The sequence below is a fragment of the Bacillus sp. AR13-1 genome, from assembly GCF_008042285.1.
Taxonomy (GTDB): domain Bacteria; phylum Bacillota; class Bacilli; order Bacillales; family Bacillaceae_G; genus Bacillus_A; species Bacillus_A mycoides.
Map to the genome: position 1 here is coordinate 56,406 of NZ_QNUA01000013.1, position 57,671 is coordinate 114,076.

The window sequence follows — 57,671 nt, forward strand, 5'->3', positions numbered from 1 at the left end:
CCAACAACAATTCCTAAAATTGGATTATCACTCATGCTAACCATTAACTCTTGGAATGACTCTAAAGAACGAAGAGGTTTCATACCTGCGCTCATTAATTCTAAACCGAAGAATAACATACCAAAACCGAATACAACTTGACCTACAGAATGTACTTTTTTATTTTTAAAGAAGAATAGTAAGATTGCTCCAACTGCCATAATTGGGAGAGCGTATTCTCCGATTTTAATTCCGATAATAAATGCAGTAACTGTCGTTCCGATGTTCGCACCCATAATAACACCAATTGCTTGTCTTAATGTCATAAATCCGGCACTTACAAGTCCGACTGTTAAAGCGGTTGTTCCTGAACTTGATTGAATTAATACAGTAACTAACATACCTGCTAGTACACCCATAAGAGGATTTGTTGTAAAACGATCTAGAATATCGCGAAGACGATCTCCAGCTGCTTGTTGCAGTCCATCGCCCATGTATTTAATCCCGAATAAGAAAATACCTAATCCACCAATGAACTGGAAGATCATATCTTGAATATTGTATTCCACGCATTCCACTCCTTAAATTTCATGTACGATGTAATTATTAACTAAACCTTGAGGCACTGTAAACGGTTTGTCTGTAAAATTTACACTAAATTTACAAAGTGATAAAAAGTTTACAATTCTTTAAAGAAACACCTGGATTTAATTGGTTTTCATGCATGGTATATGACTATTTTGTGAAGAAGTCACATTTATCACACTATTTATTGATAGTAAAAATAGGTGAAGGGAAACTACCCAACTGGGTATGCGGATTGGAATTTTATTTTGTTATGATGATGGTTCTTTGCATATTTTTTGATTAAAGTTAGAAAAATATGTAGGGAAACGGGGGAGGTTTGAAATGGATTTATTTAATGAAAGTAAAAAACGATTAAATTATTTTAAACTGTTTTCTTTTGAGATGCTCGCAACAATAAAAAAGAGCAATTCGCATATGAATTTGCTCTGCTTTTTTATGTTAAAAACTTTCGGTGCTTTGCATTTTAACAATTATGCAAAGTGTTTTTTCTTTATTTAGAATCGTCATTATGCTCCATAGTTATGACGACATTCCCCTTCTTATGTCCTTTTTCAACATATATGTGAGCTTCAATAATTTCTTCAAAAGTGTATTGCCTATCAATGACCACTTTTATTTTATCGTTCTCAACAAGTTCTTTAAGGAAATTTAATGCTTCGGAAGTTTCAGGTGCGTTTTGACTTAATATGAGTTTCATGCGACTTGTCAATTTAGTCCAGAGCATTTGAGCACTTGGTAACGGTTCAACGATATTTATATAGGTACCACCTTCCTTTAACATTTTAATACACTCTGAAAAGGAGCTCTTGTTTACCGCTTCAAAGATAACATCATAAGTTTCGTCTGTAGTAGAAAAATTTTTTGTGGTGTAATCAATTACTTCGTCAGCTCCTAGAGATTTGACCAATTCTAAATTGGAGCTACTGCACACACCTGTAACTGTTGCGCCGAAATACTTGGAAATTTGTACTGCATAACTTCCGACACTTCCAGAAGCTCCGTAAATAAGAATGTTTTGACCGCTTTGAACGTTAGCTTTCCTAAGGAAAAACAAAGCTGTACGTGCTCCAATTGGGATGGCTGCGGCTTCTTCATAGGATATATTGGAGGGCTTCATGCACACTGCTCCACCTTCAGGTAGACAAATATACTCAGCATAAGAACCAAAATTTACTTGGGTAGCTGCAAAAACTTGATCTCCTTTTTTAAATCGTGTGACGTCTTTTCCTACCGATTCAACTTCACCAGCCAATTCCATTCCGAGTATTTGTTTTTTCGGTTGCTTAAAGCCAAGTGCGATTCGAGCGGGTAGCCAAACAGAAGAGGGAACCGTAAAACTTCGTGAGCGAATATCTCCTGCTGTTACGGTTGTCGCTTTTATTTTTACTAGTATTTCATTGTCCTTAGGAGCAGGTTTTTCTATCTCTTTCAGTTGAAGAACGTCGGGGAGACCGTATTTTGTGTACACTATTGCTTTCATTAATATTTCCTCCAATTCGTTCTATATTAATATCATACGAACAACATGAATAAATAGAACAGCGGTTCACTCTTCAATACAATGCAAAAAGCAGTGTGATTTTTTTAGGAATCCACTGCTTTTTACAAATGTGTATACATGATTTTTTGGTCCAAGTACTTCGAAAAAGAACCAATTAGCATTACCCAACGGCTTTTTCTTTTGTTTTATCCCCCTGTTTTTGCTTCCGTAAGCTTGTGATGTAAATGAAAAGAAAAGCGATAAGTAATAGAGAGGAATATCGATATACAGTTGCATAGTTGGTAAAGTGTGCAATGAATCCAAAAATAATCGCTCCAGCACCAATTCCAAGATCAAATGCTGAGAAGAATGTTGCTGTTGCTACTCCTCTCCGGTGCGGTGCTACTCGGTCAATCATCCATGCTTGTAGTGCCGGTTGAATTGCTCCGAAACCACTGCCGTAGCACGCTGCGGCAATAATTAAACTCGGAATTGTAGTTGTATACGACAGCAAGATAATACCTGTAAACGTAATAATAACTCCTGGAATGATGACGAATGTATGGCCTTTCGTATCATATAATCTTCCAGAAAACGGGCGAGTTACAGCGATTGCAAGTGCGTTAAATAAAAAGAAGAGACTGATATCAGCAATCCCGACTTCCGTAGCAAATAATGTGATAAAGCTCCCAATTCCCCCGTACATTAATGTAATACATAATATTAATAATGAAGGAAGTAAAGCTTTACGCTCAATAAATCCATCGAGAAAGGTACCAGATGTTTGCTGTGGTGGTTGCGGCGATTTTTTGATTTGAAGTAGTTTCGTTAATATTAATGAAACTATTGTGCATGAAAGTGCACATAAAAAAAGAATCGTGAAGTTATATGCTTGCATAAGCCAAAGTCCGATAAGCGGACCGAGCGCCATGGCGATAGTTCCAGAAAGACCGAAATATCCCATGCCTTCACCGCGGCGAGCTTGCGGAATTAAATCTGAAACGACAGTTCCGTATGTAGTCGTTGTAATACCAAAACCAGCTCCGTGTAAAATTCGAACGGCAAGCAATAGGAAAACGGTTGAAGCGAAAAGATAACTGCCCATAGCGAGTAAACAAATAGCGGTACCGATCATTAAAATGATTTTTTTGTTGAATTTCTGCAAGGCATTTCCAGTTAGCGGCCTAATAAAAAGTGCTGCAACGGTAAACATGCCGACAACGAATCCGATATTTGAACTTGTGCCCCCAATTTCTTTCACATAAACAGGTAAAGTTGGAATTAACATTTGAAATCCTAAAAACATACATAAGTTTGCTAGAATTAGCGCAATAAACTCTTTTGTCCATAACGGTTCTCGTTTTACGAGTACTGCCTCTCCCATATATTCATCCCCTATATAAAAGTTTTCCCGCGTTAACGGGCAGTAAGACTCTCACCTCAAAATTTGGTTGGAGCAAAGAAGTTAGGTGGGAGTCGTGCTGCCCGTAAACGCCCGATTGGTGAAGGCTAATAATCAGTGGGGGATGAACAATACCCCCACTGATTAAAGTTTCACTTTATCTCTGTTCTTTCGAGTATATGTAGTGGTCAACGTAACAGTCAAGGAAGGTGCCTTGAAAACGTATAACAATTTTCAAGGCAAAAAAACTGACAAATTTGTGGAAAGACTACACAACTATGAAAAAAAGATGTAAAGTATAGATGTATAGACTAGTAGTTGTTATGAATGATAGAAATTGTTTTTTCTTTAAAGAAAGCGGATTCAAATTGTAGTGGAAGAGAAGGGGATACATACTTTTTCGCTACATATATTTGAAAGGGTTTACAATATGATGAAGAAAGAGGCGTGTACATATGAGACGATTAGGTATTTCTATTTATCCAGAACATTCGACAGTAGAGGAAGATAAGGAGTATTTAACATTAGCAAGTAAATACGGATTTACACGTGTATTCACATGTTTATTATCTGTAGATGGCGAAAAAGAGAAAATTGTAGAAGAGTTTAAAGAAATAATTTCTCATGCGAATGCATTAGGATTCCAAGTATTGGTTGATATTAGTCCGTCTGTTTTTGAGCAACTAGGTATTTCTTATAATGATTTATCGTTTTTCCATGAACTAGGTGCTTACGGTATTCGTTTAGATGTTGGTTTCTCAGGATTAGAAGAATCGATTATGACGTACAATCCATACGGTTTAAAAATTGAGATTAATATGAGTAACGGTACGAAGTATGTAGATAACATTATGAGTCATAGACCAAATCGTGAAAATTTAATTGGCTGTCATAATTTCTATCCGCATCGTTATTCAGGATTATCATACGATCATTTTATTAAATGCTCGAAACAATTTAAAGATTACGGTATGAGAACAGCTGCTTTTATTTCATCATTCGATGCAACATATGGACCTTGGCCAGTAACAGAAGGGTTATGTACGTTAGAGCAGCATCGCGAATTACCGATGACAACACAGGCGAAGCATTTGTTTGCAACAGAATTAATTGATGATGTTATTATTGCGAATGCTTATGCTTCAGAAGAAGAATTACAAGCACTAGGTGCGTTAAATAAAGAGAAACAAACATTTGATATAGAAATATACGATACAACAACAGATTTAGAAAGAATTATCGTATTAGAAGAACCTCATTTTTATCGCGGGGATGTATCTGAATATATGATTCGTTCTACACAAAGTCGTGTGAAATATAAAAAAGAAGAGTTTAAACCGCATAATACGCGTGAAATTAAGCGTGGCGATCTTTTAATTGATAATGAGCAATATGGCCAATATAAAGGTGAATTGCAAATTGCTTTAAAAGATATGGTGAATACAGGAAAAACAAATGTAGTTGGCCGAATTATAGAGGAAGAAATCTTCTTATTAGATTATTTACAAGCTTGGGATAAGTTTGGATTTACGCTAAAGAAATAATGAACGCGGGATAAAAGGGAAAAAACTACTGATTTCAGTGGCTTTTTCCCTTTTATATAAAGAGCGAGAGGAAGAGCTATGACAAAAGTGCATCAGCGATTAATTTCCATTTTAGAGGAGTTTTTAGAAGAGAAATCGATGTTAAATCGAGCTTTTTTAGCGAGCCGTTTACACGTATCAACGAAGACGATTCAAAAGGATATAAAATTATTAAATGATATATTGGAAGAACACGGAGCGAAAATTGAATCACAAAGAGGGAATGGGTACGAACTAGAAATTATAAAAACTAAGAAGTTTGAAGATTTTTGCGTAAATGTATTTCAAAAACAGACAGAAAAGATTCCAACTTCTTATGAAGAAAGAGTAGCTTATATTTTACACCGTATTTTAACGACAGATGGGTATGTGAAGCTTTCACAGCTAGCGGAAGAGATTTATGTGAGTAAATCTACTGTAAACTTAATTATGAAAGATGTTACGGATATTTGTAGTTGCTATGAGTTACAAATTGAAAAAAGACCATATTATGGTATACGTATTGTAGGAGAAGAATTTAATATTCGTTCTTGTTTATCACAATATGGTTTACCGCGGTATGACCATACTCCGTTTCATGAGAACTATGAGCAGACGGACACATATTTATCGTTACCCCATATTTCTCTCATCCGCTCAGTTATACTAAAGTATATCGAGGGAGGAACGATATATTTATCAGATATAGAAATTGATAATTTATCAATTCATATTGCGATTGCTTTAAAGAGATGCAGGGATGATCATTACATTCAAGCACTGCATGTAGAGGAATCTGAACTTATAATAAAGAAAGAATATAAAATTGCGAAACAGATTTTAGGGAATTTAGGGGCAGAGCTAAAGCTTCAATTTCCAGAAGAAGAAATTTTATATGTGACGATGCATTTATTAAGTACTGCTGTTACAGCGAGAGATCGCTATGAAAATGTAGAAGAGCTATTAGGGAAAGACGTATATGCATTCATGCAGCATATTCTTTTCAAAGTAGCGGAAGAACGGAATCTTACTTTTTATTACGATGAAGAATTATTATTTGGTTTTGGTGTTCATTTAAAAACGTTATTAAATCGTTTGAGATATAAGTTAAATACGAGGAATCCTCTTTTGGCAGAAGTGAAAAAAAATTATCCATATGCTTTTGAAATTGCAGTTCTCGTTGGAGATATAATTGGTGAATATACGGGTGAATCCATTCCAGAGAGTGAGATTGGTTATATTGCCATTCACTTTGGTGGAGCGATGAGCCGCTTGCAGGAAAATAATCAAAAGAAAAGATGTTTATTAGTTTGTGCAACTGGTCAAGGGAGTGCACAACTACTGAAATATAAAATTCTATCACATTTCCGAGATAAACTAGAGATTGTAGGTATTACAGGGTACTATCAATTGAAAGTGGAAGATCTTTATAAAGATAAAATAGATTGTATTATTAGTACGATTCATATACCGAGTGGTTTGCCTGTTCCGGTTATAAAGGTAAACTCAATATTTGATGATAAAGAGATTAAATCAATTGGTAAGCAGTTATTTACACATGTGAATGATAGTATGCAGCAATATATTAAGGAAGATTTGATCTTCTTAAATCGTAGTGCTTCTACGAAAGAAGAGGTTATTCAGTTTTTATGTGAGAAAGCTGCTGAGAAAAACTATGTACCCGCAAACTTTTATGCTTCTGTTATGGAGAGAGAGAACACATCTCCTACAGCGGTTGGAAACTTAGTGGCAATTCCGCATCCGATGCAATTATTAAGCGATACGACATTTTTGATGTTTTGTACACTCGATAAGGCGATTGACTGGGGAGATAAAAAAGTACAAGTTATTATTTTATTTAGTGTGAAGCGCAATAATAATGAAGATTTACAAAAGCTTTATGATTTTTTATATGATATTATGTCTAATCAAACTATAATAGAAAAATTGCATCAGGCTCAAGCTGTTGATGATTTTCAAGAAATCTTACTATCATTATGAAAAAGTATATTAAAACTTCCGTTACATAACGGAAGTTTTTTATGTTTAATTGTATGCGTTTTCATAATAAGATGAAAATATAGAAAAAACATAGCTTGGAGGAATTTAAAATGACTGATATGCAAACTCCATTTGCGTTAATTTTACATGGTGGTAACGCGAGAAGCGCGGCACTTGAAGCAATTGCTTTTGCAAGACAAGGAGATTTCCAGAATGCGAGTGAAAAGATGGAACTTGCTAGTGAGGAAATATCATCCGCTCATCGTATTCAAACCGATTTAATTCAAGAGGAAGCAAGAGGCAATCATGCAGAAATAAGTTTATTATTAGTGCATGCACAAGATCATTTAATGAATGCCATTACAGTGAAAGAACTTGCTGAGGAATTTATTACTCTTCATAAACGAGTGGAAGAGAAAGTGACAGTATAATATGTACATTTTATTATGTTGTGCAGCAGGCATGTCAACGAGTATGGTTGTAAGAAAAATGCAAGAAGAGGCAAAGAAACAAGGGAAGGATTATAAAATTAAAGCAGTTGATTCGGAACTTGTGAAACTGGAAATAAAAAATGCTGATGTTGTTTTAATTGGACCACAGGTGAAGTATTTGTTTCCAGCGGTAGAGTTTCTTGCAAAGTCATACGATATACCAGTTGCAATTATAGAGCAGCGAGATTATGGTATGTGTGATGGTTTGAAAGTACTTAAGCAAGCTGAACAATTAGTTTTAGCGTAATTATATTTTTTTAAATATAAACATTATAATGTTATAACTTTTACTTTTGTCAGATTGAACATAGGGAGGGTTATCGATGAATGGTTTTATGAGTTTTATGGAACAGAAGATTATGCCAACAACGCAAAAGATTGCGGGGCAACGACATTTATTAGCAATTCGAAATGGAGTTATTTCTACATTACCGTTAACGATTGTCGGGTCATTTTTCGTTATCTTTTTAAACTTACCAATTGATGCATATATGGAGTGGATTGCACCGTTTCGTCATATTTTAGATATTCCATTCCGATTTACAGTAGGCTTAATGGCTTTATACGCAGCATTTGGGGTAGGGGCCTCACTCGCGAACTTTTATCAGCTCAATCAATTAAGTGCAGGATTATTATCTGTACTCGCCTTTTTACTAGCATCAGTTGAACCAATTCAAATAACAAAAGCTGTACCAGGTGTTATTGATGCAGGAAGATATATTTCAGTAGGGACATTAAGTGCTACGTCTTTATTTGGAGCTATTGTGACAGCATTAATTGCAGTAGAAATTTATCACTTTATGATTAAGCATAATATTTCGATTAAATTACCAGATAGTGTACCACCAGCAGTTGCAAACTCGTTTGCAGCATTAATTCCAACTTTAGTAGTTATTCTTTTATTCTGGGGTATTCGTTACGGTTTGAAATTTGATGTAAACACAACAATCACATATTTAATCGCACCATTAAAATCAGTATTAGTAGGAAATAATTTATTCGGCGGTTTATTAACAGTATTCTTAATCGTGTTCTTCTGGTCGTTCGGTATACATGGCCCAGCGATTTTAGGACCAATCATCCGTCCGATGTGGGATTCAGCAATTCTTGAAAATATGGAAGTATTCACGGCTACAGGAAATGCACATCAGTTACCAAACTTATTTACAGAGCAATTTATTCAATGGTTCGTATGGATTGGTGGATCAGGCTCAACGTTAGCTTTAGTAATTATGTTTATGTTCTCTAAATCTAAGTTCTTAAAAGAGTTAGGTAGATTATCATTCGTACCAGGTTTATTCAATATTAACGAGCCAATTATTTTCGGGGCACCAATTGTAATGAATCCAATCTTAATTATTCCGTTCGTTATTACACCGTTAGTTACAACGACGGTATCATATTTCGCAGTTGTTTCAGGTATGATTCCGCTCATGATGGCGAAGCTGCCATTTACGATGTTAGCGCCAATTGCAGCGATTATTAGTACGGACTGGACAATTATGGCTGGTGTATTTGTACTTGTTAACTTTGTTATCTCATTCGTTATTTACTATCCATTCTTCAAAATGTATGAGAAGCAACAATTAGCAGGAGAGGAGAAAACAGAATGCTCGGAGCAATTATCATCTTAATTACATTCGTGGCGGGGCAGTGTATTGCACATTATTCAAAGTGGGTACAAAGTAAATCGCTATTAGTTTTACTACTTGTGTCGATATTATTTATTGGATGTTCAATGGGGGCTTATGTGGCATTTAGTTTAGAATCACCGTACTTTATCATCGTACCAACGATTTTATGTGCAACATGTTTATCTGCAAAATATAGATTTACGAGCATGGCATTAATACAACGTGTGAAGGAGATGCAAAAGCATGGAGCGTAAATTAGGAATTTCACTTTATCCAGAGCATTCAACGAAAGAACAAGATATGGCATACATTTCGGCAGCGGCACGCCACGGTTTTTCAAGAATATTTACATGTCTATTATCTGTGAATCGTCCGAAAGAAGAAATTGTAGCTGAATTTAAAGAAATTATTGGGCATGCAAAAGAGTATAATATGGAAGTTATTTTAGATGTAGCTCCGGCTGTATTCGATCAACTTGGTATTAGTTATAGTGATCTATCATTCTTTGCAGAGTTAGGTGCAGATGGAATTCGTTTAGATGTAGGGTTTGACGGGTTAACAGAAGCGAAAATGACGAATAATCCATATGGCTTAAAAATTGAGCTGAATGTAAGTAATGATATTGCCTATTTAGAAAATATCCTTTCGCATCAAGCGAATAAATCAGCTTTAATTGGTTGCCACAATTTTTATCCGCAAAAATTTACTGGTCTTCCGTATGATTATTTCATTCGCTGTAGTGAACGCTTCAAAAAGCATGGTATTCGCAGTGCAGCCTTTATTACATCGCATGCAGCTGACATCGGTCCATGGGATATTAATGACGGATTATGTACGTTAGAACAACATCGTAACTTACCAATTGAAGTACAAGCGAAACATTTATGGGCAACAGGGTTTATTGATGATGTTATTATCGGAAATGCTTATGCGAGTGAAGAAGAGTTAGAGAAACTAGGAAACTTAAATCGTTACATGTTACAGCTAAAGGTACAATTTGTAGACGAAGCGACTGAAGTAGAGAAGAGAGCGACACTGCAAGAATTACACGTAAGACGCGGTGACATAACAGAGTATATGGTACGTTCTACAGAAGTACGTAAAAAGTACAAAGACTATGACTTCCCAGTGCGCGAAAGTGTACGACAGGAAAGAGGGCAAGTTGTAATTGGTAATAACCTATTTGGAAAGTATAAAGGTGAACTACAAATCATTCTGAAAGAAATGCCAATAGATGAACGGAAAAATATTGTCGGTACAATTGCAGAAGAAGAGTTATTCTTACTAGATTATGTAGGAGCTTGGACACAGTTTACTTGTGTGGAATAGGGAAGGTAAGAGAGGATGCTATAGCATCCTCTTTTTTCTGTTGAAATAGTTAGTCTATCGTATATAGAATTCAAAGGGATAGATTTAACTTGGACGGGGGAGAAGGAGATGGAAGAGTATATAGATGGTTTATTAAGGCGGATGGCGGATGAAGAAGCAGGTATTCGGCAATGTGCGTATGAAGAAGCGAGGCAGTTAAATGATGTATCGCTTTTTTCTTGTTTCCAAGAGAAAGTAATGGAAGCACGAAAAGTATATATAAAAACAAATCTTTATTTTTTAATTACACGACTTGCAATAAATACTAAAGAGATGTATATTGCAGATTATTTGATAGATCGGTTAGAAAGTGAAGAAAGCAGGATGGTGTTAGATAGCATGCTCATAGATTTAAGTAAATTATCTGAAGCAAGCAATGCACATAAAATTATTCCTTACATATATCATAAAAATAGTGGAGTTCGTTATTCTGCTGTCATCGCTTTAAAGTTGTGTAAATCGTTGGAAGTAGAAGATGCTTTATTGAAGTTACTTACAGTGGAAGAGAATCGAGATGATATTGTAAATATATGTGCCACTTTATATGAGATTGGAACAAAGCGATCAATCTTACCTTTAACAAAGCTTTTACATTGCGATAGTGCTTATGTTCGTTCAACTGTTATTGAGGTTTTAGCGAAAATAGGGGGAGCGGACTTACAAATAGTTTATATTGAAGCTTTAAAGGATAGAAATGTTATGGTGAAATACGAAGCTGTTCGAGCTATTTATGCATATGGAGATGAAATGGCGATTCAACCAATTAGCGAACGTGTAACTAAAGTTGTTTCTAGAAGACGTAAAAATGAAGTAGAGCCTACTGATGAATCAGAGATCGTCATTGCTCTTCGTTTCTTACATAAGTTTGCTACTCATGAAGAAGTTTTAAAGACGTTTGATAAAGTATATAAAAAACGAGGAAACTTGTTTTTGTCAGAGAGAAAATGGATTCGGGATAATATTAGTTACTTTCAAGAGAAAGAAAGAGTGTAAGAATCATAAAAAAAGAGTTAGCCTCAATAATGAGACTAACTCTTTTTTTAATAATTAGTTTAAAATTTTCACTGTAACTGTTTTACGTCCCCAGTTACTTGATGTACCTTTATCTGGCATTAAAACATCGATTTTATTTCCTTTAATAGCTCCACCAGTATCACCAGCGATTGCTACTCCGTAACCTTCAACCCATACTTTTGAACCTAATGGAATGACACTTGGATCAACTGCAATTAGTTTCATGTTTGGATTAGCTGTTAAGTTATGACCCATAGCTGATTTTACTTGGTCTCCTGCTTTGTAACCATTTTCAAGTGGATCCGCTGTGTAAGCTGTTGCTTGAACTCTTAATTCACGAGAAGAAGATGGTGCACTTGTTTCAGTTTCTTTTGCAACAGGTTGTTGTGTAGCTGGTTTTTGAGCTTTAGCCGCTTCACGAGCTTTAGCTGCCTCTTGAGCCTTAGCTGCTTCACGAGCTTCAGCTGCCTCCTCGGCTTTAGCCGCTTCACGAGCTTCAGCTGCTTCCTCGGCTTTAGCCGCTTCACGAGCTTTAGCTGCTTCACGAGCTTTAGCTGCCTCTTGAGCCTTAGCTTCTGCTTGAGCTTCAGCTTCTGCCTGAGCTTTAGCTGCTTCACGAGCTTTAGCTGCTTCTTGAGCTTTAGCTTCTGCTTGAGCTTTAGCTGCTTCAGTTGCTTCTTGAGCTTTAGCTGCTTCACGAGCTTTAGCCGCTTCTTGAGCCTTAGCTTCTGCTTGAGTTTCAGCTGCTTCACGAGCTTTAGTTGCTTCTTGAGCCTTAGCTTTTGCTTGAGTTTCAGCTACTTCCCCGGCTTTAACTGCTTCACGAACTTTAGCTGTATCTTGAACGTTAGTTACTTTTTCAGCTTTAACTACTGGCTGAACTTTAACTGGTGCTTTTCCTGTTAAGTAAGGAATGTGTACATAAGCTGTTTGGCCGTTATATTCAAATTGGATCCAATCATTTTGTACTTGGTGTGTTGTTTCGATTACATCATCTTTTTTCAATTTACCAAGAATCGCTGAATCTGTATTTGCTCCAGCACGTACGTTTAATACGTTTGCTGTTACGTAGTAAGTATCTTTTGTGTAGTCAGCGCTTATGAAAGCCTCTTTACCACTATTTAATTTAACTTTTGACCATCCGTTTTCTGTATGTAAAACGTTAACTTTATATCCATCTAATAACTTTCCGACAACTTGTGATTCAGTAGTTGGGTTTTCTCGTACATTTAGTACATCAGTCGTTACGATTGTTTCTGCTTTAGCAGATGTTGTGAAAATCCCAAGACCAAAAACCGCTGCTGTTGCTATACCCATAAATTTTTTCATAATAGCCTCCATTGCATTTGTTTTCGTTGACCTCATTATAGCAACCATTATTTTCTTATTTGCGGAAAACACAAAACTACAAAGCATTCGTAACGAGGCATTAATATTCTGTAATAATTCCATTAATATCCTGATAGCGTTTCCTTTGCGTTTTTGAGGGGATTAGAACATACGATTCATAAAATCAACACTTTTTTAATTACTAATAGATTAATAATGTATCAGTAGTGTTACTTGAATGTTTCTGTAACGTTACAAAAAAGGGGTATTTAACTATTTGAATCGTAATGTAGTTATGAAAATATAATCTTCTTGTGTATGAAGGCGTATATATAGGGGTGATTTTAATGAAATAGAGATATAATTGTTACAAAATAAGTTGTAGTATGGAAAAAATTACGCCTTGAATTTGTTCTTTTACATATTATTTTTGCAATAATAGGATTGTAGGATAGTGGTAATGCGAAATGAAAGTTGCAAGGATAAAAAGATAATCGCAACATGAAACATATATAATAGAAGAAACATGATTTAAAGGGATGATATCGTTATGAGTTGGTTCGCGAGTTGCAGTAGAATTATCCCGCTATTGGCGGGCAGTAAAACCCTCACCTCAAAATTCGGCTGAAGCAAAGAAGTTAGGTGGGAGATTAACTGCCCGTAAAAGCCCGATTGGTGAAGGCTAATAATCAGTGGGGGATGAACAAAACCCCCACTGATTATAGTTTCACTTTATATAATAGAAGTTAGAGGTTCTTATTTTTGTCAAAACGTCGATGAAATTACATTTGCCTTCAACAAAATAAAAAACGTAGGAGTGTAAACTCCTACGTTTTTTTTATTTACTCATATCGTAAACATTCAATTGGATCAAGTTTAGCAGCTTTGTTTGCTGGTAGTAAACCGAATGCAATACCGATTAGCATTGAGATACCTACTGAAAGAAGTCCAAGTTCTTTTGAGATAACGAGTGGCCATCCGGCAAAGATTGAGACGATCCAAGCGAAGAAAATACCAAGCATGAATCCGATGAAACCACCGAGTCCTGTTAAAATACAAGATTCAATTAAGAATTGTGTTAATACTTTACCGCGCGTTGCACCAAGTGCTTTACGAATACCGATCTCACGTGTACGTTCTGTTACAGATACAAGCATGATGTTCATTACACCGATACCACCAACAAGTAAGGAGATAGCGGCAATGCCACCGAATACCATTTTCATCATACCGATGGATTCGTCTAATTGCTTCGTAAATTCACCTAAGTCCTGTGCTTCGAATTTGTGCTCGAATTTAGGAGCTTTCATGTCGTTTAAAACAGAAACAGCTTGTTTTTCTACACTTTTACGTTCTGTTGGAGAGGTCATTGTTAATTTTACAGAGTCATACTCATTTACTCCTGAAATGACAGGCGCGTTTTCAAGAGATGTATAACCTTCAGGCATAGCCATTCCAAATTCGTTTTTCGTTTCGTATACACCGACTATTTTATACGGCTTTCCTTTTACATCTGTGTATAAATTTGATTCCCAACCACTAAATAATTTGTTGAAAGCTTCTTCATTTAATATAACAGCAGGAATTGCTTGGTTTAATTCGCTTTCGTTTAATTCACGACCGTGAACTAATTTTATTTTCGAATCTGTCATAAAGGCGCCTGTTCCACCTTTTAAATCAAGAGAGACATCTTTTGAACCAGAAGATGCTTTTACTTTCATACTTACATCTGGATAAACATCTTTAACGCCTGGTACAGTTTGAAGACGTTTTAGCATATCAGGTGTGATTTTGGCACTATCAGTTCCATAATCAGGGTTGTTGTAGTAAATCGTTACTTCAGTATCTTTTCCTTGGCCTAACTCTTTTTTAAACTTTGCATTTGTACCATCACCCATTGAAATGATAGTAATAATGGCGCTAATACCGATAATAATACCTAGCATTGTTAATATAGAACGCATTTTATGAGCAAAGATAGAGGAAAGGGCCATGCGTATATTTTCACTCGTGTTCAAAATTAACCTCTCCAATCTTGGACGATATTTCCGTCACGAATTACAATTTGACGTGCTGCCGCTTCCCCAATTTCACGATCGTGGGTAATCATAATGATTGTTGAGCCTTGTTTGTTTAATTCGTAAAAGAGATCCATAATTTGTGTACTTGTTTTCGTATCAAGTGCACCCGTCGGTTCATCTGCTAAGAGAAATTTCGGGTTATTTACGATTGCACGTGCGACTGCGACACGCTGCTTTTGTCCACCTGACAATTCATTTGGTAAGTGAGTAGCACGATCAGCTAAACTGACTTTTGTTAAAGCTGCTAATGAGCGCTCACGTCTTTCTTTTTTATCGACTCCAGCGTAAATAAGAGGTAGTTCTACATTTTGAAGTGCTGTAAGTCTCGGTAATAACATAAAGTTTTGGAATATGAATCCGATCTCTTTATTACGAACATGTGCAAGTTCTGTTTCAGACATGTTTGAAATGTTTTGACCAGCTAGTTCGTACGCACCTGTCGTTGGTTTATCTAAGCAACCGATAATGTTCATTAATGTTGATTTACCAGAACCAGATGGTCCCATAATAGAAGTGAATTCTCCTTGGTTTAGTGTTACATCAATTCCGTGTAATATTTGAACGGACTCTGCACCATTTTGGAAAGATTTCGTGATGCCTTTTAAGTTAATCATTGAGTGACAACCTCCATACCGTCTTTTAAGTCTTTTTCAGGTTTAGAGATAATTTCCTCTCCTTTTTTCACTCCAGAAACTTTTGCTTCGCTATCTGTCTCAAATTCAACAGTAACTGCTTGTTCTTTCGCTTTACCGTCTTTTACAACGAAGACAACATTTTTGTCACCTTTTTTCACAATGCTGCTTTTCGGAACAATCGTACCAGTTGCTTCGCCAGATTTACTTGTTACGTAAACATGGAAGCCGTTTTGTAATTCTTCACTATTATCTAATGTGACAGTGAATTGATAATTAGAAACAGTTTTATTTTCGTCCATGCTCTTTAATGGTGTAGAACCGATTTCTGTTACTTTTCCTGTCCAAGTCTTACCAGCGACAGTTTTTGATGAAACAGTTACTTCTTGCCCAACTTTCATACTAGCAAGTTCATATTCAGAAAGTTGACCTTTTACTTTAAATGGACCAGCGTGACGAAGTGTAATGCCACTCATACCTGTTTTTTCATCAGCAGTTTTTACGATATCATCAATTACACCGTCGGCTGGACTCGTTACAGAAAGTGTGTTTACTTTCTCTTTTGCTACTTTAATCATTTCATCAGCTTTTTCTACTTCAAACTTCTTCATTTCAAGTTGTGATTCTAATTGCCCAACTTCAATTTCTGATGCTTTTAATGCTTCAGCGGGAAGGCCTGCATTTTTATCTTTTTGTAATTTTTGTTTCGCTGCATCAATTTGTTTTTGGAACAATGTTACTTCTTTTTGTGCGATTTTCTTTTGCATTTCTGCTTCTGTTACACCTTGTTTAGCAGTAGGGTCATTATATTTAAATAGAAGCTGACCTTTTTTCACTTCATCACCTTTTTTAACAGCTAATTCATACGTACCTTTTGTTGGATCGAATGAAATTGTTTCAATACCATTTGGAATAACTTCGCCGCCAAATTTTTGTGCATTTTCAATTTGTTTTTCCGTAATTTTATAACCGCTATATGCCATTGCTACTTCTGAACTACCGCCAGCAAATGCAAAATATGATCCAGCTGCAATTCCGATCGCTACTACACTAGTAATTAACACTTTATTTTTCTTCTTCATCTATTTATCACCTTTTCGTTCGTTTTAGTATCTACATTAAGTATAAAAGAGGTGAAGAATCTGACAAATCGTTTTAGCTTACAATAACCTTACAGTTTTGTAAGGTATGAATATCTAAATGTAAGGTAGAGGTTGTCCTAGTTTAAGCAAATGAATTGACTCGTTGTTTCTTTCTAACAATAATATTGTATGAAGGAGAGGAGGAAGGAAGATGGAAGCTTATTTTAGTGCGCATCCATTAAAACCATTTATTCCGTACTCGAGGCAACATGTCATTATATTATTTATTATGTTGGTGGGGATATTTTTTCTGTATCAATACCAAGATTTATTGCGTCAAAGTGAGTGGAATATAACGGTTCGATATGCAATTGCATTTCTATTTATAGGAAGTGAGATTGGACTTCATATGTGGGAATGGAAAGCTGGGATTTTTGAGCTAGGCACTTCATTACCATTTGAGTTATGTACGATTAGTTTATTGTTAGCATCGATTATGATTGTAACGAAAAGCTATCGAATATATGAGATTGTGTTTTTTACAGGGATTATCGGTGCATCGCAAGCTATTTTAACACCGAACGTGCAATATGCTTTTCCGCATTTTCGCTTTATAGAATTCTTTATCGCACATATATTGCTCATTTGGGCACCACTCTTTATGACATGGGTGGAAGGATATCGTCCGACATTACAATCTATTAAGCGTACGATGGTATTTTTAAATATATTGATTCCAATTGTTTCGTTTGTGAATTACAAAACAGGCGGTAATTATATGTTTTTAGCTCGTAAGCCAGAAACTGCTTCATTACTCGATATGTTAGGGCCGCATCCTTACTATATCATTTCATTAGAAATAGCTGCGCTTATGGGATGTTTTATTTTGTATATGCCGTTTGTGAAAAGAGAAGGGCATGCGCATAAAGAATCACTAGGATCATAACCTAGTGATTTTTTATCTTATAAATATTTACAATTCAGAAAATTAAGAATAAAATTAGAAGGTAAATTACATATAGAGAGAAGGGAAAACGTGGTCAAAAAAGTTTTTTTGAATGGGATGGAAGTGACGATTCAATTTATTATTTCGATTTTGGGTATTATTTGTTTAGGGGCACTGCCGAAGTTGTTTTATGGATTTGAGCTGCATGTATCAGAGTACATAAAGAGTTTAAAAGAAGTATTTGCGAACTTAATGGATCTCTCCAATTTGCAATATGTGAGAGATAAATTTTTATTCCCACAGTTGTTTGTCCATTATAAAGAAACGATTGTTATTTTTTTGGCCGCTTTTTTCATTTCATTATTTGTAGCATTTTGTATCGTTTATATGATTATGAGTAGTTCACCGCGTATACAACATCGAATTAAATCATTTCTCATCTTCCTAGAATCCATTCCAGACATTCTTCTTATTTTAGTATCACAAATTTTAGTTATATGGTTTTTTAAACAAACAGGTTTTTTACCTTTTCAAATTGCGTCAATTGGAGGCGAGTCGATTAGAGGATTGCCAATATTTTGTTTGAGTATACCGACTACGATTATGTTTGTAAAAATGTTAGTGCTTCGTTTTGAAAATGAGCTAGAAAAAGATTATGTACTATTTGCTAAGGCGAAAGGGCTGAATCGCTTTCATATTTTAAATCGTCATATTTTACGAAATGTGTTACTTAGTACACTTTTCTTTGCGAAAACGAATATCTTTTTTATGTTATCCAATTTATATATTATAGAATGGATTTTTAATACGGGTGGTATTTTTATGTTTTTGAAATCTTATGAAGGTATTAGGGTTGAGGTTTTCATCGTTAGTGTGCTGCTTATTTATATTCCGATTTTTATTTTATTCAAATTGTTTCATTATCTCATTCCAGCTGCGATGAAGGAGAGATTATAATATGTGGACGTATATAAAACGCGATAAAAGATTTTGGATAAGCATTGGGTTTCTTCTCATATTAGTTCTTTTGAGCATCGGAAATACGATATGGAATGGTGGGCACATTAGACAAGTTACACTGCAATATGACGCGGCTGGAAATCCAGAAGTACCACCGTTTTCACCTTCATTACAATTTTTACTCGGGACAGACCGGAAAGGATATGACCTGTTACATTTAGTCATTGAAGGCGCGAAGTGGACGATTGGTATATCTATTTTAATTGCGGCACTTAGAATGGTAATAGGTGTATTTTTTGGTGTTGTACTCGGAACGTACATAAAAAGAGGGTTTTCAAAAATCGAGGCTTTTTTTGATAGTTTTACAGTTATTCCAACAGTTATGATTGCGTATTTCTTTCTCCAATCTGTGAATACCTTTGGAAGTGGAGAGGAAACAACAACTTTTTTTGAAAGGGCTTCGTTTCAAGTTGTATTACTTGTAATGCTTGTGATGCCAGTTATTGCACTGTATGTTGCGAAGGAAGTTCGTAAATTGAGAACCGAAGAATTCATTGAGGCTGCGTGTATATTAGGTGGATCAAGAAGACACATTGTTATAAAGCATCTTTTTCCGCATCTCTATATGACGTTTATACTTGTATTTCTTCAGCAATTTACGCAGACTCTTACTATTTTACTCCACTTAGGGTTACTGGAAGTATTCTTTGGCGGAACTGTTCAGTTTTTAGGACCGGTAGAAGAAATAGACTCTTACACGCATGAATGGTCAGGTTTAATTGGAGTATACTTTAGATCTTTAACAGTGCATCCATGGATTCCTCTCGTCCCAATTACATTTTTCGGACTTACTATTTTTTCAGGAAATATGATTGTAAAAAGCATAGAAGAAGCGATGATGAAAGTAAGGTTAGGCGGAGTGATAAAGAAGACAGATGTAGAAAAGGAACAACCTGCTGTGCAGTCAAAAGAAGAATTATTTACTTTTAAACATACGATTTGAAAATAAAGAAGAAGCAAGCATAATCAATGCTTGCTTCTTTTCTTTATTTTGTAGAAACTTCACCTTCAGCTTCTGTTTGCGGAATAAAGTATCCGATTATACCACCAATTATTGCCGGAACAATCCAGCCGATTCCTAAGTTATAAAAAGGAATGGTGTGTACGATATTCGCGATAAAGTTTGGAATCATTCCCACATTATCAAGTGCATGAATACAGCTAATAATGAATGCTGCAATCATCGCTCCGATATAGACAGAAGGTTTACGTTTCGTATATTTATCGATAAATGATACGAAAATTAAAATGATTGTAATTGGGTACAAAATGATTAATACGGGTAATGTAATTTTGATTAATAAACTTAATCCTAAGTTTGAAATAACGAAGCTAAAGATACAAACGTATAGTACAAGCTTCTTATATGAAACATTTGTTAGTACTGTTGTGAAATAGTTGGCGAATGCACTTACAACACCGATTGCAGTCGTTAAACAAGCAAAGATAATTGCGATACTTAATAAAACATTCCCGCTTGTCCCAAAGAATTGATACATAACAGTTGCTAATAGCTGACCGCCATTTTCGAATTGTCCTAAATTTCCGTTTGAAGCGCCAATATAACCGAGTAAGAAGTAAACAATTGTTAAGAAAAGAGCCGCAATGCTTCCGCAAATAATTGTATATTTCGCAATGGATTTCTTATCTTGTATCCCGTTTTGACGAATTGCATTTACAACAATCGTTGATAATACGAGTGCTCCGATTGCATCTAATGTTAAAAAGCCTTCAAGAAATCCTTTGAAAAATGGAATTTCTTTATAGTCACCAACAGGTTCTGCAAATGATCCTGGTGAAAGAATCGCTTTTGTTGCCATAATTGCAATAATTCCAAGCAAAATTGGCGTTAATATTTTTCCGATATGATCTACTAATTTGGATGGATTTAACGATAAGAAGTAGACGACTATAAAGAAAATCGCACTAAAAACTAACATAGAGTACCATTGATCTGGGAAAAGTGGTGCAATCCCAATTTCATAAGATACAGTTCCAGTTCGTGGAATAACAAATAGTGGGCCGATGGAAAGATAAATAATGATAGCGAATACTGCTGCGAATTTTGGGTGAACACGGCTCGCTAAAGTATTAAAACTACCACCAGCAAGGGCAACAGCGACGATAGCTAGTAAAGATAAACCGACATCTGTAATAATAAATCCTGTAATGGAAACCCACATATTTTCTCCGGAAGAAAGACCGAGAAGAGGCGGGAAAATCATATTACCAGCACCGAAGAAAACTGCGAATAGTAATAAACTAATCGAAAGTATTTGCGCTGGTTTTAAAGTTGTACGCATATAAAGAAAAGCCTCCTAATGAGCGTTTTTTTTGTCGAAAATTCAAATAATTTGTCGATTGACTGTTATTATTTTAAAGGTCTGATGACTAGAAAGCAAGAGGGAATTTTAAAAATATTTTAAAATAATGCGTAAAATTGAATAAATATACTATTTATATGTTAATGCAGGAAGAATTTCACTTATAACGTAAAAAAACACATATCGCTAGGATATGTGTATTAAAAATAAATTTGCCTATCACGTTCTTCTTTTAAAATTTCTACAGCCTCTCGGAAACGTTGAGAATGGACAATTTCTCGTTCGCGTAAAAAGCGTAAGCTATCATTTATATCGGGATCGTCTGATAAATCAATTAGCCATTGATAAGTCGCTCGTGCTTTTTCTTCAGCTGCAATATCCTCGTATAAATCTGCGATAGGATCTCCTTTCGCTTGAATGTAAGTGGCAGTAAAAGGAACACCACCTGCATTATGGTAAAACAAGGCGCTATCATGATTCGCATAATGCGCGTCTAATCCGGCAGCTTTCATTTGTTCAGGTGTTGCATCTTTTGTTAATTTATAAATCATTGTAGCAATCATTTCTAAATGTGCGAACTCTTCTGTACCAATATCGGTTAGTAAGCCAACGACTTTATCAGGAATTGTATAACGTTGATTTAAGTAGCGAAGAGCAGCGGCTAATTCACCGTCCGCACCACCGTACTGTTCAACTAATAATTTTGCGAGTGCTGGATTACAAGTGCTCACTTTAACAGGATATTGTAATTTTTTTTCATAAATCCACATAGTTTCTCTCCTTTATATTTGCCATGGCCACGGTCCTTTGCTCCATTCCCATGGGGCGTTAGAATAACTGTTTCCAAACTGCTGAAGTGGTCCGTATCTTTCTTCAATTTTTTGTTTTAATACTCTTCGTTTATAAGAAAAATCGTTGAATTGATTTATAGCTGCAGTATCGTCGGGATGCGTATCTAAATAGAGAGTAAGTTCAACTAATACAAAGTCTAATTCTTGCAGTTCTTCAATCCATTTGTAATATTCATCAGGCAATGTTTGTGTCACGTTTTTATTCACCTTCCTTTTTTGTAAGGATTTTCATAATAATCATAAAAAGCAGGCCATAAAGTCCCTTTTCTTAAAGCTTCTTTTGGTGTGAATTGGGGTAAATTAGTTGGTTGAAAACCCATATATAAGTGCGGGGGAGTTGAGTAATATTTCTTTCCAATTGGAGGACAAGGATCGTTTGGACCATGATAAGGTATGTAGGATTTCATGAATTTATCCATGTTACAACCCTCCTTTATAAATGAAATATCCATTATTATGTATTGTATTCGTACATAATTGTCATTTATGACTCATATAAAAAACTAATAGAGACAGGGGGAGTTGAGGATGGAAGGCATTACAACATGTATCGTATTAGAATCAAAAAATTTAAAGGAAACATTGTATTTTTATGAAGGGATTTTAGGCTTTAAACCAAGCAAGGAGAGACCTCAACTACATGTAACAGGTGTTTGGTATGACGTTGGTTTAACGAGAATTTGTTTTGTAGTAAATCGGAATTTACGAGGGCGAGAGAAGGTTGCTAATTCTTCGTGTGAATTAATAACCTTTTCAATTTCTGATATGGAAAAAGTAAAGAGAAAATTACAGTTTTACAAAATATCTTTTGCGGAAGAACAGCATGCGGATGGGGTGGTAATTACTCTTTATGATCCAGATTGCTATAAGCTTCAAATTTCATCAGAGGCATGAGTAACCATAGGGGGGATAGCGTGGATAGAATGTATGAAGAAAGCGCACTGTTTGAACATAAATTTTGGCTCAAAGTTCTCGGGGATCATGCTCAGTTTTTACTAGATGCTTTAGCTCCACAGGAGAAAGAAGATATACAGAAAGCCACCTATTTTGTAGAAAAATTCACGAACTTTTTAAATGAAATTCATACTGTAAATTTTATTGCATTTTCAAAAGATGCAGAACAAGCTGCAGAGGAGATTCGAGCATTTAAATTAAATATTATACAAAAGCAATTGGAAGGTAAAATTGTGATTCATTTTACTCCGACTTTTATTAATCATATGGTAAATGAAGTGGAGGAATATATAACAGTATTAGAATACTTAGGGAGGGGAGAAGTCCCGCCCGTTTTTCATGAACTACACTATCATCTCGCGTGGTTAACGGATGCAGCAGGGCATGCTGGTTCTATTTCAGGCGGATTAGATGTTGTGGAAAAAGGATTGAAGGAGAAAAGTGATTTGTTTGCTAAACATTTTGAACAATTTTATTTAAAAGCAGTTGAAATGACAGGTTATTTACGGGCAGAACTGAAACATTTTCCAGCTTTGAAGAAGTTTACAAAAGACGTTTCACTAGAGCTAAAGTTATTCTCGCATTTCCTTCGAGAAGTAGAAGAATTAGAGTTGTCTGAGCAAATATTAAGTTCATTATCAGCCAGGATGGCGGATCATATGGCGAGGGAGGAGTGTTACTATTTATTGAAGTTAGCACAATCCTCAGGGTTAGAGATACCGAAATGTAATCCGCTTTAAAAATAGATTGTAGGGAAGATCAAGCAGACAAATTTTAACAGTGATAGAAGTATGTGAACAGGTTTCATTATGAAAAAAATATTGACAAGCCCCTCCAAATATCTTAATGTGATTGTATAAAATTGTGTATCTAAAGGGGAGTAACTTATTACAGTAAAGTCGTCATTACAGGGAGAAACCCTCGGCTTTATTGGCAACGTTTCGTTGTTAGTGAGACCTTTACCAGCAATGGTAAAGGCCCCTTATTGTCTTTTTTAGGACCCTTACCATATTTGGTAGGGTCCTTTTTGTATACAAAGAGAGGAGCTAGAAAATGAAAAAACTTTTTAGTAGATTAAGAGTTGTATTCCATGTCCGCCGTTTTGTTCCATTCCTATTTGACTTTTTTACTTCAAAAGAGGTTTCAATAAAGAAGAAAATTTTATCTATTGCTTTTTTAGTTGGTTATGTAGCGATGCCGCTCGATTTAATTCCAGACTTCCTACCGTTTATTGGTATTTTAGATGATATTGGAATTGTGTTATTTATTTTGAATCGAATTGTAAAGATGGCGCCAGTGCAATTACAAGAAAAGCATAACGTAAACGTAGGATAGGAGTTGAAAATATGGAGCAAATTATTTTAGATATAATCGAGTTTTTAAAGCAGTTTTCTTATTTTGGAGTTGTGTTAGCATTAACGTTTGAATTTATTCCAGCAGAAGTAGTTTTGCCCATGGTTGGGTATTGGGTATATGAGGGAGATATGAATTTTTGGCTAGCTGTATTAGCAGGGACACTTGGCGGAACTACAGGACCGTTAACGTTATATGCACTCGGTTATTACGGTGGTCGCCCTCTATTAATAAAATACGGGAAATACTTCTTTATTAAAGAAGAACAAATTCAAAAAGCAGATGATTTCTTTGCGAAGTATGGTCCAGTTGTGGCATTTGTTGGACGCTTCGTACCAGGAGTTCGAACACTTATTTCTGTACCGTGTGGTATGGCAAAAATGAACATATGGAAATTTAGCATATATACATTTGTAGCAATGTTCCCGTTAACGACTTTGTATATTTATTTTGGAATGAAATTAGGTCCGCATTGGGAAAAAGCGGCGGGCGTTGTTGGACAATATATGTTACCGATATTAGGAGGCGTTCTTCTTATCGTGGCTAGTATCTTTATCTATAAATTTATGAAAAAACGAAATAAAACTGAATCTATTTAGTTTATTTCGCATTAACGGGCAGTAAGATTCCCACCTCAAAACTTAGCTGTAAAGCAAAGTATTGAGGTGGGAGTTTTACTTTAAATTATGATGTGCTTATTTTTGGAAATAGATGAATAGTACAGGCAAAAGACTCTGAAGGACATACACATATAGAGAATATAAAAGAGAGAGGGGAAACAACTATGTCTTGTGAGTGCTCAGGGTCAGCATTAACTTGCTGTCCAGATAAAAATTATGTACAAGATAAAGTGTGTAGTCCGTGGTCTGCTACTGTAGTTGCAACAGCAATTGATAATGTTCTTTATACAAATAATATTAACCAAAATGTAGTTGGTACTGGTTTTGTTAAATATGATGTTGGTCCAGGTCCAATTACTGTAGAAGCGCTTGATTCTGCTGGGGCTACAATTGATACACAAACATTAAATCCAGGAACGAGTATTGCTTTTACGTATCGCCGCTTTGATAGTATACAAGTTGTGTTACCTGCAACACCTGCTGGAACGTATCAGGGAGAATTTTGTATTACGACACGCTATTCACTTTCGTAGAAGAATAGGAGAGGGTTGAAATGGGAATGAGAAGTTCCAGTTTGTCTTGTTGTTCTAATAAAACGCTTGTGCAAGATCAAGTATGTGCAGACTGGTCAATTACAGGTGCGGGTACTCAAATTGTCTATACGAATAATCTTACACAAGAAATATACGGTTCAGGTTATGTAAAATATGATACAGGTGCAAATCCGATTACAGTGGATTTTTTAGTAGGTGCTACAGTAGTCGATACGATTACTGTACAACCGCAAAGTAGTGGTACTTTCACAGTGAGGCACTTTACTACTGTTCGAATTACAACGACGGGAACGACTGTTAATCAAGGAGAGTTTTGTATTACAGTACGTTACTCAATTTCATAAAAAGGCATACCTTAAATGGTATGCTTTTTTGAATAGAGGGAGTAATGAAATATTTATTTTATAAGCAACATGTAAATTGGCAACAGTACTTGCCTTCTAAATATAGAGAAGGATTACTCTGTATATTAATAATACTGACGGATTGAAAATCTTTACCCATATAAGATATTGTATTACCAGGAAATACAGTGAAAATATTGGTTACTGCTCCAATGATTTGAATTGTAATTGCTTCAGTGCTGCTAGTACTATTGTAAACCGAGACAGTACCTGATATAAGCAGTATCCCATCACTTTGCCACAGTATCATTGATTGTAGTGCATCTTTGGTAGAGGGAATGGTGTTGTTAGTTATGAGGAAATTCCCTGCAAATTCATTTGTTACTCGCTCACAACTTGAATTTGGAGGAGGGGGCGGTGGACAAGGGTCTGGACAAATGATAGATAAAGGAGCGAAACAGCCAATATTTTTTTTGTTCTTCAATACAACCCCTCCTTTTTAAGTTGTCTTTTACTACTATTAAATGTAGAAGCATGGCCGATGTGTTAAGAAAAGAAGAAAATTTTTAAAATTAAGATTGTCTAATAGGCTTACAGCTTAACTTATCATTAATGTTATAGAAAAGATTATATGTGAATAGACATGGGAAAAGAATGATCAGACTCTTTTAGACAAAAGGTGGTTGTATACAATAGTACGAGTAATGTTGGACTTAACACTTAATTAACTGTATATTTACAAAAATCTAATAAAATTCATTTGTTATTTAAACGATATTAATATGTTTAAGATAAAATAGCCCTTGTAATGAATCAATTATTATGAGGAGGATTCACGTGGAAAGAACTGCTTTACGAAAAGTAAAAGGTCTTATTGGATTATTAATGGTGTTTGTATTGGCATTTGTATCATTACCGTGGAGTACGTCGGTTAAAGCGGAAGAGAAAAAGCAAGAAAAGGCACCAAGTGAGAAGAAAATCGTTTTCCCAGTTGTAAGTGATGTGCATATTAAAGATAGTGGAACAGATGATACGTTCCGCTGGAAAAGAGCGATTGAGCAATTTAATACGCTTGCACCAAAGCAAGATGCGTTTGTCATTGTAGGTGATTTTACTGATTCGGGTTCAGTAAAGCAATATGATCGTTTTATGCAAGTGTATAACGAAAATGCAAATAAAGATGCGGTACGAATGAATTCTCTAGGTAATCATGATTATTGGAACGGCTTATCTGAAGAAGGAGCACAGAAGCGTTTCTTAGAAAAGACAGGAATGGAATCGGTTTATTATCATAAGGTGGTAAAAGGGTATCATTTCCTTGTTATGTCTCCAGAGGATGGGACAACACATGGCTATTATTCGGACAAGCAAATTAATTGGTTAAAAGAAGAAATGGCAAAGGCACAAAAAGATGATCCAGAAAAACCGATTCTTGTGTTTTTACATCAACATATTAAAGATACAGTGTACGGTAGCCAAGAATGGGGAACGAAAGATAGTGCGAAAATTAATGCGGTATTAAAAGAATACCCACAAGTAATTACGTTTTCAGGTCATTCACATTATCCGTTAGATGATCCAAGATCGATTCATCAAAAAGATTTTACGTCTGTTGGAACATCTTCTGTAAGCTATATGGAAGTTGAAGGCGGTAAAGTACAAGGGAATATCCCGCCAGGAGCTAGTACATTAAGCCAAGGTTTATTGGTAGAGGTAGATGACAAAGAGGTAACAATTAATCGCCGTGATTTCCATACAAACTCTTGGACAGGTGAGCCTTGGAAAATTAAATTACCAACGAAAAAAGAAGGATTCAACTATGGAGAAGATCGTGATAAAGAAAAGCCATACTTTGCGAAGGATGCAAAGCTTGCTGTATCAAATGTAACGGAAAATGCGGCAACAGTAACATTCCCGCAAGCATTGGACAACCTTCTTGTTCATTCTTATCGCTTGCAAGCAAAGGATAAACAAACAGGTGAGATTAAAAATAAGCTATTAGCATTCTCAGAGTTTTATCGAGATCCAGTGCCGAAAGAACTGACATTTACACTTGCAGGACTAGATGGCGGGAAAACATATACACTTGAAGTTGTTGCGATTGATTCATTTGGCAATGAAAGTGTACAACCATTAACGGCAGAAATTACTACGAAAAAAGATAATATTGACCCGAATGTGAAAGTACCAAAGGCAGATGTTTTTGATGTAAACTTTGCAGATGGTACATTTAAAGACAGTTCATCATTTGGTACAAAAGGTGATGTTAAGGGCAATGTGACTATTGAATATGATAAAGCATTGAAAAAGAATGTTATGAAGTTAAACGGAAAAGCAAATACATTTGGATACCTTCCATTTTCAGCAGCACAAAAAGAAAAAGTAGCAAATTCATTTACGTTAGAAACTGTATTTTCAATGAATGAAATTCGTGGACAAGGTATTTTGCAAAATACAGAGAGCGGTGGAATTGGTTTTGAGTCTACAGGAAGTGGCTATGTAGAATTATGGGCTCATATTGGTGGAAGCTATAAACGTGTGGGTGTTCAATTAGAAGCAAACAAAACGTATCATTTAACAGGAACATATAACGGCAGTGAAGTAGCAATTTATGTAGATGGTAAAAAAGTAAATAGTCAGCCGGCTCAAGGGAAAGTATATCACCCGAACGTACCATTCGCACTTGGTGCAGATCCTGATAGCAACGGAAATGGCGGTATTCCGTTAAATGGACAAATTGCATTAGCAAAATTATATAGTAAAGCATTAAGTTCTTCAGAAGTAGTAGCGGCATATAACGAGTTTTCTACTCGTACAAAATTAGAGCAAGTAAATACGTTATATGAAGAAATCGGAAAAGTGAAAGAAGTATTGGCAGGTACTTATGAATTTGGTGAAAAGCCAGGTCAGTATTCACAAGCAGCTTTTAACGAATTACAAAGAAGCTATGACAATGCAAAGAAAGTGTTTGAGAATATAGCGAGTACAGGAGAACAAATTGTTCAAACGTATAATGAATTAAAAACAGCAAACCAAACATTTGTCCAATCAAAGGTAGCAGAAGAACAGCCAAAAACACCGAAAGAAAAATTACAAGTGAATATTGAATCTGCAAAAGCTTTAGTAAAGAAAGCGCAAGATGGAAATGTAACAGACGGTTCTGTTAAATCATTAAGTCAAAAAATCACAGTTGCGGAAGCTGTGTTAAAAGATAAAAATGTAAAAGATGAGTATGTGGAATCAATGAATCGTACGCTAGAGCATGCGATTTCACTTGTTGAGAAAAGCATAAACAAATAAGGTAGAAGAAAAGAAGCTTATCATGATAGGCTTCTTTTTTGTTATACTAAAAATAGCATGGAAAAAGGGAGCGAATAATTTGGAACAGAAAAAGATAAAAAGAATTCTTGAATATGTATGGATCGCGGTTGTGCTCCTTGTAGGATATTATTTCTTAAAAGAGAAAAGTATATGGGTTCTATTTTTAATGACATTTTTATTAGCGGGTTTAGGCACGTTATTTATTAATTTCTTCTTTGATAGTGTAAATGCGTGGAAGAAAAAAAAGAAGGAGACGAAGTAAAGGGGGAGGCTATGCAAAAGTAGAAGCTCATATATCAGGTCATTATTTTCCTATTATTTGTAGGTATTGGAGTTTTTTAATACGCTACACTGATAGGGAATTGGGCATGATTTACAGCTTGCATCTGTATATTCACCATTTTACAATCGTTAACGCAAAAATATAATAAGGTGAAACTTTAATCAGTGGGGGGTGTTCATCCCCCATTGATTATTAGCCCTCACCAATCGGGATAAAACATGAAAATAGCTCGCCGTTTCATCGGCGAGCTATTTTGTTATGCTTTTTTCGTCTCATCATTTGTTTTTTCAGTAGCTAAATGACTATGTTTTCTAGAGTAGAAGAAATAGAAGCATAAGCCGACTATAAGCCAAACTGCAAAGCTAATCCATGTCGTTGTAGACAAATTGATCATTAAATATAAACAGCAAAGAATAGCGACAACCGGTAGTGCAGGTACGAGTGGTGTGCGGAAGCCTCGTTTTAAATCAGGATGAGTTTTCCGTAAAATAAGTACAGCAAAGCAAACGAATGTGAAGGCTGTTAACGTACCGATGTTTACTAAATTCGCTAGTAAATGTAGGTCTAAAAGTCCTGCTAATAAAGCTGCAAATACTCCAGTAATCCATGTGTTTAATAAAGGGATCTTTACTTTTTTATTTACGCGTGATAAAGCTTTTGGGAGTAAGCCGTCTCGGCTCATTGCATAAGAAACACGAACTTGTCCATACATAACGACTAAAAGAACGGTTGTCATTCCTGTCATCGCACCAACTGCAAGTAGCCCCGCAATAGTATCTTCACCAACGAAATGTAGTGCAAATGCAACTGGATCAGAAACGTCTAATTGCGTATAAGGAACCATGCCTGTTAAAACGAAAGATACGATCATGTATAAAACTGTACAAATAAGAAGGGAACCTATAATGCCAATTGGTAAATCACGCTGCGGTTTTTTCGTTTCTTCTGCCGCGGTTGCGATTGCATCAAAACCTAAAAAGGCGAAGAAGACAGTCGCAGCTCCGGTAATAATACCGTCGTACCCGAATGGAATGAACGGTGTCCAATTTTCAGGCTTTACATATTTTGCGCCTGCTACGATAAAGGCGATAATAACTGCTAATTTTATAAGGACCATAATATTATTAATGCGTGCGCTTTCGCGTATACCAAAACTTAAAAGACCAGTAATGAGAAGTAAAATACAAACAGCGGGTAAATCAATGAGACCACCTTTTCCCGTTCCGGGGGCCGAGGAAATAATGGCGGGAAGGTGTATATTGAACCCTTGAAGCAATGATTGTAAATATCCAGACCAGCCAACAGCTACCGCTGCAACTGCGAGTAAATATTCGAGCATTAAACACCAACCAACGATGAAGGCGACAACTTCTCCGACGGTCATGTATGCATAAGTGTAAACACTTCCTGAGACTGGTATAGAAGAAGCGAATTCGGCATAACAAAAGGCTACACAAGCACAAGTAAATGCAGCAATAAGGAATGATAGCATAATACCAGGGCCAGAATGTTTTGCCGCTACGATACCTGTTAATACAAAAATCCCTGTCCCAATTACGGCGCCGATTCCTAAAAACGTTAAATCAAGTGCCGTTAATGTTCGATCTAGCTGTCGTGGTGATTCAGTACTAAGCGCTTTTTTTCGTAATAATGACTTCACTTTGGACTCTCCCCCCATTTTTCATCTCCATAACTGCGAATAGTGTGAACCAATTGGAAAAGAGTACGTGAGTGAATGAAGGTACAGTTATGGTATGTAGTTTTTTGAAATTTCTGGATTAATTTTATTACAATTCAGAATATTTTGTCAAATAAAACTTTAACAAATAAAATGCTGCTTGTAAGGAGAAACTATGTGCAGAAATAGATGCAGGTTAACAATCAGTAGAGATGAAGAATAATCCACTGATTAAAGTTTTACTTTATTATAGTAGGAGAAGATGTTATGTTATTTTATTTTGAGCTTGTCGTCATTTTACTTTGTACGAAATTAGCTGGTGATATTAGCGTTAGACTTGGCCAGCCTTCTGTACTCGGTAAATTAATCGTTGGTATTATTATCGGTCCGGCTTTGCTAGGTATTATTAATAGTTCAGAACTTATTGATGAGCTTAGCGAAATTGGTGTTTTGCTACTTATGTTTATGGCAGGACTCGAAACTGATTTAGAAGAGTTAAATCGTAATTTAAAATCTGCATTCGCAGTAGCGATGGGAGGAATTATTTTCCCATTCCTTGGTGGGTATTTAGCAGGACTTGCGTTTGGAATGTTACAGTCGCATGCGATCTTTTTAGGGTTATTACTTTGTGCCACTTCGGTTAGTATTTCTGTTCAAACACTAAGAGATTTAGGGAAAATGAATACGAGAGAAAGTACGACGATTTTAGGTGCAGCTGTATTTGATGATGTAATTGTCGTTATTTTATTAGCATTTGTGATGAGTTTTTTAGGTACACAAGATGTAAATGTAACGCTAGTCATTGCAAAGAAAATTATCTTTTTTGTAAGTATTGTTTTCATCTCTTGGAAAGTTGTTCCATGGATTATGAAAATGCTCGTACCACTTCGCGTAACAGAAGCATTAATTAGTGCAGCTCTTATTATTTGTTTCTCTTTTTCGTATTACAGTGAAATGATGGGGATTGCAGGTATTATTGGAGCATTCGCAGCTGGAATTGCCATTTCTCAAACAGAGTATAAGCATGAAGTGGAACATAAAATTGAACCAATTGCTTATGCAATATTTGTTCCAGTGTTCTTCGTAAGTATCGGAATGGAAATTACATTTCAAGGTATAGGAAGCCAGCTTTGGTTCATTATCATCATGACTCTTATTGCGATATTCACAAAGTTAATCGGATCAGGTTTAGGCGCAAGACTGACAGGATTCAACCTTCAATCTTCTATTAGTATCGGTGCGGGAATGGTTTCGCGCGGAGAAGTGGCGCTTATCATCGCAGCAAATGGACTTGCGGCGAATTTGTTAGCGAAAGAAAATTTCACAGCGATTGTCATTGTTGTTATATTGACGACAATTATTACGCCGCCGCTTTTGAAGAAGTATTTTGTATAGAGAGGAAGGGCTTATCTGATGTAGGTAAGCTCTTTTTTTATTGCAAAATGCAGTGGTCATGTAGTATGAATGGATTGTAATTATGATAAAATCTATGTATGTGATATGAAAAGGAGAGGGAAGTGTGAAGATTACAAAGGGGAAAGTTATAGGTGTAATCATACTTATTGCACTATGTATACCATTTACTGCATGGAAAGAGTCAAAAGTGAAAAATTTTCCAATTTCTATTTTTTCTTCCTATGTAGAAGACGAAAATCCGAAAGACTATAAGTACACTGCTTTTGTACCTGACTTTGCAATTTGGATACATGGATGGGAAAAACAGCGATCTGAAGGTGAAATAACGTCATATAAAAAAGGGGATCGAACTGTAATTGTTCACCATCCACCTGGCAATGATGGTTTTTATCTATATGATACAAATGATATTAGAGAATATACGCAACCATAAGAAGTGGAGGTTAAATAGTGAAAGCTTCAACATTACTATTTAAAATTGAAAGTAATATGGATCAATTTTCACCAGCCGAAAAGAAGGTTGCCATGTACATAATGGAGAATGCAGAAATTGTTCCGAACTTAACGACGAAAGAAGTGTCAACGAATGCAGGCGCAAGTGAGGCAAGTGTTGTTCGCTTTTGTAAGTCGATTGGGATTGGGAGCTTTAAATCATTTAAAATCGCGCTCGTTCGTGAATTAACGATTGCTGATTATAATATTAATGATTTTTCAGTGATGAATACGGAAGATGGACCGTACGACTTGTTTAATAAAGTTACATATGTGAATAAAGCTGCAATTGAGGCGAGCGTTACTGCGATAGATAAAAAGGAACTTGAGAAAGCTGCAGATCGTATTGTAAATGCGGATAAAATTATATTTTACGGAGTAGGCGGATCGGCTACTCCGGCGATGGACGGGGCTTATAAATTTACAAGGCTCGGATTTACAGCGATGATGCTATCTGATTTTCATATGATGTTGCCACTCGTCACGAATTTAAAAGAGGGAGATATATTTGTGGCGATTTCAACTTCTGGGCGGACGAAAGATGTGCTCGAAATGGCGCAATATGCGAAGAAGCGAGGGGCTACAGTTATTGCGATTACGAAGCTAGACCAATCATCTCCGTTATATAAAGCGGCAGACATTCGCCTTTGTATGCCAGATGTAGAGCAAGACCATCGCATTGCGAGTATTGCTTCGAGAATGACGCAACTGAATATGATTGATGCTTTATATGTGATTACTTTCAATCGAATTGGTAATAAAGTATTAGATCAATTTATGGAGACGAGAGAAGAAGCATTACGGTTACGGAAATTGAAGTAGAAGAAAAGATGGGGAGACTCATCTTTTTTATTATCTTTGACACAAATATGTCATGTTGTGAAATTTTATTTCATAAAATAAGAAAGAGTTATTGATTTTTAGTTTCTTAAAGTTATAATAAAAGTGTGAAATATAATTTCGAAGAGGGTGGCAATATGTTAGAGAATTTATCGACAGAACACCGTAATGAGAAAACGATGAATCTAGATGAGATGAGTATAAAAGAAGTTTTACAAAGTATGAATGAAGAAGATCGAACTGTTGCGTTAGCAGTTGAAAATGAAATAGAAGAAATTGAAAAGGTTGTACAAATTGTTACTAAGTCTTTTGAAGAAGAAGGCCGTTTAATTTATATTGGGGCTGGTACGAGTGGCCGTTTAGGCATTTTAGACGCAGTAGAATGTCCCCCGACATTTGGAACAGATGATAACATGGTTCAAGGATTTATAGCAGGTGGATTGAAAGCGTTTACTAAGGCGGTGGAAGGTGCCGAAGATCGTGAAGAGTTAGCAAAAGAAGATTTAAAAAGTATTGGATTAAACGAGAAAGATACGGTTATTGGAATTGCAGCAAGTGGTAGAACACCCTATGTAATTGGCGGATTGAAATATGCAAGTAGCATGGGAGCAAGTACAGCTAGTATTTCCTGTAATAAAAATGCTGAAATAAGTAAATATGCAAAACTAAATGTGGAAGTGGAAACAGGCGCAGAAATATTAACAGGCTCAACACGGTTGAAGGCTGGCACAGCGCAAAAGTTAGTACTCAATATGATTTCTACAGCGTCTATGATTGGTGTAGGGAAAGTATATAAAAACTTAATGGTAGATGTTCAATCTACAAATGAAAAATTGGTAGAACGCTCAAAACGAATTATTGTTGAAGCGACAGGCGCTAGTTATGAAGTAGCTACAGAGTGTTATGAGAAAGCAGATCGAAATGTGAAAGCTGCAATCGTTATGATATTACTACAGTGTGAATATGGGGAAGCACTAGAAAAATTAAAAGGTGCGAAAGGATTTGTGAAGAAAGCACTTTAAACTTTGGGGAGGGGGATTCTATTATGAAGAAAGAAGAGAGAATGGCCAAAGAAATTTCAGAGCAGCTTGGGGGAGTAAAAAATATTCGTGGCATTGCTCATTGTATGACGAGGTTACGATTAACGCTTCATGATGAAAGTAAAGTGAACATGGACCTTTTAAAAAAGGTTGAAGGTGTTATGGGAGTGATTGAAGATGAAACGCTTCAAGTTGTTGTTGGGCCAGGGATAGTAAATAAAGTAGCAGCTGAGATGGAAGATTTAACGGGACTGCGAATTGGTGAGGTGGCAGATCACCACCTTGAAGATCTTGGGCAAGAGATGAAGTCAGAGATTAAGAAGAAAAATAATACACCAGTGAAAAACTTTTTAAGAAAAATAGGAAGTATTTTCATTCCGCTAATTCCGGGACTTGTTGCGTCAGGAATTATAAATGGGGTTGCTAACTTTGCGAAAAACGCAGGTGCTGACCCGAATGCAACGTGGCTACAAATGCTACTACTTATTGGCGGCGGTATCTTTACATTCTTAGGAATTTTAGTCGGTTGGAATACAGCGAAAGAATTTGGCGGGACACCAGTTCTTGGGGCAATTGCAGGTATTTTAATTTTCAACCCAGCGATGGCGAATGTAAAATTATTTGGTGAAGCGCTCGTACCCGGACGGGGCGGATTATTTGCAGCTATTTTTGCAGCATGGCTTATGGTTGTAGTTGAGAGACGAGTGCGAAAAGCTGTGCCAAATGCAGTTGATATTATTGTGACACCACTCATTACTGTATTAGCTGTAAGTATAGTAACGATGTTAGCGATTCAGCCAGTAGCAGGCTTCTTATCTGATGGTATTACAAGCGGTATTAATGCAATTTTAAATGTTGGCGGAGCATTTGCTGGAGCTGTGCTTGCCGGAACATTTTTACCTCTCGTAATGGTCGGATTACATCACGGTTTAACACCGATTCATATGGAATTTATTAATCAAACGCACGTAACGCCTTTATTACCAGTATTAGCAATGGCTGGCGCTGGGCAAGTAGGAGCAGCAATTGCGATTTATGTGAAAACAAAAAATAAACGCCTTCGTAATGTGATTAAAGGTGGATTACCAGTAGGATTTTTAGGAATTGGCGAACCGCTATTATACGGGGTTACATTGCCACTTGGGAAACCGTTTATTACTGCTTGTTTAGGAGCGGCTGTCGGTGGTGCATTCCAAGCTGTTATGAAAACGGCTTCACTCGGAATAGGTGTATCAGGATTATCATTAATTCCGTTAATTGCTGATAATAAATATTTATTATATTTCCTTGGATTAGTAGTTGCATATATTTTCGGATTCATCTTTACGTACTTCTTCGGCTTTAAAGAAGAAATGGCAGAAAACATATAGAGAAAGGGATTCCTTTCTCTTTTTTTTATATTAATAGAAGGAGAGATTTATATGATAGGAGTTTCAATTTATCTTTCAAAAGAGCGAGTAGAGAAACAAGAAGCATGGTTAAAACTAGCGAAAGAAAACGGATTTTCATCTGTTTTTACATCTCTTCACATTCCAGAAGATGATCCGAATACGTATAAGGAGTTAATTCAAATACTTGGGAAACAAGCTCTCGAAAATGAAATGGAATTAATGGTTGATGTCTCTCCAAAATCGTTAAACCATTTAGGGATGACGTATGAAAATGTGGAAGAGTTATTAGACTTTGGCATTACTGGTTTACGAATGGATTACGGTATTACGCCAAAAGAAATCGCACGTGTATCTCATAAGATGAAGGTAGCTTTAAATGCGAGTACGATTACAGAATCATTTTGGAAAGAGTTACTTGTGGAAAATATACGAGTAGATCGAGTAGAAGCGTGGCATAATTTTTATCCACGTCCAGAAACAGGACTAGCGAAGTCGTTTTTGCAAAAACAAAATAAATATTTACATGAGTGCGGAATAAAAACGATGGCATTTATTCCGGGAGATGGTGAAAAACGCGGTCCGTTATATGAGGGTTTACCAACTTTAGAAAAACATCGCAGTATGCGCCCGCTTCAAGCATATTTAGAACTTGTTCAAGAGTGTGACATTGATAAAGTGTTAATTGGAGACATAAGTGGGAGCCTAGAAAGTGTACAAGAAATCTCGAGTGCGAGTGGTGGGATTATTCCAGTGCGATATGAGTCATTTATAAATGCAAGTGAAGTATTAAAAGTGGTAGAGCAAGTGCATACAAATAGGTTAGATCCGGCTCGTGACGTAATTCGCTCTGTAGAATCAAGAGAAGAAAATAAAGTTGCATTACAACCGATAAATACAATTTCAAGAAAACGAGGCAGTATTACAATTGATAATGAATTGTACGGTAGATATGCTGGTGAAATGCAAATAGTTATAAATGATTTACCTGAAGATAGGAAAGTGAATGTTGTTGGAATGGTGATGGAAGAAGATGTGTCTTTATTGTCTTATATAGGTGCTGGGAAAAATTTTCAACTTTTTTCTAAGTAATAGAGCGAAAGCTTGAATTAGCACTATTTTATAAAAAACATTATCTGCAAAAAGGATAATGTTTTTTGGTTTCTTTAAAAAAGCATTTGACGAATGAAAAGAAATACCGTATTGTTTTGTCTTGTGAATAAATGTTCACCATAACAAAACGAAAAAGGAGAGTTCAGAATGAATCAATATATTGGTAATTTAATTATTCGTATCGTATTAGGAGTTACTTTTTTTGCACACGGTTTAGCAAAGTTTCAATCAGGTATAGATAACGTAGCAGGATGGTTTACAAGCATCGGTTTACCAGGTGGTCTTGCATATGGCGTAGCAACAGTTGAATTAGTTGGTGGTATATTATTAATTATCGGTTTAGGCGTGAGGTATGTAGGATTGTTATTCGCTCTTATTTTGGCTGGAGCTATCGTAAAGGTAAATGGAGCAGCAGGCTTATTAGGAGATGGAAAGAATCCGGGATATGAATTAGATCTTGCATTATTATCAATGGGTGCGTATTTATTCGTTGTAAAAGCAGAAGGATATGTAGATCGCTTCTTAAAAGAGAAAGTAATGAAAACGAAGTAAATTTTATTTTTTTAGTGTTGACTTGACGACTTGGTGTAACTATAATGATTACATCAAGTCGATTAGTAATAAAATGATTCGTATATTTTTTTATTCTAGTTGTAACTAACTTAGTTACAACTAGAATAAAGCTTAAAGAATAAAGGAATATAAAAGAGTAAATAAAAAGTGGAGGAAATAACATGTCAAAATTACATTTAGAGGTTTTTACAGGATCTGAGCAAGCATTTCAAGTTACATCCACAATTGTATACGGAGAAAAAGATGCAATTCTTATCGATGCACAATTTTTATTAAGTGATGCGCACCGTTTAGCAGCTCAAATTATTGAAACAGGAAAGAATTTAACTCATATTTATGTGACTCATTTCCATCCAGATCACTATTTTGGATTAAATGTATTACATGAAGCATTTCCAGAAGCGAAGATTGTTGCATTACGGAATACTGTTGAAGATATTCGTAACACATTTGAGAAGAAAGTGGAACAGTGGAAACCATCTATTGGGCATAATGTTCCTCATCAACCAATTGTTCCAGAGGAATTAACAGAAGAGAAATTGATTTTAGAGGGAAATGATTTAATCATTAAAGGTGGTTTGCAAGGTGATACACCGAATAATAGTTATGTATGGATTCCATCATTAAAAGCCGTTGTTACAGGCGATATCGTTTATAACAATACTTTCGTATGGACGTTAGAAACAGATGCTGAAGCTCGTCATAAATGGTTAGAAACATTAAGTGAACTTGAAAATCTTCATCCTGAAATTGTTGTAGCGGGTCATCGTGATTATGACGTACCAAATACAGCAGACGCGATTAAACATACTCGTAAATATTTAGTTGCATTTGATGAAGTTCTTGCAGGAAATCCTTCAAGTGAAGAAATTCAAACGGCAATAAAGGAGCGGTTCCCGCACGTTAAAGCGTTAGAAATTGGACTTGTTTTAGCGGCAAACGCGTTTGGGGTGAAAAAATAATGAAGAAAAAAACAAATTTAGAAATTGTTCGAAGCACATATGAAGGACCATCTTCTTCAAATGCAAAACATTTAGCGGAAGCTTTCTCTGAAAAAGTAGAGTGGACAGAGGCAGCAGGTTTTCCGTACGGCGGAACGTATATAGGTACAGAAGCTATAATGGAAAATGTATTTAGTCGTTTAGGATCAGAATGGGATGATTATAAAGCGAGTGTAAATACGTACCATGAAGTAAACGGAAAAGATGTGATTATTGCTGAAGGTGTTTACTCAGGAGTTTATAAAGAGACGGGAAAATCATTTGAGGCGGAATTTGTTCATGTATGGCAGCTTGTAAATGGAAAAATCGTGAAATTTAAACAATATGTGGACAGTTACATTGTACGAGAAGCGATGAAGGTTTAAAATGAAATAAGGAAACAAATGGAATCGGCTGTGCGCAGGCGATTCCATTTGTTTATGTAATTATTAGGGGAATGGGGAGTACATAATATGAAAAAATGGATAATAGGGGCAATTACAATGATTGTAATTGCGATAGGAGCTGTATTCGGTGTTACTAAACTTCTTAATTATATAGAGGAAGAGGAGAAGAGTCTTAAAACACAAAAAGTGATGAGCCAACGGGACAAGAAAGTTGCGGAAGAGAAGCCACAATTTAGTGAGGATGAAATTATTTCTACAATGCATAGGATGGTACATCAAAAAGTGAAATCATCTGATAAATGGGGATTTATCGAAATGACAAATAAGGAAATTCGTAGTGCGAAGAACGCAGTAGAAAGCAGTACAAATTTTAAATATAAAGCAAAGCTACTTTCTACTTTGGAGCGTTGGGAGAAAGGAGACTTTTCACAAACGGTTGAGGATCATAACTTTTTGTGGGAAATTCAAGGTGGTGATACCGGAAAGGCAACAGAACGTTTATCGCCAGAAGAAGAAAAGCAGTATGTGAAAGAAATGAAAGGTAAATAAAAACATCGCCACTTTGGTGGCGATGTTTTTGATTAAGAATGTTTTCGCATTAAAGCTCTAGTTGGCTGAACAGCAACGGTTTTGAAATGAGAAAATAAATAACACCCTGTCACGACGATGATTGTACCGAAAATTTGAATCCATGTTAATTCTTCTCCAAGGAAAAGGAATGCTAAAATAGCTGTGAAAATTGGATTGAAATTTAGAAAAATCCCCGATGTAGTAGCGCCTAATTTCTGTACACCAATATTCCAAAACACCATACAAAGTACTGTTGAAATGAGTCCTGTATATAAAAGTGATGTTATGAAGGAAGAGTTGATATTGGAAACAGTGAAGCTACCTATGTTAAATGGAAGCAATAAAATAACGCCGAAAATACCAGAATATAATGTAGCCATTAGCGGTGTAACTGTTTTTGTCGCCCATTTACTACAAACAGAATAAATGCCCCAAATACAAACTGCTGCAATCATCCATAAATCCCCGCTATTAAAATGTAGTGAAAATAAAAGAGCAAAGTTTCCCTTTAAAAGAACGAGGATGACCCCAAAAAATGAAAGAATCATAGAAAGAATTTGAAGCGTATTTACTTTTTCTTTTAGAAACAGCACAGAAAATAATGCAATTGAAATAGCGTTCAATGTAGAAATAAGACCTACATTCGTTGCGGATGTTTTTTCTAATGCTAAAAATTGAAAAATGTTGAAAAGAGCGACGCCTGTAATTCCCATAATTACTAACGGGATTATAGCAGCACGCGGTGGAATAATTTTCTTCTCTTTAAACCATACGAGTGGTAATAAACAAACAATCGCAATCATCCATCTTAAACTTGTCAGTGTCATCGGAGACGCATGATCGACAAGTGATTTCCCAACGACAAAATTTCCTCCCCATAATAAGCTTGTTAATAATAGTAAAAAGACGTAAAAATAAGGCATACTAAAAACCCCTTTGTTGAAATAAGAATGAACTGTAAATAATTTTAGCATTTTTCTTTATTATCTAATATATTCTTTTGTATAATGGTAAAAACTCGATAAAATGTTTCGTTAGAAATATTATTTACAGAAAAACATTCAGTTTTATATAAGTTATGAGATGTTTCTTCGAATAATCGTCGGTAAGAAAAAAGGGGGAATTTTGATGGAGTCATCTGTTATTAAAGTGCTTGATGATTTGGATGTGAAAATTTTAGATATATTGCAGAAAGAATCACAAGTAAGTAATGCAGAGCTTGCACGCCGTGTTAATTTATCTCCAGCTGCGATGCATGCACGAATAAAAAGGTTAGATGGCGAAGGTTTTATTGATAAGCAAGTAGCAATTTTAAATCAAGAAAAGCTTGGATTTGATTTATTATGTTTCATTTTTATGAGTACGAATATTCATCAGTATGAAAAGCTGGAAGTGTTAGAACGAGAATTAGAATCTATGCCTGAAGTGTTAGAATGTCACTGTTTAACAGGAGAGTATGATTATTTATTAAAAGTTGCAAATCGTGATCGTAAAGAACTGGAGCAGTTTATTAGAAAGTTGAACAAGCTTGGTATTACACGGATACAGACGAGTTTAGCACTTCGTGAAATTAAATATTCGACGGTATTGCCGATACGAAATGAGGAATCAAGCATCGATTAAGTTGCTTGGTTTTTTGTTTGTGTAAAATTCAGAAAAGTGATTGACGGAGAGAAAAGAGAGATGTATTATTATATGAAATTATGAATTAAAATTCATTCGTTGTTATAAATATTAATGCTGGGGGCAAGGGGATATAATATGAAAATCTTTAATGCGGTTACAAGTGATGTGAAAGAAATTTATAATCTCATTGAAATGTATGCAAAAGAAGGAGTTGTTTTGCCGCGTTCTCTTTTGTCTCTCTATCAATATTTACAATGTTTATATGTTATGAAAGAAGGAGAGGAAGTCGTTGGAGTTGCTGGTTTACATGTGTTAGGAGAGGATCTTGCAGAAGTACGATCGTTAGTAGTTTCGCATACATATGCAGGAAAAGGGATAGGGCGTATGCTCGTGAGTCATGTGATGGAGGAAGCGACGAAAATAAATGTAAAAAGAGTGATTTCTTTAACGTATGAAACAGTATTTTTTCAAAAGTGTGGATTTGATTTTGTAAATAAAGAATTGCTGCCAGAGAAAGTATGGGTTGATTGTAGACATTGTTCAAAAGTCAATTATTGTGATGAGGTGGCGATGATACGGTATGTTGGATGAAATTTTTAGAGAGAAAAAAGGCCCACTATTATTTAAGAAATAGTGGGTATCTATATTTTAATCAGAAATGAGATGTTGTTAAGAATTTGAATTCGTTTGTCTTACTGCAAAATTAAAAATGGGATTTTTAAGCTCATAGTTATAAGTAGAACCATCGACAAGTCCTACAACTTTATCGCTATCATAAAGGTCGAGCATAAATTGTGCCATTTGTTTTGCAGTGTGGAATTTCGGTACAACATTATCGTATTGGAACTCATCAATATTAAATGAACGTTTTGCGAATTCTGTTTCAGTTGCACCAGGAGCTAAAACTTTTGCTTGTAGTTTTGCACCTTGTTCTTTCAGTTCGTGAGATAGTCCTTCAGTAAATGCACTTACATAAAATTTCGTAGCGCAATACGTAACAGCATTGGCAACAATCGTATATCCACCGCCTGATGAAACGTTAATAAGCTGTGTTCCTTCGGTCATTGAATAATCTCGAACGAAAAGGGAAGATAGTATTGTTAGTGCTTCTATATTTACATGCAACATCGTTTCTATCTTGTTTAAATTTTGTTCAGCAATTGAGGCGAAATTACCAAAACCTGCGTTGTTAATCCACGTTTCAATTTGAAAACTTTGTAGACTTTCATAAAATTTATAAACTTCTTCAGTGACTGATAAATCAGTTCTTCGAATGACAACATCCAATTCCGGATGCATTTCGTTAATTTTCAATTTTAATTCTTCTAATTCTGCTTGTCTTCGAGCTACAAGTATTAAGTTTTTTCCGCGAGATGCAAAGGCTAAAGCGGATTCATAGCCAATTCCTGAACTAGCACCAGTAATAACAGTATATTTCATATAAAAGCCTCCTAAATTCAAATTAATTTATCATGGTTAGATTGTATTTGTTAGAGTATACTCTAAGTCAAATGTTTTTTATAATTTGGATAAGGCAGTAAAATATATGAGAGTAAATGGCGTGCGGAGGGAGTATGGTTATGTACACAATTAGCGAGGTAGCTAAATTATTAGGAGTGAGCACACATACATTACGTTATTATGAAAAGGAGAACATATTAATTGCAAACCGCGATACAAATGGAAATCGACTGTATGAAGAATCGCATATAAAGTGGTTGCAGTTTGTAATGAAATTAAAACAAACGCAAATGCCGATAGCGAAAATAAGAGAATACGCTAGATTATATTTAGAAGGAGAGCATACAACCGAAGCTCGTTTACAACTGTTAGAAAATCATAAAAAATCTATTCGAACTCAAAGAGAAAACTTAGAAATTACAGAGAAGATGCTCGAAAATAAAATTATTGCATACAAAGACTCGTTGAAAAGTAAATAGCGTACAAAATATTTCGTTCTTTGTTGCATGTTGAAAAGGGAGTACAGGTCTTTGTTTTGGAATTTATCTATGAGTATTTAATTATAATGTGCCGATAAATTAAAAAAGAGCAGTTAGCTAAAAGCAACTGCTCGATTCAAAGGGATCTCCAAGGGGGGAATGGAGAAAATATTATGTTACTACCATTATTGACAGATTATTAAGAAATATACATGTGGATTTAAAAAATTAAAAATATTTTTTGGTTAATAGAATCCGAGTGTTGACACTTTATCAATTGGTCATGTAGAATGTTTATGAATGACATTCAGTCATTTTTTCTGTGAAAGGGTGTAGATAAGCAACTTTTATATGTAGTTAGCTTAATAACGGAACAAATATAAGGATAAATGAGGATGATATTGGTTTTTTAAATAGTAGTTAGAGTGAGATTATATTTTTTAAATTAAAAATGACTGACGGTCAGTCAGTGAATAATAGAAGGTGAGAGATATGAAAAATAAAGCTTGGTTATATGTCATATTAACATGTATCTTTGAAATTTTTTGGGTGTTTGGTTTTAATACAGCTCATACTTGGTGGCATTGGGTCATTATTGTAGGAGTTATCGCTGTTGATTTTTACTTCCTATCGAAAGCGTGCGAACATCTTGCAACAGGGACTGTATATGCTGTGTTTGCCGGAGCTGGTACGGTTGGTACTTTCCTAATGGATGTATTCCTTTTCGGCGGCAGTTTCAGTTTAGGAAAGCTATTCTTTATCGTAATGGTCGTAGCGGGCGTGATCGGTTTAAAATTAGCTGATAATAAAGAAGAAACCGCGGAAGAAATTGTGAAAGGAGCTGCTTAAAAATGGGTTGGATTTTCGTATTTTTTGCTGCAATTAGTGAAATAGTCGGTGTGATAGGCCTTAAAATGTATAGTAAAGATAAGACGTTAACAAATGGAGCGATTTATATAGGTGGATTTGCAACTTCCTTTGCATTCTTATACACATCTTTCTTGTTCTTACAAGTAAGTGTAGCTTATGCGGTTTGGATTGGCATTGGAACAGCAGGAGCTGTTTTATTAAATATGTTTCTGTTTGGTGAATCGAAAAGTAAGGCACGTTTGATTAGTGTAGCTCTTATCGTATGTGGAGTTACGGGATTAAAGGCTCTTTCATAAGAAAAGGATATTAAAGTTAAATCTCCTAACGATTTGTTGGGAGATTTTTATTATGAAAAGTGCACGATGATTGACAGTACAGCTAGTTATTTTATAAAATGAGTGACAGTCATTCAATACGCGTGTGAAAGGGTTTAGATGATGAATAAAAAAGAAAAAATTGTCTATGCAGCTATTGAAGTGTTTCAGGAAAAGGGCGTTGAAAAAACGAAGATTTCTGATATCGTGAAATTGGCTGGCATTGCACAAGGAACTTTCTATTTATATTTTCCTTCTAAGTTATCTGTTATGCCTGCAATAGCAGAAGTGATGGTTGAGAAGATGATACTTGCAGTGAAAGAAAAAGTACAGAACGATTCACCTTTTTCAAGTAAAGTTGAGCAAGTAATAGATGCAGTATTTACCTTTATAGCTGAATATCGTGAAATACAAGCATTAATGTATGCGGGCCTTGCATCAACTGAACATATAAAAGAATGGGAAGCTGTATATGAGCCTCTTTATATATGGCTAAGTGGCTTTTTAAGTGAGGCAAAAGAATCAGGTGAAATTCGTGATTCGGTTCACGCTGAGCGAACAGCGAAGTTATTTATCGCTCTTGTTGAATCAGCAGCGGAACAAGTTTATTTATATGATCATAAAGATGATGAGCAAGTCGAGCTACAAAAGGAAGAAGTACTAGATTTTTTAACACATGCACTACATATAAAGAAGTAGTAAGATGAACCTGTCTGAAAAGGTAGGTTCATTTCTGCGGGAAACTGAATGATAGTCATTCACCCTGTGTTTATGTATGTGTGGAAGGATAGAGTGAAATTCTAATGAGTGGGGACATCTTTACTCAGTGTGAGCCCACAAATAGCAGGATAAAGAAAAAGCTTCTTGGGCATTATTTTTGAGAGGAACTGCGGGAAGAGGTGTTAAAAATTGAAGAAACCGATAAAAGAACAAAAGATGGTATTGATCATTCTTTTGAGTAATATATTTATCGCTTTTTTAGGGATTGGATTAATCATTCCGGTTATGCCGTCCTTTATGAATGATATGAATTTAACAGGAAAGACGATGGGTTATCTCGTTGCAGTGTTTGCAATGGCGCAGCTTATTACTTCACCTATTACGGGTCGTTGGGTCGACATTTACGGTAGGAAGAAAATGATAATCATTGGATTATTTATTTTTGGTGTTTCAGAGCTTCTTTTTGGATTAGGTACAGATGTGTGGATGCTTTATGCAGCGAGGGTGTTAGGCGGAATTAGTGCCGCGTTTATTATGCCGGGTGTTACGGCATATGTTGCTGATATTACTTCTATTCAAGAACGTCCAAAGGCGATGGGATATCTTTCAGCGGCTATTAGTACCGGATTTATTATAGGGCCTGGAATCGGCGGGTTTATTGCAGAATACGGTATACGTGTGCCGTTCTTTGTGGCAGCAGTGATTGCCTTTGTTGCATGCGTGATCTCTATATTTATTTTGAAAGAGCCGTTAACGAAAGAAGAACTTGCAGAGATTTCTGCTAATACGAAAGAATCCAGCTTTATCGGAGATTTAAAGAAATCATTAAATCCAATGTATGCAATCGCATTTATTATTGTATTTGTACTCGCATTTGGATTATCAGCATATGAAACTGTGTTTAGCCTGTTCTCTGATCATAAGTTTGGTTTCACACCGAAAGATATTGCTGCAATTATTACGATTAGCTCCATCTTTGGGGTAGTTGTGCAAGTATTTATGTTTGGCAAATTGGTTGACATGTTCGGTGAGAAAGTATTAATTCAAATATGTTTAATTGTAGGTGCAGTATTAGCATTCGTCTCAACTGTAGTCTTTAATTATTGGATTGTACTTCTCGTTACTTGCTTTATTTTCTTAGCATTTGATTTGCTTCGTCCAGCTTTAACGACGTTTTTATCAAAAGCAGCTGGAAAAGAGCAAGGATTCGTTGCTGGTATGAACTCAACGTATACGAGTTTAGGAAATATCGCAGGACCAGCGATGGGCGGAATATTATTTGATATAAACATTAATTATCCATATGCATTTTCAGGTGTTGTTTTAATCGTTGGTCTCGGCATTACATTTATGTGGAGAGAGAAACAACTAGCTCAAAGTTTTGCGAAGTAATGTAGTGAATAACGAAAAGCCTCTTACTATTTTTATGGTAAGGGGCTTTTCGTTTATAAACTTAATCCAAACCGCTTTAATTCAATAAATATCCCCTCTAATTGCTTTCCTTTATCCGTTAACGTGTACTCTACGCGAGGTGGAACCTCTGGATATACTTTTCGCGTTATAATCCCTTGCGTTTCCAATTCTTTTAGGCGAAGCGATAAAGTTTTCGGACTAATCCCATCCATTGATTTTTGTAAATTACTAAAGCGTAAAGTTCCTTCGATAAGAAGGTCACGAATGATTAAAAACGTCCATTTTGTACTAATTACGTCAAGCGTTTTAGCGATAGGACAAGGTATACCAGGTAAACCTTTCGTTAATACAACTGGATCTATATTGCTCATGGAAATAGCCTCCATAAAAATTTTTTGAATGAATTTGCCTTATCGTATCACAAAACTATCTTTTTAGTAACTATATGAAAAAAATATCACTACTTCCATAAAGGAAGTTAGTGAATATACAATAGCAATACGAAATACAAAGGGTTTGTATGAAGAGGAGGTGATTTCCATGGGTATGAAAAAGTTGTTTATGTTACTTAGTTTTTTTGTCATTTGTATTGTGCTTGTAGCGTGTAGTGGGGAGGAAAAAACTGAAATCCAATTATTGAAGGAAATGCCTAAGCCAAAAACAATGACAATCGATCCTTCACTGAGCAAAAAAGAAGCGACAGAAAGAGTTCATGCAGCGCAGCGCTTTTATGCATTTTGGGATACAGGTAGGGAGGAACTTATTCCGCAAACGGTTACTGAAAATTTTTTCGATAATACACTGCCGAAAGGTCGACCACAAGGCACTGAAGGATTAAAGTTTGCAGCACAAAATTTTCGCAAAGTCGTTCCTGATATACATTGCGAGATTGAAGATTTATTAGTCGTTGGTGATAAAGTAACAGCTCGTCTTTCTTTTACAGGAACTCATAATGATAAGAAAATCAATTTTTTTGCAATTGATATTTTGCATGTGAAGGATGGCAAGATAACGGAAGATTGGCATTTAGAAGATAATCTTACGCTGAAACAACAACTTGGGTTAATAGCTGAGGAATAAAATAAGGGAGAGAAAAGTGATGAAAAATATATTTATTATAAATGGACATGAAAAATACGGTACGAAAGAAGGTCGATTAAATAGAACGTTAGTTGATTATATGGTAACTGTATTAAGTGAGAATCATCATGTGAAAACAACGACGATTCAAGATGGCTACAATATTAAAGAAGAACAAGAGAAGTTTTTATGGGCCGATGTTGTAATTTATCAAACACCAATTTATTGGTTTAGTGTTCCTGGATTATTTAAAACTTATATGGATGAAGTATATGAATATGGCTTGTTCTTTAAAGGTGTAGATGAATATGGAACAGGCGGTTTATTAAAAGAGAAGCAGTATATGTTTTCTACAACTTGGAACGCACCTGAAAAAGCATTTGGAGATAAGACGAAGTTCTTTGAAGGAGAAAGTTTAGAATCAGCACTTAGTCATTTACATCGTGTGCAGAAGTTTCTTGGCATGAGTCCGTTAAAGAGTTTTGCTTGTTATGATGTGGTGAAAAATCCGGATATTGAGCAATATTTATTGAACTTGAAAGATCACTTAGATAGAGTAATTAAATAATAGTTTGTATCTGTATGTGAAGAAGGTACTACTAAGGATGTAGTACCTTCTCTTTCATGAAATACGTTGAAAATCTTTACTTATACAGGACGGTTTTAGTTTTTTTGATTTGATTAAATGTTTAATATCAGAGATGTTATCGTATGAAAGCTGAGTATGATAATAGTTAATGTACTCAAGTAATGCAAAAATATAAATAAATAGAGTGAATGATACCCCGCCTAAAGGTAAGTGGGGATACCAAATTACAAAATCAATAGTAAACGTAATAAATCCCGTGACAATCAATGCTATATTTATCTTTTTAAGTACTTTTAAATATTGAATCATCCTAATAGGTGTAATAGATGTTTTCTCTTTTTTTAGTCGTTTCCGCTTTACGTACCAGTAAATTGCTCCTTGTAATAAGATAAACTCTAAAAGAAGAAATGAGATCCAAAAAGAAAATAGGGAATATAAATGTAACGTAGGATAAGCATAATTAAGTAAGTAACTTGTGAAAATAAAAGTAATGACTGAAAATAACTCACCTGTGTATAGATAGGAAAGTCTTTTTTCTAGGTTGCGTTTCATGGTTCTTCTCCTTTTATAAAAACTCATATTTTAATACATGGATGGCTGTATCCATAACTTCGCAAAATTCGCCCAACCGAATGAATCAATTGTTACGTTTTTTAAAGAAGAAGGGTATGTTTTTCTTTTTAAAACGTGATAGTTAAATAAAATGATGTTTTCAGCTTGTAAAAACTCTTCAATCTCATACATGAGCTTATACCGTTTTTCTTTATTGTCTTCTAATAAAAAGGTATCAAGTAAACAATTAATTTGTTTTGCATAGTGTGGGTCCATGAATCGATTTACGAAGCAACTTTTATTTTTAAATACATTTAAAAATGCAATTTCATGATCGGTAGCAAATACTTCCCCCATGAAAATAATATCCGCATGTTTATCAATAGAACGATTCATATAATCTGAAACGAGAAATGGGTGAAGTTCTACGTGTACTCCTAATTGTTCGCAGCGTTCTTTTAGGAAATGTGCATCATTTGCACTATCTTTAAATGCGAAGAAATAAATATGTATCGTTTCTCCATTATAGGTGCTCTTTTTTAAATAATCTTTCGCTTTTTCTAAAGAGTAGGACCTGTTAGGAACTTGGCGGCTTCTTTCAGGAAAAAAGCTTGATGCAGCAATTGTTCGTCTGCCCTCTATGCTATGAAGTATCGTTTCAACGTCATATAGTTCTCTCCAAGCTTTTCGAAAGTGAATGTCGTGATGAGGACCAGGTTTTGTAAAGTTGAAGCTAGCATAAATACAACCTATTTCTTCTATTTGTATATCATGCCTTTCATTTTCCTCTTCATTTGGTAGTTCATAATCAGCATCTATTTGCAAATGATCAGGAATACCCCAAAATTCAATACGGTCTAATAACGCACGCTCTTTAAAATAATGGGTGAACGCTTCGAGTACGATATTGTCTTCAGAGTAATGAGTAAGTTTAAAAGGTCCAGTACCTATGTAGTGATGATTTTGAATAACTGCATCATGCGGTAAAATTGCGAGTTGCATGGAACTCACATAACGTAAGAAAAAAACGTTAGGTTTTGCTAAATGAAATCGTATTTGCAGTGGTGATGGTGTTTCAATTTGAACAATTTCCTGTGTTAACCATGCGTAAGGAGATTGAGCTTGCTGCAATCTTTCAAATGAAAATTGTACATCTTTAGAAGTTAGAACAGTTTCGTTATGAAAATATATATCTTTTCTTAAATGAAACGTCCACGTAAGCCCGTCTTCGCTTAATTCCCACGTATGTGCAATGTGTGGTTCCATTTTTTCTGTAATATCGTTATAAATGACTAATGTATCAAAAATTTGGTTAATAAGATGACCCTCTGTTGTTACAGCCGTAAAAGCGGGATCTAATGGTAATATCTTTCTTGATATAGGGATCTTCAATATGTCGTACATATCATTTGAAGGTTTGTATCCAAAATGATGATGTAGTTTATTTTCTATCTTTTTTTGAAGTGCAAGGGGTAGAGGTTCTTTTAAAAGAAGAAAAACATCCTTTAACTTTTCTTGCGCTAACAGTTCATCTGTATAGGATTCAATTGCTTCTAGGAAACTATGTGTAAATAAAATTTCCGTTTTATTTCCACGACCACGTCCTGGAGTCCAGTGAATTAATTGCTCCTCGTTCATTTTCTTTAATAAAATCTTTACGTTTTTCGTACTGCAATATAAAACATCCGCTAATTCTTGTAAGCTATTTCGTATATGTTGTTGGTCTTGTGCATGTAATCTTAAACGAATGTAATAGTCCATAATTTTCATATATACACTTCCTTCTATAATAAAGTGAGACTTTAATCAGTGGGGGACGCCCCCCACTGATTATTAGCCTTCACCAATCGGGCTGTTACGGGCAGTTGATCCCCACCTAACTTCTTTGCTTTCGCTGAATTTTGAGGTGGGGGTCTTACTGCCCGTTAATGCGGGATAAAAGGGGAAACTCTTTAGAATATTCTAACCTTTTTCTTCCTCTTTTTCAAAGTAAAATGAATAAGCATAAGGAGGGGGAAACAATGGGATTTTGGAGTATGCACCGAAATATAAAAATCAGAATTATAACTTCGTTTTTAACACGCACTGTATCCACAATGATTTTTCCATTTATGGCGATTTATTTTTCAATAAAATTAGGTAGTGTGATTGCTGGTGCTTTATTACTCATCAATGTGCTAGCTGCATTAATTATCGGTTTATATGGTGGGTATGTTGGAGATCGGCTCGGTCGTAAAAAAGTAATGATTATCGGCCAAAGTATACAAGTCGTTTCCATTGCTTGTATGGGAATTGCAAATTCGGATTATGTAGATTCACCATGGCTAACATTTGTGTTTATGTTAGTGAATAGTTTAGGATCTGGACTTATGAATCCAGTGACGGAAGCGATGTTAATAGATGTGAGTACACCTGAAAATCGAAAAGTGATGTACAGCATTAACTACTGGGCTATTAACTTATCAATTGCGATTGGAGCAATATTTGGCGGATTACTATTTGAGAACTATAGATTGCAATTGTTTATCGGATTAACAGTTATTGCAGTTATTACTTTATATGTGATGGCTGTATATATGGAAGAAGTGTATGTGGCACGAAAAACGGTGGAGAAGAAAAATGTATTAAAAGATATGGCAGATAGTTATAAAGTCGTGATGAAAGATAGAGCGTTTTTAATTTTTTGTGCAGCAAGTATATGTACACTATCGTTAGAGTTTCAAATTAATAATTATTTAGGGATACGTTTACAGAAGGAATTTGAAACGGTGCACTTTTTCTTCGGGAATGGTTTTACATTCGATTTAACAGGTATTCGAATGCTCAGCTGGATATCGGCAGAGAATACAATTTTAGTTGTGTTATGTACAGCGCTTCTTATTAAAATGCTGAAAAGCTTCAACGATTTGAAAATTTTATATGTAGGTTTATTCATTTACACGATTGGATTTACAATACTCGGAACGAGCAATAGTTTATGGATCTTATTAATCGCAGGGCTTTTCCAAACTGTAGGAGAGATGATGTATGTGCCGGTTCGTCAATCTATAATGGCGGATATGGTGCCAAACGAGGCAAGAGGTTCATATATGGCGATTAACGGAATGGTCTTTCAAGTGGCAAAAATGAATGGGGCATTAGGTGTTATGCTAGGCTCGTTTATTGCATCTTGGGGCATGAGCACTCTATATTTCATCGTTGGTATGAGCAGTATTTTATTATTTATGAAGGCGATAGGGAAAGAGAAGTATCAGAATGAAGGAAATGTTTCTCAGATTGGATGAAACTATATAAAAGCGAACCAGTTATACTGGGACTCGCTTTTTATATAATTTTTAAAACGGATCAACTTCAGCTAAATCAGGATTGGCGTTAGGGTTTGTTAATAAGGTTTTCAGCTCACCTACTTCTGAGAGAGCGACGAGGATATAACCACTAATGAGGACGATGAGTCCGATGACCCGTAATGTTTGCAATTTAATGTCACGGCTATTTTCTTCTGAGTTGTTTTGGGGCGTTGAAGGCGGATTGTTGTTCATAATAGAGCTCCTATCTTTTTTATTTACCCCGCTATTTGCGGGCAGTAAGAATCCCACTTCAAAATTCGGCGAATGCGAGGAAGTTAGGCGGGAGATAATTGCCCGATTGGTGTGGGCTAATAATCAGTGGGAATGGGTAAAACCCCCACTGATTAAAGTTTCACTTTATATGTGCGAAATCATTATTTAACGTATGGATAGGAATTGTATAGTCATTTTCACTATATGAGAAATGCCTACGAAAAGTGATTAGAAATTTTAGGACGAGAAAAAGAGGCTGTTATGTGCAGCCTCTTTTCTCGTTAAAATGAAGAAATTCGTTTCTTCGTTTTTGGTACAATAATAAACTTTATCCAAAGTACGCCGATTACCATAATAATCAAAGCATGTAGTAATTGTCCTGTGGCAATGAGTATAACACTTGAAAATACAATGAGTTGAATACTTAGCAATATGAAAATTAAGCTAAGAAATTGACTCATTCGTTCTTCAGTATCAATTGGATATAATGCTACAATAATATTTCCCGAAAAATATTTCCACAGGGAACGGAGCTGCATAGAAATCATATATAGGACGATATAAGCGATAGCACCTTTTACATATATATTCGGAATAAAATATAGAGCGAAAGCACCGATCAACCCTAAGCGAATATATATACCGAAATAATCATTACCGCGTAAAAATGCTAGTGTATGTAAATAGAAGAAAGTTGCTCGTTTTTTATGTAATAAAGGTTCAATCCAATTTGTAAGCCATTTTCTTTTATTTACTTGCTTATTCAGTTGCGGAACATCGGTGAAAATGCTAGCAAATTGATAGAAACGAACGTCCATTTTTTCTTCTTGTTCGATTATGTAATCCCACGGTATTCGTTTTGTAGGTTGTTTCTTCGTGTATAGAAGTAGGAAAGCAAGAAGTAAGAGTAGTCCGCCTAACACGATCACATTTGCAGTATAAAACAGCATGTAAATGATCAGGGCGTTACAAGCAATGCGAATGATAAACCATATGCTTTTTTCATAACTATCACGCCACATCCAATGTATGTATATGTTCCAGCCCTTTAGAATCATTAAAATTATAAAGATTGTACATAAGAAAGGTACGGTTAGTTGTAATGATTGCATGGCAAGCGGTACGATAACAAGGAACGTAAATATAAGCGGGAAAAGCTGAATGATGTAATTATATAGAAGAGATTTTTTAAAATAAGATGTTAATTTCTCTTCTAATGCAAGTAAATAGACAGCGTCCGGTTTTTGAATAAATGTGCGAACTTGGCATCTCGTTATAATGAGTGTAAGTACGATCGTGATGAGTAATAAAGATATTCCTTTAGAAGGATCCGTTTTAAGAAACTTAGCGTAATAATATGCACCTACACATGAGACGAAGATGAAGCTATATAGTAAACCGTTAATCATACGTGCAAAGTATGTGATGGCATTTTGAATATGTTGTTGAAAGCGAGAGCTCCATAGTGATTCGATTGACATGTTTTTCACCTCTTTTTTCTATTATATATGTTTTATAAAGTAAAAAACGAGCAAATTGCGTTACGCAACTTGCTCGTTTTTCTTTTCTTTATTTTTTTTCTGATCACGATTCATTAATGGATAGAAGGCAAAGCCAATTCCGAATAAACCAATTCCGAGAAGAAATGTTTTTATATCGGATGCGCCGGTTTTAATAACCCATAGTGCATAGCAAAGTGCGATAACTGCAACTACACCATCCATAATTCTTGAACCCATTTCATTCTTATATGTTTCACCAGTTGCGACTAGTTTTAACTGGAAGATTGGTGAAACGAGATATGGAATGAGGTAGGCCAGTGTTGATACGGTAATAACGAATGTATAAGCTTCCGCAATTGTTCCTGATAATGTTGAGAATAAGAACACTTGCGACATAATGTTTGTTAATCGTAGTGAATGAATTGGACTTCCTTTTTTATTCGTTTTTGCGAAGAAGGAAGGGAAGAAACCTTCTTTTGCTGCTTGATAAGGTACTTCTGAGCTTAATAAAATCCAGCCTAATATTGAACCGAATAGGGAAGTAAGAGCAAGTAATGCCATAAGTTTCCCGCCGCCATGACCCATTGCAGCGTTTAATGCATCTGCTAATGGACGTTCAGAAGCTTGTAATTTATCAACGTGAAGTACACCCATTGTTAAAATTGTAATTCCTAAGTAAATTGCAACTGTGATAAGTAATCCTGCAACAGTTGCGCGTTTTACCGTTTTTGGAGAGGTAGCTCGGTTTGATAAAAGAACGGCTGATTCAATCCCGATAAATGCCCAAAGTGTTGTAAGAGCAGCTAAGTTTACTTGTGAAAGTAGACCGTGTGATACGCCTTCTTTATCGATCATTGGTGTGTACCATTGTCCAAACTTTGAAGCTTCGAACGCAAATAACGTAACGACGATGAATAGAAGGAATCCAGTCACTTTCGTTGTTGTTGCTAAGAAGTTTAGCTTCCCAGCTCCGCTTACACCGTTTGTTAAAATTAAATGTGTTCCCCAAAGTAAGACAGAACAAATAGTAAATGTAATTAGTTTTCCAACTTCTATATTGAAAGAGCCAATTGAAAATAGTAGTCGTGTATCTTTCATAATTGGGAAGAAGAGCGATAAATATCCCGCGAAAGATGTAATAATGGCAACGTTACTTGCCCAGTTTGCAACCCAATATCCCCATACCATGCTGAAACCAGCCATTTTCTTTCTTTTTGGTGTTGAGAATAAAGCATATGCATGACTTTGTGGTCCTGTCGTTAAATCAGGACGACGAATTGCTAAATTACCGAAAACAAGAGCTAGCATTAAAACACCAAACCCTGTTGTTAACCAAGCTAAAGTGACACCGAGTGGGCTTGCTGTTTGTGCTAACGTACTTGGCACCATGAAAATACCAGCGCCAACCATGTTACCGACAACGAAAGCTGTTAGTACCCAAAAGCCCCATTTTTTTTGTTGCATAGAAAATACCTCCAAAGTTAGTATAACCAAGTCAAGCGAGGAGATATGTATGTCTTCCTGATAAGGAAGAGAAGGTCCAAACAAAACAAAAAAAGCACGTAATCTGCCGCTACATGCTTTCTATCTTATAAGAAACCCACGACATACCTCTCGATAGCTCTCCACAAACGAAACGTTTGTGACAGTTCTGCACTTATTAAATGCAGACCCAGCAAGCGTGTATGGTGGACACGACTTACTTCGGCAATCATTCCTTTCTCATTTCTTCATCAATGCCACTACATCTCCTGAAATGATACTCTTAATGACTGCAACCTCTACCTCACCGAGATACGAATGAGGATTTATGTATTAAATTAACATGTTTAAGAGTAACAAATGTATTTTTATACGTCAATGGATATAGTAATAATCAGATTATAGAGAAGAATTCGTTATTAGGTCCTGGAGGGTTTTAACTAAAAAGCAGCTGACCTAAATATTAGATCAGCTGCTACATATAAGATTAAACTAAGTTTAATACAGTTACTTTTTGACGAGTCATAGACTCAAGGCTCTTACGAATACCTTGTGCGCCCATACCTGAACCTTTTACACCGATGAATGGGAAGTGGTCAGGGCCGCGCTCTGTGCGTCCGTTAATTTGAACAGAACCAGTGTCGATTTTGTTAGCAATTGCAAATGCTTTGTTAATGTCTTTTGTGAAGACACTTGCTTGCAGACCGAACTCTGATTTGTTAGCAATTTCAATCGCTTGTTCGTCAGAAGAAACACGGATGATTGGAAGGATTGGGCCAAATGGCTCTTCCCAAGCAACTTTCATTTCTTCTGTTACGTTGTCGATTAATGTTGGATAAATTAGGTTGCGCTCACGTTTGTTACCGATAACGATTGTTGCACCTTTTTCAGCAGCATCGTCAATTAAACCTTGAACGAAGTCAGCAGATTTGTCGTCGATTAATGGAACGATTGTGCTGTTTTGTTCTGGAGATCCAACTGATAGTTCAGCTACTAGCTCTTTTAATAAGCCAGCTAGTTCGTCTGCTACATTTTCATGTACAAGTACACGCTTAATAGCTGTACAACGTTGACCTGAGTAAGAGAATGCACCGCTTACGATATGCTTTGCAGCTTCTTGTAAGTCTGCATCTTCACAAACGATACCAGGATCTTTACCACCAAGTTCTAATACAAGTGGAATCATCGCAGCTTTTTTCGCTAAATGTTTACCTGTATTTGTACCACCTGTGAACGATACCATATTTACGCCAGGATGTTCTACTAAGTAGTCACCAATTACAGAACCGCGTCCTGTAGCTACGTTTACAAGACCTTTTGGAAGGCCAGCTTTATGAAGTGCTTCAACCATTTTAACACCGCTAATTGCACCTTGAGTTGCTGGTTTGAAGATAACGGCGTTACCCATAATAAGTGCTGGTGCAAGTTTTGCAGCAGATAAGTTTACTGGGTAGTTAAATGGTGCAATTGCTAATACAACACCAAGTGGTGCGCGCTGAATAATCGCAAGTTTAGATTTAGATCCACCAGGGAAGCTATCACCCATCATGCTTTCACCGTGCATGTGAAGTGCTTCGTCAACTGTGTAACGAATTAAGTCAGCTGTACGAACGACTTCTTTTTCCGCATCTTTATAGCCTTTACCGACTTCTTTCATAATGATATCGGCAATTTCATCTTGCATATTTACGAGCTCATCAGCCCATTTATATAAATATTTTGCGCGATCTTGTAGAGAAGCTTCAGCCCATGATTTTTGAGCTTCTTTTGCAGATGCAATTGCTTCATCTACTTCTCCTTGAGTAATTGCTTGTACTTGCCCAATTACTTCGTGTAAGTATGGAGATGGAATGTCGATTGTTTGACCTGAAGAGCTTTCTCTCCATTCTCCGTTTAAATAAAATTTGTACGTATTGCTAGTTGTCATGATTAGTCCTCCTAAAATAGCAACTTGTAAGAGTGAGTATAAGGTGATTGTAGGTGGTTTGATAATATTTTTCAAATGAAATGTTTGTGAAAACGATTTCTTATTATTTTTTTGTTTTGTATGCCCTTTCTTACAGAAGATTCCCTTATTTCAAACTGAATTATAAGTAGAATGCATCACTTTCATTTTTTGTGATAAAAGATTATTTTATGCTAAAGCGAAAAAAACAATTGACAGAATACTCAATAAAGTTGTAAGATTATAAATGGAAAATAAATGAAGGGGGTGTGCGTAATGATTGTAATCGTAAATGTAATGGGCTTAGCTCTGTTAAATGGCGGAAAACATTCATATCATTACGCAACCCGTGCGGATATATAGGACCT

At 35.7% G+C, this 57,671-nt stretch carries 61 protein-coding genes, 1 pseudogene and 1 riboswitch (1 of these 63 only partly in view); of the genes and pseudogenes, 40 read left to right on the forward strand and 22 right to left on the reverse strand.

Features of this window, described 5'->3' with window-relative positions:
* The 3 genes from DN408_RS12030 to DN408_RS12040 form a co-directional block, all read right to left on the reverse strand.
* A protein-coding gene (locus DN408_RS12030) for a Na/Pi cotransporter family protein (protein ID WP_098632415.1) crosses the window boundary here: on the reverse strand, positions 1–548 show its beginning. It extends 1,108 nt beyond the left edge of the window; 548 of the gene's 1,656 nt are visible here — the first part of the coding sequence; it begins with the start codon at positions 546–548; its stop codon lies off the left edge, out of view.
* 509 nt (positions 549–1,057) lie between these two features.
* The gene (locus DN408_RS12035) at positions 1,058–2,047 is read right to left on the reverse strand and encodes an NAD(P)-dependent alcohol dehydrogenase (protein ID WP_002125405.1); all 990 of its coding nucleotides are present in this window, start codon (positions 2,045–2,047) and stop codon (positions 1,058–1,060) included.
* Between the two features lie 181 nt (positions 2,048–2,228).
* Positions 2,229–3,431 carry an MFS transporter gene (locus DN408_RS12040; protein ID WP_002029919.1) on the reverse strand — a complete coding sequence of 401 codons (1,203 nt, stop codon included), beginning with the start codon at positions 3,429–3,431 and terminating at the stop codon, positions 2,229–2,231.
* Positions 3,432–3,904: 473 nt separating this feature from the next.
* Between DN408_RS12040 and DN408_RS12050 the strand changes: the two genes are divergently transcribed.
* From DN408_RS12050 to DN408_RS12085, 8 genes are all read left to right on the forward strand, one after another.
* Positions 3,905–4,993: a DUF871 domain-containing protein gene (locus DN408_RS12050; RefSeq protein WP_016119632.1), complete on the forward strand. Its 1,089-nt coding sequence runs from the start codon at positions 3,905–3,907 to the stop codon at positions 4,991–4,993.
* Positions 4,994–5,071: 78 nt separating this feature from the next.
* The gene (locus tag DN408_RS12055) at positions 5,072–7,012 is read left to right on the forward strand and encodes a BglG family transcription antiterminator (RefSeq protein ID WP_016119633.1); all 1,941 of its coding nucleotides are present in this window, start codon (positions 5,072–5,074) and stop codon (positions 7,010–7,012) included.
* Between the two features lie 110 nt (positions 7,013–7,122).
* Complete coding sequence (locus DN408_RS12060; protein ID WP_002125414.1) at positions 7,123–7,443, forward strand: PTS lactose/cellobiose transporter subunit IIA; 321 nt, start codon at positions 7,123–7,125, stop codon at positions 7,441–7,443.
* A gap of 1 nt (position 7,444) precedes the next feature.
* Positions 7,445–7,750 (forward strand): PTS sugar transporter subunit IIB, encoded by a 306-nt coding sequence (locus DN408_RS12065; RefSeq protein ID WP_002087440.1) that lies wholly within the window; start codon positions 7,445–7,447, stop codon positions 7,748–7,750.
* 76 nt (positions 7,751–7,826) lie between these two features.
* A complete protein-coding gene (locus tag DN408_RS12070) occupies positions 7,827–9,137 on the forward strand; it encodes a PTS sugar transporter subunit IIC (protein WP_016126597.1) in 1,311 nt (436 codons plus the stop codon).
* On the forward strand, positions 9,113–9,391 hold the full coding sequence (locus DN408_RS12075; protein ID WP_002087437.1) for a hypothetical protein: 279 nt from the start codon (positions 9,113–9,115) through the stop codon (positions 9,389–9,391). Before DN408_RS12070 ends, DN408_RS12075 begins: the two co-directional genes overlap by 25 nt.
* A complete protein-coding gene (locus DN408_RS12080; protein ID WP_016126598.1) occupies positions 9,381–10,466 on the forward strand; it encodes a DUF871 domain-containing protein in 1,086 nt (361 codons plus the stop codon). Before DN408_RS12075 ends, DN408_RS12080 begins: the two co-directional genes overlap by 11 nt.
* A gap of 108 nt (positions 10,467–10,574) precedes the next feature.
* Entirely contained in the window at positions 10,575–11,498 is a 924-nt protein-coding gene (locus tag DN408_RS12085) for a HEAT repeat domain-containing protein (RefSeq protein WP_078178221.1), read from the forward strand.
* Between the two features lie 54 nt (positions 11,499–11,552).
* On the opposite strand, the gene entC is transcribed toward DN408_RS12085, so the two are convergent.
* The 4 genes from entC to DN408_RS12105 all read right to left on the reverse strand — a co-directional run bounded on the left by entC (position 11,553) and on the right by DN408_RS12105 (position 16,643).
* Positions 11,553–12,971, reverse strand: coding sequence for a cell wall-binding protein EntC (gene entC / locus DN408_RS12090; RefSeq protein WP_078178220.1), 1,419 nt, complete (start codon positions 12,969–12,971; stop codon positions 11,553–11,555).
* A gap of 719 nt (positions 12,972–13,690) precedes the next feature.
* Positions 13,691–14,842 (reverse strand): ABC transporter permease, encoded by a 1,152-nt coding sequence (locus DN408_RS12095; protein ID WP_407707280.1) that lies wholly within the window; start codon positions 14,840–14,842, stop codon positions 13,691–13,693.
* A gap of 26 nt (positions 14,843–14,868) precedes the next feature.
* Positions 14,869–15,543 carry an ABC transporter ATP-binding protein gene (locus tag DN408_RS12100; RefSeq protein ID WP_002087431.1) on the reverse strand — a complete coding sequence of 225 codons (675 nt, stop codon included), beginning with the start codon at positions 15,541–15,543 and terminating at the stop codon, positions 14,869–14,871.
* Positions 15,540–16,643, reverse strand: a complete 1,104-nt coding sequence (locus DN408_RS12105) for an efflux RND transporter periplasmic adaptor subunit (protein ID WP_078178219.1) — start codon at positions 16,641–16,643, stop codon at positions 15,540–15,542. The genes DN408_RS12100 and DN408_RS12105 overlap by 4 nt, the downstream gene beginning before the upstream one ends.
* Before the next feature lie 211 nt (positions 16,644–16,854).
* Between DN408_RS12105 and DN408_RS12110 the strand changes: the two genes are divergently transcribed.
* From DN408_RS12110 to DN408_RS12120, 3 genes are all read left to right on the forward strand, one after another.
* Positions 16,855–17,589, forward strand: coding sequence for a YwaF family protein (locus tag DN408_RS12110; RefSeq protein ID WP_002125428.1), 735 nt, complete (start codon positions 16,855–16,857; stop codon positions 17,587–17,589).
* Positions 17,590–17,679: 90 nt separating this feature from the next.
* A complete protein-coding gene (locus DN408_RS12115) occupies positions 17,680–18,546 on the forward strand; it encodes an ABC transporter permease subunit (RefSeq protein ID WP_016119638.1) in 867 nt (288 codons plus the stop codon).
* Between the two features lies 1 nt (position 18,547).
* A complete protein-coding gene (locus tag DN408_RS12120; RefSeq protein WP_078178218.1) occupies positions 18,548–19,552 on the forward strand; it encodes an ABC transporter permease in 1,005 nt (334 codons plus the stop codon).
* A gap of 43 nt (positions 19,553–19,595) precedes the next feature.
* Here DN408_RS12120 and brnQ2 read toward each other — a convergent pair whose 3' ends face one another.
* From brnQ2 to DN408_RS12140, 4 genes are all read right to left on the reverse strand, one after another.
* Complete coding sequence (brnQ2, locus tag DN408_RS12125) at positions 19,596–20,912, reverse strand: branched-chain amino acid transport system II carrier protein BrnQ2 (protein WP_002186678.1); 1,317 nt, start codon at positions 20,910–20,912, stop codon at positions 19,596–19,598.
* 221 nt (positions 20,913–21,133) lie between these two features.
* On the reverse strand, positions 21,134–21,703 hold the full coding sequence (gene cotJC, locus DN408_RS12130) for a spore coat protein CotJC (RefSeq protein ID WP_002010774.1): 570 nt from the start codon (positions 21,701–21,703) through the stop codon (positions 21,134–21,136).
* A gap of 12 nt (positions 21,704–21,715) precedes the next feature.
* Entirely contained in the window at positions 21,716–21,979 is a 264-nt protein-coding gene (locus DN408_RS12135; protein WP_000194952.1) for a spore coat protein CotJB, read from the reverse strand.
* A gap of 8 nt (positions 21,980–21,987) precedes the next feature.
* Positions 21,988–22,203, reverse strand: coding sequence for a spore coat associated protein CotJA (locus DN408_RS12140; protein ID WP_000357172.1), 216 nt, complete (start codon positions 22,201–22,203; stop codon positions 21,988–21,990).
* A 109-nt stretch (positions 22,204–22,312) separates the two neighbouring features.
* On the opposite strand from DN408_RS12140, the gene DN408_RS12145 reads away from it, so the two are divergent.
* The 6 genes from DN408_RS12145 (at position 22,313) to DN408_RS12170 (ending at position 25,609) form a co-directional block, all read left to right on the forward strand.
* Positions 22,313–22,678, forward strand: coding sequence for a VOC family protein (locus tag DN408_RS12145; RefSeq protein WP_000398543.1), 366 nt, complete (start codon positions 22,313–22,315; stop codon positions 22,676–22,678).
* 20 nt (positions 22,679–22,698) lie between these two features.
* Positions 22,699–23,478, forward strand: a complete 780-nt coding sequence (locus DN408_RS12150; RefSeq protein ID WP_000375642.1) for a DUF2935 domain-containing protein — start codon at positions 22,699–22,701, stop codon at positions 23,476–23,478.
* A 313-nt stretch (positions 23,479–23,791) separates the two neighbouring features.
* A complete protein-coding gene (locus tag DN408_RS12155; RefSeq protein ID WP_002125440.1) occupies positions 23,792–24,073 on the forward strand; it encodes a YkvA family protein in 282 nt (93 codons plus the stop codon).
* A gap of 11 nt (positions 24,074–24,084) precedes the next feature.
* Positions 24,085–24,690 carry a DedA family protein gene (locus tag DN408_RS12160; RefSeq protein WP_000435001.1) on the forward strand — a complete coding sequence of 202 codons (606 nt, stop codon included), beginning with the start codon at positions 24,085–24,087 and terminating at the stop codon, positions 24,688–24,690.
* 185 nt (positions 24,691–24,875) lie between these two features.
* Positions 24,876–25,244 carry a DUF3992 domain-containing protein gene (locus DN408_RS12165; RefSeq protein WP_078178217.1) on the forward strand — a complete coding sequence of 123 codons (369 nt, stop codon included), beginning with the start codon at positions 24,876–24,878 and terminating at the stop codon, positions 25,242–25,244.
* 20 nt (positions 25,245–25,264) lie between these two features.
* Positions 25,265–25,609, forward strand: a complete 345-nt coding sequence (locus tag DN408_RS12170; protein WP_002169096.1) for a DUF3992 domain-containing protein — start codon at positions 25,265–25,267, stop codon at positions 25,607–25,609.
* A gap of 58 nt (positions 25,610–25,667) precedes the next feature.
* Here the strand turns inward: DN408_RS12170 and DN408_RS12175 are convergent, their stop codons facing one another.
* Entirely contained in the window at positions 25,668–26,093 is a 426-nt protein-coding gene (locus tag DN408_RS12175) for an S-Ena type endospore appendage (protein WP_002186676.1), read from the reverse strand.
* 353 nt (positions 26,094–26,446) lie between these two features.
* Here DN408_RS12175 and DN408_RS12180 point away from each other — a divergent pair, with 353 nt between their 5' ends.
* The 3 genes and pseudogenes from DN408_RS12180 to DN408_RS32465 all read left to right on the forward strand — a co-directional run bounded on the left by DN408_RS12180 (position 26,447) and on the right by DN408_RS32465 (position 29,374).
* On the forward strand, positions 26,447–28,909 hold the full coding sequence (locus DN408_RS12180; protein ID WP_078178216.1) for a LamG-like jellyroll fold domain-containing protein: 2,463 nt from the start codon (positions 26,447–26,449) through the stop codon (positions 28,907–28,909).
* A gap of 79 nt (positions 28,910–28,988) precedes the next feature.
* Positions 28,989–29,192 carry a hypothetical protein gene (locus DN408_RS12185; protein ID WP_002169093.1) on the forward strand — a complete coding sequence of 68 codons (204 nt, stop codon included), beginning with the start codon at positions 28,989–28,991 and terminating at the stop codon, positions 29,190–29,192.
* Positions 29,193–29,221: 29 nt separating this feature from the next.
* Positions 29,222–29,374: pseudogene (locus DN408_RS32465) on the forward strand (RpiR family transcriptional regulator).
* Positions 29,375–29,469: 95 nt separating this feature from the next.
* On the opposite strand, the gene DN408_RS12195 reads toward DN408_RS32465, so the two are convergent.
* Positions 29,470–30,891 carry a branched-chain amino acid transporter BcaP gene (locus tag DN408_RS12195; protein WP_078178215.1) on the reverse strand — a complete coding sequence of 474 codons (1,422 nt, stop codon included), beginning with the start codon at positions 30,889–30,891 and terminating at the stop codon, positions 29,470–29,472.
* Positions 30,892–31,158: 267 nt separating this feature from the next.
* On the opposite strand from DN408_RS12195, the gene DN408_RS12200 reads away from it, so the two are divergent.
* From DN408_RS12200 to DN408_RS12245, 10 genes are all read left to right on the forward strand, one after another.
* A complete protein-coding gene (locus DN408_RS12200; RefSeq protein WP_000899801.1) occupies positions 31,159–32,286 on the forward strand; it encodes a cation:proton antiporter in 1,128 nt (375 codons plus the stop codon).
* A gap of 124 nt (positions 32,287–32,410) precedes the next feature.
* Entirely contained in the window at positions 32,411–32,740 is a 330-nt protein-coding gene (locus DN408_RS12205; protein ID WP_078178214.1) for an outer surface protein, read from the forward strand.
* 17 nt (positions 32,741–32,757) lie between these two features.
* A complete protein-coding gene (locus tag DN408_RS12210) occupies positions 32,758–33,621 on the forward strand; it encodes a MurR/RpiR family transcriptional regulator (RefSeq protein WP_002010793.1) in 864 nt (287 codons plus the stop codon).
* Positions 33,622–33,776: 155 nt separating this feature from the next.
* Positions 33,777–34,661: an N-acetylmuramic acid 6-phosphate etherase gene (gene murQ / locus DN408_RS12215; RefSeq protein WP_002125454.1), complete on the forward strand. Its 885-nt coding sequence runs from the start codon at positions 33,777–33,779 to the stop codon at positions 34,659–34,661.
* A gap of 23 nt (positions 34,662–34,684) precedes the next feature.
* Positions 34,685–36,049, forward strand: coding sequence for a PTS transporter subunit EIIC (locus DN408_RS12220; RefSeq protein WP_078178213.1), 1,365 nt, complete (start codon positions 34,685–34,687; stop codon positions 36,047–36,049).
* A gap of 51 nt (positions 36,050–36,100) precedes the next feature.
* Positions 36,101–37,159: a DUF871 domain-containing protein gene (locus DN408_RS12225; protein ID WP_078178212.1), complete on the forward strand. Its 1,059-nt coding sequence runs from the start codon at positions 36,101–36,103 to the stop codon at positions 37,157–37,159.
* Positions 37,160–37,327: 168 nt separating this feature from the next.
* The gene (locus DN408_RS12230) at positions 37,328–37,732 is read left to right on the forward strand and encodes a DoxX family protein (protein WP_001077751.1); all 405 of its coding nucleotides are present in this window, start codon (positions 37,328–37,330) and stop codon (positions 37,730–37,732) included.
* A gap of 182 nt (positions 37,733–37,914) precedes the next feature.
* A complete protein-coding gene (locus DN408_RS12235) occupies positions 37,915–38,715 on the forward strand; it encodes an MBL fold metallo-hydrolase (protein ID WP_002125460.1) in 801 nt (266 codons plus the stop codon).
* Entirely contained in the window at positions 38,715–39,119 is a 405-nt protein-coding gene (locus tag DN408_RS12240; protein WP_002186668.1) for a nuclear transport factor 2 family protein, read from the forward strand. Before DN408_RS12235 ends, DN408_RS12240 begins: the two co-directional genes overlap by 1 nt.
* 87 nt (positions 39,120–39,206) lie before the next feature.
* Positions 39,207–39,689: a PRK06770 family protein gene (locus DN408_RS12245; protein ID WP_061674983.1), complete on the forward strand. Its 483-nt coding sequence runs from the start codon at positions 39,207–39,209 to the stop codon at positions 39,687–39,689.
* 32 nt (positions 39,690–39,721) lie between these two features.
* On the opposite strand, the gene DN408_RS12250 is transcribed toward DN408_RS12245, so the two are convergent.
* Entirely contained in the window at positions 39,722–40,633 is a 912-nt protein-coding gene (locus tag DN408_RS12250) for a DMT family transporter (RefSeq protein ID WP_002186665.1), read from the reverse strand.
* Positions 40,634–40,838: 205 nt separating this feature from the next.
* Between DN408_RS12250 and DN408_RS12255 the strand changes: the two genes are divergently transcribed.
* Both DN408_RS12255 and DN408_RS12260 read left to right on the forward strand, forming a co-directional pair.
* The gene (locus DN408_RS12255; RefSeq protein WP_012260375.1) at positions 40,839–41,333 is read left to right on the forward strand and encodes an Lrp/AsnC family transcriptional regulator; all 495 of its coding nucleotides are present in this window, start codon (positions 40,839–40,841) and stop codon (positions 41,331–41,333) included.
* 138 nt (positions 41,334–41,471) lie between these two features.
* Positions 41,472–41,927 carry an N-acetyltransferase gene (locus tag DN408_RS12260; protein ID WP_078178211.1) on the forward strand — a complete coding sequence of 152 codons (456 nt, stop codon included), beginning with the start codon at positions 41,472–41,474 and terminating at the stop codon, positions 41,925–41,927.
* Positions 41,928–42,005: 78 nt separating this feature from the next.
* Here the strand turns inward: DN408_RS12260 and DN408_RS12265 are convergent, their stop codons facing one another.
* On the reverse strand, positions 42,006–42,776 hold the full coding sequence (locus DN408_RS12265) for an SDR family NAD(P)-dependent oxidoreductase (RefSeq protein WP_002186662.1): 771 nt from the start codon (positions 42,774–42,776) through the stop codon (positions 42,006–42,008).
* A 140-nt stretch (positions 42,777–42,916) separates the two neighbouring features.
* Between DN408_RS12265 and DN408_RS12270 the strand changes: the two genes are divergently transcribed.
* The 5 genes from DN408_RS12270 (at position 42,917) to DN408_RS12290 (ending at position 46,572) form a co-directional block, all read left to right on the forward strand.
* Positions 42,917–43,276 carry a MerR family transcriptional regulator gene (locus DN408_RS12270; RefSeq protein WP_002169085.1) on the forward strand — a complete coding sequence of 120 codons (360 nt, stop codon included), beginning with the start codon at positions 42,917–42,919 and terminating at the stop codon, positions 43,274–43,276.
* Positions 43,277–43,768: 492 nt separating this feature from the next.
* On the forward strand, positions 43,769–44,125 hold the full coding sequence (locus DN408_RS12275; protein ID WP_002125474.1) for a DMT family transporter: 357 nt from the start codon (positions 43,769–43,771) through the stop codon (positions 44,123–44,125).
* Positions 44,126–44,127: 2 nt separating this feature from the next.
* A complete protein-coding gene (locus tag DN408_RS12280) occupies positions 44,128–44,442 on the forward strand; it encodes a DMT family transporter (protein ID WP_002063959.1) in 315 nt (104 codons plus the stop codon).
* Positions 44,443–44,580: 138 nt separating this feature from the next.
* Entirely contained in the window at positions 44,581–45,159 is a 579-nt protein-coding gene (locus DN408_RS12285; protein WP_078178210.1) for a TetR/AcrR family transcriptional regulator, read from the forward strand.
* Positions 45,160–45,369: 210 nt separating this feature from the next.
* The gene (locus tag DN408_RS12290) at positions 45,370–46,572 is read left to right on the forward strand and encodes an MFS transporter (RefSeq protein ID WP_002125479.1); all 1,203 of its coding nucleotides are present in this window, start codon (positions 45,370–45,372) and stop codon (positions 46,570–46,572) included.
* Positions 46,573–46,625: 53 nt separating this feature from the next.
* Here DN408_RS12290 and DN408_RS12295 read toward each other — a convergent pair whose 3' ends face one another.
* Entirely contained in the window at positions 46,626–46,964 is a 339-nt protein-coding gene (locus DN408_RS12295) for a winged helix-turn-helix transcriptional regulator (RefSeq protein WP_002087382.1), read from the reverse strand.
* Between the two features lie 169 nt (positions 46,965–47,133).
* Between DN408_RS12295 and DN408_RS12300 the strand changes: the two genes are divergently transcribed.
* The gene (locus DN408_RS12300; protein WP_003187537.1) at positions 47,134–47,673 is read left to right on the forward strand and encodes an ester cyclase; all 540 of its coding nucleotides are present in this window, start codon (positions 47,134–47,136) and stop codon (positions 47,671–47,673) included.
* 19 nt (positions 47,674–47,692) lie between these two features.
* Entirely contained in the window at positions 47,693–48,241 is a 549-nt protein-coding gene (locus tag DN408_RS12305) for an NAD(P)H-dependent oxidoreductase (RefSeq protein WP_016126606.1), read from the forward strand.
* A gap of 54 nt (positions 48,242–48,295) precedes the next feature.
* On the opposite strand, the gene DN408_RS12310 is transcribed toward DN408_RS12305, so the two are convergent.
* A complete protein-coding gene (locus tag DN408_RS12310; protein ID WP_002186656.1) occupies positions 48,296–48,814 on the reverse strand; it encodes a hypothetical protein in 519 nt (172 codons plus the stop codon).
* Between the two features lie 30 nt (positions 48,815–48,844).
* Positions 48,845–50,584: an SgrR family transcriptional regulator gene (locus DN408_RS12315; RefSeq protein ID WP_078178209.1), complete on the reverse strand. Its 1,740-nt coding sequence runs from the start codon at positions 50,582–50,584 to the stop codon at positions 48,845–48,847.
* Positions 50,585–50,835: 251 nt separating this feature from the next.
* Here DN408_RS12315 and DN408_RS12320 point away from each other — a divergent pair, with 251 nt between their 5' ends.
* Positions 50,836–52,098, forward strand: a complete 1,263-nt coding sequence (locus DN408_RS12320) for an MDR family MFS transporter (RefSeq protein ID WP_078178208.1) — start codon at positions 50,836–50,838, stop codon at positions 52,096–52,098.
* 51 nt (positions 52,099–52,149) lie between these two features.
* Here DN408_RS12320 and DN408_RS12325 read toward each other — a convergent pair whose 3' ends face one another.
* The 4 genes from DN408_RS12325 to gapN form a co-directional block, all read right to left on the reverse strand.
* Entirely contained in the window at positions 52,150–52,353 is a 204-nt protein-coding gene (locus DN408_RS12325) for a hypothetical protein (RefSeq protein WP_002125489.1), read from the reverse strand.
* Between the two features lie 302 nt (positions 52,354–52,655).
* The gene (locus tag DN408_RS12330) at positions 52,656–53,855 is read right to left on the reverse strand and encodes an ABC transporter permease (protein WP_078178207.1); all 1,200 of its coding nucleotides are present in this window, start codon (positions 53,853–53,855) and stop codon (positions 52,656–52,658) included.
* A 60-nt stretch (positions 53,856–53,915) separates the two neighbouring features.
* A complete protein-coding gene (locus DN408_RS12335) occupies positions 53,916–55,340 on the reverse strand; it encodes an amino acid permease (protein ID WP_002125494.1) in 1,425 nt (474 codons plus the stop codon).
* Positions 55,341–55,486: 146 nt separating this feature from the next.
* Positions 55,487–55,668, reverse strand: a riboswitch (Lysine riboswitch).
* Positions 55,669–55,845: 177 nt separating this feature from the next.
* Complete coding sequence (gene gapN / locus DN408_RS12340) at positions 55,846–57,285, reverse strand: NADP-dependent glyceraldehyde-3-phosphate dehydrogenase (protein ID WP_078178206.1); 1,440 nt, start codon at positions 57,283–57,285, stop codon at positions 55,846–55,848.
* Positions 57,286–57,671: the final 386 nt, after the last annotated feature.

Coding starts and splice junctions, on each gene's coding strand:
- DN408_RS12195 (WP_078178215.1), bottom strand. CDS start 30,891: ATGGGGGGAGAGTCCAAAGTGAAGTCATTATTACGAAAAAAAGCGCTT.
- DN408_RS12335 (WP_002125494.1), bottom strand. CDS start 55,340: ATGCAACAAAAAAAATGGGGCTTTTGGGTACTAACAGCTTTCGTTGTC.
- brnQ2 (WP_002186678.1), bottom strand. CDS start 20,912: ATGCGTACAACTTTAAAACCAGCGCAAATACTTTCGATTAGTTTATTA.
- DN408_RS12075 (WP_002087437.1), top strand. CDS start 9,113: ATGCTCGGAGCAATTATCATCTTAATTACATTCGTGGCGGGGCAGTGT.
- DN408_RS12035 (WP_002125405.1), bottom strand. CDS start 2,047: ATGAAAGCAATAGTGTACACAAAATACGGTCTCCCCGACGTTCTTCAA.
- DN408_RS12265 (WP_002186662.1), bottom strand. CDS start 42,776: ATGAAATATACTGTTATTACTGGTGCTAGTTCAGGAATTGGCTATGAA.
- DN408_RS12085 (WP_078178221.1), top strand. CDS start 10,575: ATGGAAGAGTATATAGATGGTTTATTAAGGCGGATGGCGGATGAAGAA.
- DN408_RS12095 (WP_407707280.1), bottom strand. CDS start 14,842: ATGGCCCTTTCCTCTATCTTTGCTCATAAAATGCGTTCTATATTAACA.
- DN408_RS12055 (WP_016119633.1), top strand. CDS start 5,072: ATGACAAAAGTGCATCAGCGATTAATTTCCATTTTAGAGGAGTTTTTA.
- DN408_RS12170 (WP_002169096.1), top strand. CDS start 25,265: ATGGGAATGAGAAGTTCCAGTTTGTCTTGTTGTTCTAATAAAACGCTT.
- DN408_RS12225 (WP_078178212.1), top strand. CDS start 36,101: ATGATAGGAGTTTCAATTTATCTTTCAAAAGAGCGAGTAGAGAAACAA.
- DN408_RS12070 (WP_016126597.1), top strand. CDS start 7,827: ATGAATGGTTTTATGAGTTTTATGGAACAGAAGATTATGCCAACAACG.
- DN408_RS12200 (WP_000899801.1), top strand. CDS start 31,159: ATGTTATTTTATTTTGAGCTTGTCGTCATTTTACTTTGTACGAAATTA.
- DN408_RS12245 (WP_061674983.1), top strand. CDS start 39,207: ATGAAAAAATGGATAATAGGGGCAATTACAATGATTGTAATTGCGATA.
- DN408_RS12310 (WP_002186656.1), bottom strand. CDS start 48,814: ATGAAACGCAACCTAGAAAAAAGACTTTCCTATCTATACACAGGTGAG.
- DN408_RS12080 (WP_016126598.1), top strand. CDS start 9,381: ATGGAGCGTAAATTAGGAATTTCACTTTATCCAGAGCATTCAACGAAA.
- entC (WP_078178220.1), bottom strand. CDS start 12,971: ATGGAATTATTACAGAATATTAATGCCTCGTTACGAATGCTTTGTAGT.
- DN408_RS12060 (WP_002125414.1), top strand. CDS start 7,123: ATGACTGATATGCAAACTCCATTTGCGTTAATTTTACATGGTGGTAAC.
- DN408_RS12315 (WP_078178209.1), bottom strand. CDS start 50,584: ATGAAAATTATGGACTATTACATTCGTTTAAGATTACATGCACAAGAC.
- DN408_RS12105 (WP_078178219.1), bottom strand. CDS start 16,643: ATGAAGAAGAAAAATAAAGTGTTAATTACTAGTGTAGTAGCGATCGGA.
- DN408_RS12260 (WP_078178211.1), top strand. CDS start 41,472: ATGAAAATCTTTAATGCGGTTACAAGTGATGTGAAAGAAATTTATAAT.
- DN408_RS12330 (WP_078178207.1), bottom strand. CDS start 53,855: ATGTCAATCGAATCACTATGGAGCTCTCGCTTTCAACAACATATTCAA.
- DN408_RS12040 (WP_002029919.1), bottom strand. CDS start 3,431: ATGGGAGAGGCAGTACTCGTAAAACGAGAACCGTTATGGACAAAAGAG.
- DN408_RS12230 (WP_001077751.1), top strand. CDS start 37,328: ATGAATCAATATATTGGTAATTTAATTATTCGTATCGTATTAGGAGTT.
- DN408_RS12050 (WP_016119632.1), top strand. CDS start 3,905: ATGAGACGATTAGGTATTTCTATTTATCCAGAACATTCGACAGTAGAG.
- DN408_RS12320 (WP_078178208.1), top strand. CDS start 50,836: ATGGGATTTTGGAGTATGCACCGAAATATAAAAATCAGAATTATAACT.
- DN408_RS12160 (WP_000435001.1), top strand. CDS start 24,085: ATGGAGCAAATTATTTTAGATATAATCGAGTTTTTAAAGCAGTTTTCT.
- DN408_RS12270 (WP_002169085.1), top strand. CDS start 42,917: ATGTACACAATTAGCGAGGTAGCTAAATTATTAGGAGTGAGCACACAT.
- DN408_RS12220 (WP_078178213.1), top strand. CDS start 34,685: ATGAAGAAAGAAGAGAGAATGGCCAAAGAAATTTCAGAGCAGCTTGGG.
- DN408_RS12155 (WP_002125440.1), top strand. CDS start 23,792: ATGAAAAAACTTTTTAGTAGATTAAGAGTTGTATTCCATGTCCGCCGT.
- murQ (WP_002125454.1), top strand. CDS start 33,777: ATGTTAGAGAATTTATCGACAGAACACCGTAATGAGAAAACGATGAAT.
- DN408_RS12285 (WP_078178210.1), top strand. CDS start 44,581: ATGATGAATAAAAAAGAAAAAATTGTCTATGCAGCTATTGAAGTGTTT.
- DN408_RS12110 (WP_002125428.1), top strand. CDS start 16,855: ATGGAAGCTTATTTTAGTGCGCATCCATTAAAACCATTTATTCCGTAC.
- DN408_RS12300 (WP_003187537.1), top strand. CDS start 47,134: ATGGGTATGAAAAAGTTGTTTATGTTACTTAGTTTTTTTGTCATTTGT.
- DN408_RS12165 (WP_078178217.1), top strand. CDS start 24,876: ATGTCTTGTGAGTGCTCAGGGTCAGCATTAACTTGCTGTCCAGATAAA.
- DN408_RS12250 (WP_002186665.1), bottom strand. CDS start 40,633: ATGCCTTATTTTTACGTCTTTTTACTATTATTAACAAGCTTATTATGG.
- cotJC (WP_002010774.1), bottom strand. CDS start 21,703: ATGTGGATTTATGAAAAAAAATTACAATATCCTGTTAAAGTGAGCACT.
- DN408_RS12325 (WP_002125489.1), bottom strand. CDS start 52,353: ATGAACAACAATCCGCCTTCAACGCCCCAAAACAACTCAGAAGAAAAT.
- DN408_RS12305 (WP_016126606.1), top strand. CDS start 47,693: ATGAAAAATATATTTATTATAAATGGACATGAAAAATACGGTACGAAA.
- gapN (WP_078178206.1), bottom strand. CDS start 57,285: ATGACAACTAGCAATACGTACAAATTTTATTTAAACGGAGAATGGAGA.
- DN408_RS12280 (WP_002063959.1), top strand. CDS start 44,128: ATGGGTTGGATTTTCGTATTTTTTGCTGCAATTAGTGAAATAGTCGGT.
- DN408_RS12100 (WP_002087431.1), bottom strand. CDS start 15,543: ATGATTAACTTAAAAGGCATCACGAAATCTTTCCAAAATGGTGCAGAG.
- DN408_RS12275 (WP_002125474.1), top strand. CDS start 43,769: ATGAAAAATAAAGCTTGGTTATATGTCATATTAACATGTATCTTTGAA.
- DN408_RS12255 (WP_012260375.1), top strand. CDS start 40,839: ATGGAGTCATCTGTTATTAAAGTGCTTGATGATTTGGATGTGAAAATT.
- DN408_RS12235 (WP_002125460.1), top strand. CDS start 37,915: ATGTCAAAATTACATTTAGAGGTTTTTACAGGATCTGAGCAAGCATTT.
- DN408_RS12140 (WP_000357172.1), bottom strand. CDS start 22,203: ATGGATAAATTCATGAAATCCTACATACCTTATCATGGTCCAAACGAT.
- DN408_RS12240 (WP_002186668.1), top strand. CDS start 38,715: ATGAAGAAAAAAACAAATTTAGAAATTGTTCGAAGCACATATGAAGGA.
- DN408_RS12145 (WP_000398543.1), top strand. CDS start 22,313: ATGGAAGGCATTACAACATGTATCGTATTAGAATCAAAAAATTTAAAG.
- DN408_RS12295 (WP_002087382.1), bottom strand. CDS start 46,964: ATGAGCAATATAGATCCAGTTGTATTAACGAAAGGTTTACCTGGTATA.
- DN408_RS12065 (WP_002087440.1), top strand. CDS start 7,445: ATGTACATTTTATTATGTTGTGCAGCAGGCATGTCAACGAGTATGGTT.
- DN408_RS12120 (WP_078178218.1), top strand. CDS start 18,548: ATGTGGACGTATATAAAACGCGATAAAAGATTTTGGATAAGCATTGGG.